This is a genomic window from Kitasatospora sp. NPDC059577, assembly GCF_042735475.1.
GTDB lineage: Bacteria > Actinomycetota > Actinomycetes > Streptomycetales > Streptomycetaceae > Kitasatospora.
Genome location: NZ_JBHWBZ010000027.1, coordinates 1 through 57104, shown reverse-complemented (window position 1 = coordinate 57104; position 57104 = coordinate 1). Strand labels below are relative to the sequence as shown.

Sequence of the window (57104 nt, the reverse complement as noted above, 5' to 3'; positions counted from 1 at the left end):
GACGCGACCCTCAGCGGCGTCGAGGGCTACGCGCACCTGCTGCCCGACCCGTCCCGGGCCGCCGCCCTGCACCACCGCGAGGCCCTGCGGGGCTTCGGCACCCGGCTCGCCGCGATCCCGCTGGACGGCCTGGACGCCGAGGACCGCACCACCCACCGGGTCCTCGCCCGGCTGATCGACAACGGGATCGGCCGGCTCACCCACGGGCTGGCCGAGTTCAGCATCTCGGCGGCCATCGTCGCCCCGCACAACGAGGCCATCACCTCGATCGCCATGGCCTCCGTCGACCACGAGGGTGCCGACGCCTATCTGGAACGGCTCGCCGGCCTTCCCAAGTACTTCGCCGCCTCCCTGGGTACCGCCATGGAGGCCGCCGCCGAGGGCCGCCACCCGCTGCGCAGCGGGGTGGACGCCGCCGTCGGCCAGCTGGACGCCCACCTGGCGAGCGCCCCCGACGAGGACTCCCTGCTGCGCCCGTTGCGGGGCCGCCCGGAGTACGAGCGCGCCCTGGCGATCGTGCGCGACGCCGTCCGCCCGGCGATCGCTTGCTACCGGGCCGGACTGGCCGATCGGCTTGCACCGGGCGCCCGGCCCGACGAGCAGGCCGGCGTCTGCCACGTGCCGGGCGGCACCGAGGGCTACGCCGACGCCGTCGCCCGCTTCACCCGGCCCGGGCTCACCCCGGAGGAGATCCACCGGACCGGCCTGGAGGCGGTCGCGGCGCTGCGCGAGGAGTTCGCCGAGCTGGGCGGCAAGGTGCTCGGCACCACCGACCCGGCGGGCGTGCTGACCGCGCTGCGCGAGGACCGCTCGCTGCGCTTCGGCAGCGCGGCCGAGATGATCGCCCTGGTGGACGGCGCCCTGGAGCGGGCCCGCCGGGCCTCGCCGGACTGGTTCCGCCCGTACCCGATCGCCGACTGCGTGACCCGGGAGGTCGACCCGATCGAGGCGGAGACCGCGCCACTGGCCTACTACCAGCCGCCGGGCCCGGGCGGGCTGCCCGGCACCCACTGGATCAACACGCTCCGCCCGGAGACCAGGTTCAGCTACGAGTACGAGGCGATCGCCTTCCACGAGAGCGTGCCCGGCCACCACCTGCAGCTCGCCGTCGCGCAGACCCTGCACCACCTACCGCTGTTCCGGCAGAAGCCGAGCGGCCAGCTGACCGCCCACGTCGAGGGCTGGGGCCTGTACACCGAGCGGCTCGCGGACGAGATGGGGCTGTACGGCTCGGACCTGTCCCGCTTCGGCATGCTCTCGCTGGACGCGCTGCGGGCGGTGCGGCTGGTGGTGGACACCGGGATGCACCACGACGGCTGGTCCCGGGAGCGGGCGATGGCCTTCATGCGGGACAACACCGCGACCACCGAGGCCAACATCCGCAACGAGATCGACCGCTACATCGCCTGGCCCGGCCAGGCCACGGCCTACCTGATCGGCCGTCGGGAGCTCGTCCGGCACCGGGAGCGGGCACAGGCCGCGCTCGGCGCCCGGTTCGACGTCCGGGAGTTCCACCACCAGCTGATCGGTCACGGCAGCCTGCCGCTGGGGGTGCTGGACGAGCTGGTCACGGACTGGATCGCCGCGCAGTAGCGGCCGGGCCGGGCGGGCGCGGCCCGGGACAGCGACCGGGCGGGGGCGGCCGGCCGGGCACGGTCGGGCGAGGTAAGGACGACCAGGGACGACCGGGCGGGTACGGACGACCGGGCACGGGCGGGCGGGGAACGCGGGTGCGGTGCGGAAACGGTTCCGCGCGCCCGGCAAAGGCTTCCTCCGCCCGGACGTGGCGTCACCCGTTCGGCCCTGTCGACACGGTAGTGTCCGCTGGCGCGGCCCCCGCCATCGGGGTGTCCGCAGCTCACGCACACCCCGATGGAGGAACCCGTGCCGGCTCCCGCCCGCCGCGCCCTGGCCGTGGCCGCGGCCGTCCTGCTCGCCGCAGCCGCCGGCTGCTCGCCCGGCGGCGGCCACACCGCCAAGGGGTCCGCCGGCCGCAGCTCCGCGCCCGCGGCCGGCGACGCCGCCCCGGCCGCGATCGTGACCGGCCCCGGCCCGAAGAGCTCCTACGAGGTCCAGCCGCAACCCGCACCCGGCAGCTGTCACTACCGCTACACCGCGGACAAGCAGCCGCTGCCCGACCCGAACTGCACGCCGGGTGCGATCAGCCCGGCGGTCAGCCAGGACAACCTCAAGGACACCATCTGCAAGACGGGCGGCTACACGTCGGGCATCCGCCCGCCGGCGAACCTCACCGGCAAGGAGAAGGCCGAGAACGCCAAGTCCTACGGCTACACCGGCCCGATGGGCGACGCCGAGTACGACCACCTGATCAGCCTGCAGCTCGGCGGCGACCCCAACGACGCGCGCAACCTCTGGATCCAGCCGCCCTCCCCCGGCCACGTCCCGGGGAAGGGTCCGAACAACCCCAAGGACTCGGTGGAGACCCACCTGCACACCGCGATCTGCAAGGGCCAGGTCACCCTCGCCGCCGCCCAGCAGGCGATCGCCACCGACTGGACCACCGCCGAGGTCAAGCTCGGCATCAGCAGGGCCGGCGGCGCGCCGACGCCCGAGGCCGACGCCGACGGGGACTGACGAATCGTTTCGCCCGCGTGCCCGGTCCGTCGGCGTACCGGTCCGTCGGCGTACCGGTCCGTGTCCGCGTGCCCGGTCCGTCGGCGCGCCCGGTCCATCGGCGCACCGGTCCGTCGGCGTACCGGCTTCGTACCCGCCGCCGGTCCGTCGGCGGGGTCACCCGGCCCCTCGTCGGCGCGGCTCAGCGCCCGAGCGACTCCACCAGCTCGGCGATGGTGTCGAACGGCCGGTACTCGGCGAACTCCGCACCCAGCGCGCGGGCCCGCTCGCGGAACCGGCCCTCGCCGAGCACCCGGTCGACCGCACGGCCGACCTCGTCCGGCGCCGGGCGACCCGTCCGCAGGTCGAGCCCCACGCCCGACCACCGGACCCGGGCCGCCACCTCCGGCTTGTCCTCGCTCGCCCCGGCCACGACCAGTGGCACCCCGTACCGCAGCGCGGTCTGCACCCCGCCGTAACCGCCGTTGGTGACCAGCACGTCGGTGTGCGGCAGCAGTCGCTCGAACGGGACGTGGTCGACGGCCCGCACGTTGCCGGGCAGGCCGCCGAACCGCTCGGCGAGCGCCCGCGGCCCCTCCGGACGTCCGGTCGCGGCGACCACCAGCACGTCCCGCCCCGCCAGGGCGGTGACGGTCGGGGCGACCAGTTCCCCGAGGTCGGTGTTGGCCAGCGTCCCCTGGGTCACCACGACGACCGGTCGCCCGCCGGTCACCTCGTCCCACCACGGCGGCAGCGGCTGCTCGCTCCCGATCGGGCCCGGGAGCGCGCCGATCAGCCGGTAGCCGGCCGGCGCGTCGCTGCGCGGATACTCGAAGCCCGGCACGGTCAGCTGCAGGAAGTGGTCCGGCACGGTCACCGCGGCCAGCCCGCGCGGGCCCTCCGGCAGCCGGACGCCCAGTTCCGCGTACACCTCCTCGGCGTGCCGGCGCAGCGGCTCGCCGCGCCGGTCCGCCTCCTCCCGCAGGGCCCGGTTGCGGGCCCGGCCCTCCTCCCCCGGCAGCGGCGGCAGCCCGGGCCCGAAGGGCGCGGTGTCCACGCTCGGCAGCATCGACGGGGTGACCCCGATGCCGATCAGGGCCGGACGCTCCGGCCGCGGCCGGGCCAGCGCCAGCGCCAGCGCGCCCTGCAGGAAGGCGTCCGCGATCACGGCGTCCGCCGGGAAGTCCGCCAGCAGCGCGAGCAGGGCCCGGTACTGGACGGGTATCGGGTCGAGGAACACGTGCCGCGCGTCGAAGGCGAGCCGCTCCGGACCGGGCGGCAGGCTCGACCGGCCGGGGAAGCTCGCGTCGAGGTCACGGTCGTCGAAGTCCGCCCCGGCGGGCAGCGCAACGAAGCGCACCCCCGCCCGCTCCGCCGCCACGGCGAACCGGGCGCCCCCGAGGAACACCACCTCGTGCCCCCGGGCGGCGAGGTCGGCGGAGACGGCCAGCAGCGGACCGGTGTGGCCGTGGGCGGGCAGGGCGGTGGTGATGATCCTGGACAGCGGGGGCTCCTGGGGTCGGCACTGCGGTTCGTGGTCGGACCCACCGTAGGGTCGCCCGGTTGACGATCGATGAACGCGCCGGCGCCCGGCACCGCCCCCGCCCGTCAGCGCCCGCCCCGGCCTGTCCTGTCCGCCGGCAGCGGCGGCCGGCGCCGACGGCGGTCAGGGACGGTCAGGGACGGTCAGCGTCCGAGCACCGCACCGCCGTTGACGCCGATGACCTGCCCGGTCACGTACCCCGCGGCCGGGGAGACCAGGTAGCCGACCGCGTCGGCCACGTCGGCGGGGGTGCCGGCCCGGCCGACCAGGGTGTCGGCGACCTTCCGGGCGTGGAAGTCCTCGCTCCACCCCGCGCCGAAGATCTCGGTCTCCTCGATGTAGCCGGGTGCGAGCACGTTGACCGTGATCCCGTCCGGCCCCAACTGCCGGGCCAGACCGAAGGCCCAGCCGTGCAGGGCGGCCTTCGCGGCGGCGTAGGAGCCGGCCGAGTGCGGGCCCGCGCCACCGCGTTGGGCCGCCGCCGAACTGATCACCACCAGCCGCCCGCCGGGCCGGCGCAACGCGCCCTGCAGGGCGGTGGTCAGCAGCACGGCGGTGAGCAGGTTGGTGTCCAGGTCGTGCCGCCAGGAGCGGGCCAGGGCGGCCAGGCCGTCGTCCTCGGGCGGGGTGATGATCGCCCCCGCGTTGTTCACCAGTGCGTCCACCGGGCCGAGTTCGGCGATCCTGGCAGCCGCCGCGCCGACCGCCTCCGGGTCGGTCAGGTCGGCGACCACCGGGACGACCCGGCCCGGGCCCACCGTCCACTCGATCTCCTCCTTGGCCTGCTCCAGCACGGCCGCCCGGCGCCCGACGACCACCACCCGGTACCCGTCCCCGGCCAGCCGGGCCGCGATCGCCCGGCCGATTCCGGTGCCGCCGCCGGACACCACCGCGAGCTGTTCCCCCGTCACTTCGTCCCCCTCGCACGTCGATCCACGCGGTCGGGTCGCGGGCACTCCCGCCCCTTCGGTTCCCGACCGCCTCCCCGGTACCGTAGCGAGGCACGTGATCGGGTCGGCACCGGGGGACGGGCGCAATGACATCGACGGACATCAGGGGGAAGGGCCGGGAGACGTCCGACGCGGTCCTCGCCGTGGTCCTGGGCGGCCTGGCGGCGACGGCCGACGGATGGCTGCTGTCGTTGTTCCTGGAGGGCGCCCGGGCCTCGAACGCGCGTCGCGACGCGGTGAACGCGACGCTCCTCCTGACCGTCCTGATCCTCTTCGCCGCTCTGCTGGGCTCGCTCGCCGCGGGCCGCCGGTCGACCCCGCACCGCCGCTGGCGCTGCGCGATGCTCGGCGCCGTCCTCGGCAACCTGGCGCTCCCGGCGCTGCTGGTCGTCGCCATGGTCGTCCACCCGCCGACCGCGTCCATCCCCTGGTAGGCGCCCACCCCCGCGTGGGCGCCCACGGGCCGGCCGCTCCGGGCTGCCTGCGCCGGACTGCCCGGACCGTCAGCCGAACGACGCCAACCGACCAACCAGGTCGAGCAGTTCCGCAGTCCGCCGAACCCGCCCGCCGAACCCGGGCAGCGTCAGGTGCAGCGGCTCGGTCCAGCGCCGCGGGACGGCATCCAGGCCGTACCGCGCCCCGGCCAGCCCACCCGTGACGGCGGCGACGGTGTCGGTGTCGCCGCCGAGGTCGATCGCGGCGCGGAGGGCGGGCTCGAACCCGTCGGTGGTGCGCAGCGCCCAGACCGCCGAGCCCAGGCAGGGCCAGACGGCGCCGTTGGGCTCGGTGGCCCGGTCGGGATGCCAGTCGGGGGCCAGGACGGTGGCGTAGCGCGCGCGGCTGTCGGGGTCGACGTGGGCCAGGACCTCGGCGATGCCGTCGAGCGGGTCGGCACCGTCGAGGGCGAGGCGGACCAGCTCGTGGAAGATCGCCGTGCCCTCCCAGGCGACACGGTCCCCGTGGGTGAGGGCGGCGATGCGGCGCCCGGCGTCCATGGTCGTCTGCCGTCCGGCGCGGGCGAAGGCGACCGCGGAGGTCGAGGCGCGCATCAGGGCGCCGTTGCCGGCGGCGCGCAGGGTGGTGTTGAAGTGGACGGCGGCCGCGAGGTCCCAGGGCAGTCCGCTGGTGAGGACGGACTCGGTCTGGATGCCGATGTCCTTGGGGTCGGCGGCGGCCCAGCGACGGAACCGGTCGAAGATGTCGGGGAGGTCCAACCCTCCTCGCTCGACCAGGGATTCGGCGACCAGGACGGCCATCTGGGTGTCGTCGGTGGCCTCGCCGCGCGCCCATCCGCCACCCGCGACCAGCTCGCCGGGGGTGTCGGGGAAACGGGCCGAGAAGGCGCCGGCCGGGCCGAACTCGTAGGGCGCGCCGAGGGCGTCGCCCACCGCCGCACCGACGACGGCCCCGGCCTCGCGCCCGCTCCGGGCCCCGCCGTGCCGCCGTCGCGGTCCGTCACCGTGCCACCGTCGCGGTCCGTCACCGTGCCGCCGTTGCGGTCCGCCGCCGCGCGGCCGTCGCGGTCCGCCGTCACGGCCGGCCCGGGACGATGGGCAGGCCGCGCTTGTGCTCGGTGCGGCGGTAGTGGCCGAGGACGGTCGCGAAGACCTCCTCGCCGACCGGGCGGCCCTCCAGGAAGTCGTCCAGGGCGTCGTAGGTGACGCCGAGCGCGTCCTCGTCGGGGCGGCCGGGGGCGAGGTTCTCCAGGTCCGCGGTCGGGGTCTTCTTGACCAGCTCGGCGGGAGCCCCCAACACCTCGGCGATGGAACGCACCTGACGCTTCGTCAGTCCCGACAGCGGCATCACGTCGGCGGCCCCGTCGCCGTACTTGGTGAAGAAGCCGACGGCCGCCTCCGCCGCGTGGTCGGTCCCGACGACCAGTCCGCCGTTGGCGCCCGCCGCCGCGTACTGGACCACCATCCGCTGGCGGGCCTTGACGTTGCCCCGGACGAAGTCCTCGTGGGCGTGGTCGGCGAAGGTCAGGCCGGCGGCGAGCAGGGCGTCCAGGGCGGCGTCGGTCGCGGGCTTGACGTCGACGGTGAGCAGTTCGTCCGGTTCGATGAAGGCGACCGCCCGCCGGGCGTCGTCCTCGTCCGCCTGTACCCCGTAGGGCAGCCGCATCGCACAGAACGCCGCCTCGTACCCTTCGGCGCGCAGCCGGTCGACGGCGAGCCGGCACAGCCGTCCGGCGGTGGTGGAGTCGACGCCGCCGCTGATCCCGAGGACGAGGGTGCGCGCGCCGGCGGCCCGGGTCCGGTCGGCCAGGAAGGCCACCCGGCGGTCGGCCTCCCGCCCCGGGTCGGGGACGGGTGCCACGTCGAGGGCACGGGCGATCTCCCGCTGGACGGCCAGGGGCTCGGTCATTCGGACTCCTCGGGGCTGGTGACGCGGAACGGGCCCGTCATCGTCGTCACCAGCGAGTACAGCGAGGTGGTGGCGGTGATGAACAGGCGGTTGTTCTTCGGGCCGCCGAAGGTGAGGTTCGAGACGGGTTCGGGGACGAGGATACGGCCGATGAGGGTGCCGTCGGGGGCGTAGCAGTGGACTCCGTCACCGAAGGCCGCCGCCCAGAGCCGTCCGTCGAGGTCGAAGCGGATGTTGTCGAAGTGCGCGCCGACGCCCTTGACGAAGATCCGGTCACCGGTGAGGGTGCCGTCGTCCTGGATGTCGAAGACGCGGATGTGTCCGGCCCGGCTGTCGTTGACGTAGAGCTGCCGCTCGTCGAGGGAGAGGACCAGCCCGTTGGGGCCTTCGAAGCCGTCCGCGGCGATTCGCACCTCGCCGGTGTCCGGGTCGATCCGGTAGACGTTGCGGGCGCCGATCTCGGATTCGGCGCGGTGGCCCTCGTAGTCGGTGGTGATGCCGAAGTCCGGGTCGGAGAACCAGATCGCGCCGTCCGAGCGGACCACCGCGTCGTTGGGCGAGTTGAGCCGCTTTCCCTGGAACCGGTCGGCGAGGACGGTGATCCGGCCGTCGTGCTCGGTGCGGGTGACCCGGCGGTTGCCCTGTTCGCAGCTGATCAGCCGGCCCTCGCGGTCGAGGGTGTTGCCGTTGGGGTGCCCGGCCGGGGAGCGGAAGACGCCGACCGTGCCGGTGGCCTCGTCCCAGCGCAGCAGGCGGTCGTTGGGGATGTCGCTCCAGATCACCTGGCGCCAGGCGGGCAGGTAGAGCGGCCCCTCGGCCCAGCGGCAGTCGCCGTACAGCTTCTCCAGCCGGACGTCGCCGTTGGCGCACCGACGGAACCGGTCGTCCAGGATCTCGTACAGCCCGAACTCGATGGTGCCAGACATCATTCACCTCATGCCGCAGTTGACCGAATGTCGTTCCGACGACCTGGAGTATGCCAGAACGCGGTATGGTCCCACCATGGCCACCACCGATCACCTCGACGACACCGACCGCGCGCTGCTCGCCCTGCTGCAACGGGACGCCGGGCAGGCGTACGCGGCGCTGGGCAAGGCCGTGGGGCTGTCCACGGCGGCGGCGCACGAGCGGGTGCGCAAACTCCGGGAACGCGGCGTGGTCCGCCGCACCACGGTGGAGGTGGACCCGAAGAGCCTCGGGCTCGGTGTGCTCTCCTTCGTGATGGTGGACTCCTCCGCCTGGATGGGCGACTCGGCGCAGGCGTTCGCCGCGATCCCCGAGATAGAGGAGGCGCACATCATCGCGGGCAACGCCTCGGTGCTGGTCAAGGTGCGGACGACGACCACCGAACAGCTCCAGGACGTGCTGCGGCGCCTCTACGCGATCGACGGCGTGAACGGGACGCAGGCGACCGTCGTGCTGGAGACCTTCTTCGAGCGGCCGCCTACCCCGTAGGGTCCCGGAAGTCCGGCGGGCGGGGCTTCTCCAGCGACACCGGGGACACCGTGGGCCCCGGGGGCACCGTGGCCACCGGCGCGTCCGACGCCCCCTCCGCCGCCTCCGGCCCCTTCGGGTGCGTCAGGATGTCGAGGACAAGACCGCCGTCCACCGTCTCCCGGGCGACCAGCAGCCTCGCCAACTCGTCCAGGTGGTGCCGGTGTTCGGTCAGCAGCCCGAGGGCCCGGCGCTCGGCCTTCCGCAACAGGTCCGCGACCGCCTCGTCCACGGCGCGCTGGGTCCGCTCGGAGTACGGGCGGCGCAGCAGGTCCTCCGGACTGTCGCCGAGGTAGTGCGGGCTGCCGCTGGAGTAGCCGACCGGGCCGAGTTCCGGGGACAGGCCGAACTCGCGGACCATCCGGGTGGCGACCGAGGTGGCGTTGGCGAGGTCGTTGGCGGCACCCGTGGACCCTTCGCCGAAGACCACCAGCTCGGCCGCCCGTCCACCGAGCTGGACGGTGAGCAGATCGGTCAGGTAGCCCTCGCTGTAGAGGTGCCGCTCCGCCTCGGGCAGCTGCTCGGTGGCGCCGAGGGCGACACCGGCCGGGAGGATGGTCACCTTGGCGACCGGGTCGGCGTGCTCGCACAGCGCGGCCACCAGGGCGTGCCCGGACTCGTGCACGGCGACGGCGTGCCGTTCCTCGGGCAGCAGCGCGTTGGAGGACTCCCGGCGGCCGAGCAGCACCCGGTCGCGGGCGGCGTCGAGGTCGTCGGCGGTGAGGGTGGCCCGCTCGGCGCGCACGGCGTTGATGGCGGCCTCGTTGACCAGGTTGGCGAGGTCGGCGCCGGAGAAGCCGGGGGTGCCGCGGGCGATCCGGTCCAGGTCGGCGTCCGGGGCGAGGGTCTTGCCCCGGGTGTGCACGGCCAGGATGGCCGACCGTTCGGCCTGGTTGGGCAGCGGTACGGTGACCTGCCGGTCGAAGCGACCGGGGCGCAGCAGCGCCGGGTCGAGGGCGTCCGGCCGGTTGGTGGCGGCGATGACGACGATGCCGGTGCTCTGGTCGAAGCCGTCCATCTCGGCGAGCAGCTGGTTCAGGGTCTGCTCGCGCTCGTCGTTGCCGCCGACCCGGGTGCCGCCCGCCCGGCGGGCGCCGACGGCGTCGATCTCGTCGATGAACACGATCGACGGGGCGCGCTTGCGGGCCTCGTCGAAGAGGTCGCGGACCCGGGACGCGCCGACGCCGACGAACATCTCCACGAAGCCGGAGCCGGTCACGGACAGGAACGGCACCTCGGCCTCTCCCGCGACGGCCCGGGCCAGCAGGGTCTTGCCGGTGCCGGGCGGCCCCACCATGATCACCCCGCGCGGCCCCTTGGCGCCCGCGGCGGCGTAGCGCTCCGGACTGCGCAGGAAGTCGACCACCTCGCTGACCTCCTGCTTCACCCCTTCGTACCCGGCGACGTCGGCGAACCCGGTGGCCGGCCGCTCGGCCTCGATGATCTTCGCCCGGGAGCGGCCGATGGCGCTCAACCCGCCGCCCAGCGACTTCGCGGCCATCCGGCCCGACCAGAGGAAGAGTCCGCCGAAGAGCAGCAGCGGCAGGAACAGCAGCAGCGTGGACCAGAGCGAGCTGCCGCCGGCGGAGCGGGTGCCGGTGACGGTGACGTGCTGGTCGCCGAGTGCCCGGCTGAGCTGGGAGGTGTCCAACGCGGTGGGGATCTGGCTGGTGAAGCGGGTGCCGTCCTTGAGCGTGCCGCTGACCGCACCGGTGTCGCTGACGTTCACCGTCTGCACCTGGCCGGTGTCGACCCGGTTCACGAAGTCGGTGTAGGCGTAGCGGTTGCCGGGCCTGCCGGGGCTGGAGAACAGCACCAGCAGGAGCAGCGTCGCCAGGACGGCGACGGGCAGCAGCCAGCGGCGCCACGAGGGCGGCGGGGGCTTGGGCGGGCCCCCGGGGCCCTGCTCGGGGCCGCGGCCCGGACCTCGGGTGGGGTCGCGGCCCGGGCCCCGGGCGGTGTTCCAGCCGGGGCTCCGGCCGGGATCGCGCTTCGCCGAAGGACCGGGGCGCGACGCCCGGTCCGGCGCCGGACCCGGCCCGGCGGGCGGTCCGGAGCCCGGCCCGGAACCGGAAGGTGTCGCGGCGTGCCGGGCAGTACCCAACCGGATTCGTGCGATCATCCACGCTCACCGCCTCTCGGGGGCCATAGAGCCTCCGCCTCCATGGTCGGACGCTCGGCGCCCGGACGGGAGTCCGAAGGCCGGCGGTACCGCTCCGGTCCCCCGCGCCCACCCCCGCCGCGGGCGCCGGGACCGCAGTCCCCGGCGGGTCAGGAGAAGTCGAGCGAGCCCGTCCGGGTCCGCTTGAGCTCGAAGAACTTCGGGTACCCGGACAGCAGCCGGACGCCCTCGAACACCCGGACGGCGTCCTCCCCGCGCGGTATCGCGGTCAGCACCGGGCCGAAGAAGGCGACGCCGTCCACGTGGATGGTCGGGGTGCCGACCTCCTCGCCGACCGGGTCCATGCCCTCGTGGTGGCTCTTGCGCAGCGCGATGTCGTACTCGGTGCTGTTCGCCGCGTCGGCCAGTTCCTCGGGCAGACCGGCCGCGACCAGGGCCTCCCGGATGACCGCGTCGTCGGCGGGCCGGTCCTGGTCGTGGAACCGGGTGCCGAGCTCGGTGTACAGGTCGCGCAGCACGTGCTGGCCGTGCTTCTCCGCGGCCGCGATGCAGACCCGGACGGGGCCCCAGCCGGTGGTCATCAGTCGCTGGTAGCGCTCGGGCAGGTCGGTGCGGCCCTCGTTGAGGACGGACAGGCTCATCACCCGGAAGGTGAGGTCCAGCTCGCGCTGGCGGTCGACCTCCAGGATCCACCGGGAGGTGATCCAGGCGAACGGGCAGACGGGGTCGAAGTAGAAGTCGACCTTGGTGGCCTTCGGCTGGCCGCCGGTCGCGGTGTCGGTGGTCCCGGCGCCGGCAGCGGTGCCGGTGGTCGCGGTGGTCGTCGGGTCGTTCGCCAGGTCGTTCGGCTGGCTGTTCGTCAGGTTGTTCGTCACGTCGACGAGCCTAGCGGCCAAGTGGACCACTCAACAGATCCAATCCATACCGCTTTTATTGGGCCACTTCGGGCTGCTCCGGGCCGGTCGAGGCCGGTTCGGTCCGATTCGGTTCGGTCCGGTCCGGTTCGACCCCCGGCCGGCGGCCCGCTCTCAGCTGCAGGTCGTCCCGTCCGGCGGCACCGTGCCGTCCAGCAGGTAGGCGTCCACGGTCTGCTTCAGGCAGGGGTTCCCGGTGTTGTAGCCGCCGTGTCCCTCGCCCTGCAGGGTGACGGTCACACCGACGCCCGCGCCGAGCTGCTGCGCCATCGCACGGGCGCCCTCCACCGGGGTCGCCGGGTCGCCGGTGGTGCCGACCACCAGGACCGGCGCGGCGCCCGGCGCGGCGACCTCCGGGTGGTCGCCCTTGCCCGGGACGGGCCAGCCGGTGCAACCCGTCAGTCCCCAGGCGGTGAAGGCACCGAACACCGGGGAGGCGGCCTGGAAGGACGGCAGCTGCTGCTGGACGTCCTGGTCGGAGTAGCGCTGCCGCTCGTCCACGCAGCTGATCGCCCGGTTCGCGGCGCTCAGGTTGCTGTAGTGCCCCTGCGCGTCACGCCCGTTCAGGCCGTCGGCGAGCTGCAGCAACGTCGTACCCGTGCCCTGGTCCATCGCCTCGGTGAGGCCGGCGGCCAGCGCGGGCCAGCTCTCCTGGCTGTACAAGGCGCCGGCGATCCCGGTGACGCCCAGGGACTCGGTGAGCTGCCGCCCGTCCTCGGTGGGCAGCGGTGACTGCTCCAGCTTCTGCAGCAGCGCGACGACCTTCGCGGTGCCCTCGTCACCGCCGGCACCCGTCGGGCAGGAGGCGCCGAGCCGGGCGGCACAGGCCTTCATGAAGTCGCCCAGGGCGAGTTGGAAGCCCTGGGCCTGGCCGAGCGCGGACTGCTCCGGGTCCTTCGTCGGGTCGACCACCGAGTCCAGCACCATCCGGCCGACCTCCTGCGGGAACAGGTGCGCGTACACGCCGCCGAGCTGGGTGCCGTAGCTGATGCCGAAGTAGGAGAGCTTCGGGTCGCCCAGCACCTGCCGCATCAGGTCCATGTCCCGGGCAGCGCTCTCGGTGTCCACGTACGGCAGCACCGCCGCCGAGTTGTGCTCGCAGGCGGCGACGAACTGCGCGTTGCTGTCGTCCAGGGCCTTCACCGCAGCCGGGGTCTCCGGGGTGTCGTCGACGGCCGCGGAGGCGTCCGTCGCCTTGTCGTCCAGGCACGCCACCCCGGCACTGGCGCCGACCCCGCGCGGGTCGAAACTCACCAGGTCGTAGCGGGTGTTGAGGGAGGCGTAGGCCGGGGCGAGCGCGGGCAGGGTAGCCACGCCGGAGGCGCCGGGACCGCCGAAGTTGAAGAGCAGCGAGCCGATCCGGTGCTGCTCGTCCTTGGCCTTGCTGCGGATCAGCGCGAGGTCGATCGTCCTGCCGTCCGGCTTGGTGTGGTCCAACGGGGCCTTGAGGGTGGCGCACTGCCAGTCGGCGGCCGGCGCCGTGCCGGTGCCGCCCTGGGCGGCGACGGGGGCGCCGCATGCGTGCCAGTCCAGCTTCTGGGCGGCCGGTCCGGTGGCGCTCGCGGAGGTGTCGGCGACCGGGGAGGTCGGCGCGGGCTCGGCGGCGGACGGGCCGTCGCCCTGGCAGCCGGTCGCGGCGGTGAGCAGCAGCGCGGCCAGGCCGAGCGATCCGGCGCTCCGGACGACGGTGTGCATGGGGCGGGTCCACCTCTCGGGTCGGCCGGTCACCCTGGCGCGCGGCGGGACGGCGTGCGCCCGGCGCACGGCCCGGTCGACGCACCACAGACCCTAGGCGCCGGGATCCCGCGCTGCGTTCCGGAAGCCCCCGGCCGGGGGCGCGCGCCGCGCGCCCTGCCACCGGCCACCCGGGTGAGGGTTCACCCGGCCCACCCGGCCCACCCGGCCCACCCGGCCCACCCGGCGGCGCCCTTACCGCCGCCGGCCCGCTCGCACCGGGCGCCGGGCACCGGGCACCGGGCATCGGGCACAGAGGGCGAGTCGAGCAACGGCGCCACCGCGTGCGACGAGGCCGGCCACGCCGACGTCGACAGCGTGGCCGCCTTCGTCACCGACCACCGCCAGGAGATCCTGCTCCGACTGCGCGACGACACGCCGGACATCCAGTGGCCGCCCACCGGGTCGTCCCCGGCGGACACCACGAGCCCGGCGAGACGCCGCACCGCACCGCCGTCCGCGAGCTGCGCGAGGAGACCGGGCTGGACGTGCCCGGGCTGCGCCCCCACCACCCGGGCCCGCTCCCGGGCCCGGACGAGGACGAGGACGAGGACGACGCGCCCGCCCGTCGGCCCGCCTTCCACGCGGTCGTGGACGTCGACCCGTCCGAACCGGTCCGCGGCGAGGGCCTGGCACTGCGGCTCCTCCCGATCGCCGAGGCGCCGGGGATGAGGGTTCCGCCGGACCTCGACGTCCACCTGCGCCGGCTGCGGTCCCGGTTGGCGGCCGGGGCGGTGGCGGGTGCAGCGACCGGGCGCGGGCCCGCGACCGGGACCGGGACCGGGACCGGGACCGGGACGCCGCCTCCCGCGCCGGGGCCGGGGCGTGATCGACGCCGTCCACCGCCACCGGGCGCTCCTCGGGCAGCCGCTGCCGACGCTCCGGGTGATCGAGATCCAGGAGGAGGCCGGCGAGGTCGCCGAAGCCCTCCTCGGCGTGCTCGGCGCCGACCCCCGCAAAGGCGTCAGCCACACCGTCGCCGACCTTCGGGGCGAACACTGCGAGGTGATCACCGCCGCCGTAGTCACCCTCCGCGACACCACCCCGGATCCGGCCGCCGTCCTCACCGCCCACCTCGCCGCCTGGCACCCCGGACGCACGGGCGCCGCCGGCCGGGGAGGCGCCGGCCGGGGAGGCGCCGGCCGGGGAGGCGGGGTACAGGTCGGACCTCCCCGGGAGGGCCCGGGGGCTGACGGCTGAGGCCTCGCGGCCGGCGGCAGGGTCGGGCGTTCGGTGTCACGGCGGTGGCCGGCCCGGCCGGAGGCCTCCCGCAGCCGCCTGACCTCGACGACCGGACGCGGCACGTCCTGGCGGGCGGCGGCGATGAAGTCGACGTCGGCGTCGACCTCGGGGTCCGGCCCGACGACCCGGCGGCCGGCGGTGACGCGGGTCAGGTAGCGCTCGTCGTCCTCCTCGGCATCGGCGCGCAGCCGTACGAAGCTCTCGCCGCCGATCCCCTGCCGGGTCTCCGTCCAGCCCACCCACGGCCCGGGGGTCGCTGCGGCGACACGGTCCTCGATCGCGGTCGGTTCTTCCTCGGACCGCATGATCGGATCCTTCGCCGGCCTTCGGCCGGGTGTCAACGTCCGGTTGCCGTGGGCGAGATGCCGATGCCCGTGCGGGCGGCAGGCCCCGGGCAGGCCCGGCAGGAGAACCACGGGGCAGCCCCTCGCCCACCCTGCCGATCGGCAGGGTCCAGCCGGGAATCCGCGCCCGAGAACCTCCCGATCGGCACATGTGTGCACGTCCGGTGCCGCGCAAGGATGGCGGTCATCGAGGGCCCTGTCCACGGGCCCGGGGAGGAGGCCCGTCATGGCCGAGGTGTCCGCCGTCTGCACGGTGTTCGCGGTGTCCGCGGCGCTCGCGCTGCTCTCTGGATCGGCCCGGTTCGCGGCGCCTGCCCGGTTGGCGGCCCTGACCCGGTTCGCGATGCTCGCGGCGCTCGCCAGGACCGTCACCGCCCGCGCCGCGCGCACCCGAGGCTCACCCGGGCTGCATCCCCGGCGTGCCGCGAACGGCGTACGCGGGAAGGCGCAGCCCGTCGAAGACGGCCCGGGGCAGGCTCAGTCCGAAGCGCCGCTCGACGGCGCCGAGGGTGCGGCGGCGGGCGTCCGCGCCGCCTCCGCCCGCGGGGGCGGACGGGGTGACGCCGTCCGTCTCCAGGACGCTCGCGGCGACGAGGTCCGGCACCAGCAGGTCGGGCTCCTGGCCCCAGCGCCAGCGCTCCTCGCCGAGGCCGAAGCCGCACAGCACGGCGCCGTCGCGGGCGTAGTCGAGGAGTGCCGGCGGCTGCTCGGGCATGGGGCGGAAGTGGACCACCTCGACGCCGTCGCGCGCTATCTCGGTGAGCAGCTCGCCGCCCGTGGAGTCGCCGTACTCGATGGCGAACGACCAGCCCCCGCACTCCCCGACCCGGATCACGCCGTCGCTGTCGTCGCCGGGGCGGTAGACGTCGATGTCCAGGGTCCGGATCTCGGTGCCGCTGATCGGTGCGGTCCCCGCGGCCGGGTCGGCGCCCATGCGGCGGGCGAGTTCCTCCGGCGGGATCCCCCGGGCGAACACGACCCCGCCGACCTCACCGTCCGTGTCGGGCCCGCCCGTTCCCGGCGAGCCGGTGCCCGGCAGGCCGACCTCCGCGAGCCACTGGATGCCGTCGCCGTCCTGCCGGGATCCCTCGCGCGTACCGTCGGTCATGCCGCCCTCCCCTCGCGCCGGCCTGCGGTGGCCGGGCGCGCCGGTGGGCACCCTAACGGACCGGGCCGATACCGGGAGCCCGGTAGCCGGAACGCTGCCGGAACGGGGCCGCCCGTGGCCGACGCACCACCCGGGCCGTTCGGAGGGACGGCCTTGCGGAGGCCGAACTCATCCGGCCCGGGTGGCCGTTCGCCCGGCCGCACCGAAGCCGACGCCCTCGGCTCGCCAGGCCTCGCCGCACCCATCGCCCTCGGCTCACCCACCGCCCTCGGCTCACCCGGCCCCGTGCGTCCCGACCCGGTCGGCCACGGCCTCGAACAGCAGCTTCGCGGCCACCTCCGCCCCGTCGGTGCGGATCGTCCCGGCCACGGCCCGCGCGCGTGCGCGGGTCTCGGGCGCCAGGGCCGTGGTGAGCGCGGCGGACAGGGAGTCGACGGTCGGCACGGGGTCGGGGTGCGCGGCGCCGATGCCCAACTCGGCCACGCGGGCGGCCCAGTGCGGCTGGTCCGCGATCCGGGGGACGACGACCTGGGGCGCACCGGCGAGGGCCGCCGCGGTGGTGGTGCCCGCGCCACCGTGGTGGACGACGGCGGCCGCCCGGCGGAACAGCGCCTGCTGGTTGACCTCGCCGACGACCAGGCAGTCGTCCCCGTCGTCGACTGCCGCCAGACCGGCCCAGCCGCGGGCGAGGACCACCCGGCGGCCGAGTGCGCGGCCCGCGTCGACCGCGACCCGGGCGATGCCCTCCGGGGCGTGCGCGGCCATGCTGCCGAAGCCCACGTAGACGGGCGGGTCACCGGCGTCCAGGAAGGTTTCCAGGTCGGCCGGCAGCGGACGGTCGTCGGGCAGGATCCACGCGCCGGTCTGCACCGGGTCGAGTTCGGTCATGCCCTGCGCGGGGCAGAGCGTCGGGTCCGCGGCCACCCACGGCCGCTCCGTGAGGACGTGGTCGCGGACGTTGTCGACCGGCCGCAGGCCGAGCACCGACCGGTGACGGTTGAGCGCTTCGCCGTACAGCCCGTTGACCCGCTGGGCGTCCTGCTCCCACAGCACCCGGTGGTCGGTCTCCTCCTGCGGGGACGGCGTGCCCGGCCGCGCCCCGGGCCGGAAGTGCTGCGACGGCAGTCCGAGGATGTGGAAGCAGGCGAGGACGTACGGGATCCCGAGGTGCTCGGCGACGTCCCGCGCACCGGCCGGCATCAGTCCGGTCGCCAGGATCGCGTCGCAGCCCTCGGCCGCCGCTCCGAGCACGTCGAACCGCGCGTCGACCAGCGCGGGGGCGAGCCGGAACGCGTCCTGCGCGGTGGGTGGCTTCGGGCCGGCGACCACCGAGTACACCGTCGGACCGAGTGGCACCAGCGGCACTCCGATCCGGGCCAGCAGGTCCACGAACTCCTGGTCCGGCGGCGCGCACACCCTCACCTCCGCGCCGAGCCCCTGCAGCGCCGCCGCCAGTCCGGCCAGCGGTTCGACATCGCCGCGCGATCCCCATGTCGTCAACAACACGCGCATTTCAGGACTCCCGTTTCCGCAGGTCACAGCCTCTCGACCAACGATTCTGCGCTCCACCCGGGGCCTTGCCGCAAGCCCCGGGGTGCGCTATAGCTTGGAAGTGGCAGGGAGTGCGATCTCCCTGCCGTTCTCGTGTCCGCGACTCGTGTCCGCGACCCGTGTCCACACCCCGTGTCCGCGACCCGTGTCCGCGACCCGTGTCCGCGACCCGTGTCCGCGACCCGTGTCCGCGACCCGTGTCCGCCGCCGTTCCGGCGGCCCACGGGCCGGGCTGCCCGCCCGGCCCGCCCGACCCCTCGACCCACCGGCCCCGGCTCACGTCACACGCAGCGCCGCATCAGCAGGGCGTACGCGACGGCCGCCACGGCGATGCCCGCGGGCAGGGCCAGGTCGACGCCGGTCAGGGCGGCCACCGGGCCCGTGTAGAGGGTGTCCACGCAGAGGGCCGCGCCGACCACGCCGCCGGTGAGGGCGAGGGCGCCGGCGGGGTTGAAGCCCGCGCGGTACCAGAAGGGACTGTCGGGGCTCTCGTCGCCCAGGGCGCGGCCGTCGTAGCGGTTGCGGCGCAGCAGGATGTCGGTGGCGTAGATCGCGGTGCTGGGGCCCAGCAGGACGACGGTCAGCTGGAGGACGTTGCTGACGGTGTCGAGGAAGTTGGAGACCAGCAGCGCGTACAGGGTCAGCGCGACCGCGACCGCGCCGTCCACCAGCACGCTGAGGGTGCGTCGGATGCGGATGCCGACGGCCTGCAGGGCGAGGCCGGCGCTGTAAGCGGTGAGGGCATTGACGGCGATGGTGCCGATGACCAGGGACAGCAGGAAGACCGGGTTGAACCAGCCGGGCAGGATCCGCTGCAGGGCGGCCTGCGGGTCGGTCATGTCGACGGCCGTGGCGCCGAGCACGCCGAGGCCGCCGACCACGACGCTGGGCAGGAAGCCGCCGAGGGCCGTCCAGCCGAGGACGGCGCGGGGGGAGGTGCTGACGGGCAGGTAGCGGGAGAAGTCGGCGCTGGTGGTGTAGGAGAGCGGCCCGGAGGCGATCAGGGTGACGCCGGCGAGGACCGCGGCCCACAGCCGGCCGCCAGTGAGCGGTTCGGGTTGGGTCCAGCCGAAGTCGGCGTGCCGGACGATGGCGTAGCCGACGACCGCGAAGGCCGCGGTGAGCGCGAGGGTGATCGGCAGGTAGAGCCGGACGATCACGGCGTGGCCGTACACGCTGATGGTGAGCGTGAGCACGACGATCGCGACCACGATGGCGATCTTGATCGGGGTGGTGGGGGTGAGTCCGGCCCGCTCGACGAGTGAGAAGGCGGCGACGGCGGCCGCGGCGAGGTTCAGCGCGAAGTAGCAGACGGAGATCATCCAGCCGGTGACGGCGTTGTTCACGCGGTTGCCGCGCACGCCGTACATGGCGCGGGTGATGACCTCGCTGGGCGCGCCGGCGGCCGGCCCGGAGACGGACAGCAGGCCGGTGCCGAGCCAGAACAGGTTGCCGGTGACGACCACCGCGAAGGCCTGCCAGAGGCTGAGGCCGGTCAGTACGAGCGCGCCGCCGACGACCAGGTTGAGGTAGTTGACGTTGGCCGCCGCCCAGACGGAGAACAGTTCGCGGGCGCGGCCACGGCGTTCGGTTTCGGGGATGTGATCGATGCCGTGGACCTCGACCCGACCGTTCCGCTCCTGCTGGTGCGGGGTGGCGGCGGGTCGGGAGAGGTCCGGGGAGGTGTGGGGGTGGTCCGGGAGCGTGGACGCCATTGGGGGCCCTCCGTGGGGGGTGTCGTGCCCACCTGCTTGCTTATTGGTCGCACACTCAATAGCATCCGCCACATGACGTCAAGCGTTCAGCGCAAAAGGGTTCGCAAGTCGCCCGACGACCGGCGGGCAGAGATCGTCGGGGCCGCGGCCGAGGTCGCCCTCACCGAGGGCCTGGAGTGCATCACCCTGCGCCGGATCGCCGAGCAGCTCGACGTCCGGCCCGGCCTGATCAGCCACTACTTCCCCGCCGTGGAGGACCTCGTCGCCGAGGCCTTCGGCAGCGCCGCCACCGCCGAACTGGAGACGCTGCTGCCCGCCGACCCGCAGGACGGGTCCCCGCTGAAGCACCTCACCCGCTTCTTCGCCCGCACCACCGGGCCGGACTACGACGACATGAGCCGGCTCTGGCTCAACGCCCGCCACCTCAGCCGCTACCGCCCCGTCCTGCGCGACCGCGTACTCGCCCAGGAGAAGGACTGGCGCGGCCGGCTCAGCGGCGTCATCGCCGCCGGGGTCGACCAGGGCGAATTCCGCACCGGGGAGCCGGTCCTGACGGCGGTCCGGATCCTCGTGGTGATCGACGGCCTGGCGGGCCACGCCAACACCGGGCTGGGCAACCACCCGTCCGCCGTCACCCGCCTCGCCGCCGCCACCGCCGAACGCGAACTCGGCCTGGCCGACGGCGTCCTGGCCACCCCGGAGCCCGCCGAGCACCCAGAGCTTCCCGGCACCACCGACACCACTGCCGCCGTCACCCCCACTGCCGCCGACACCACCGACGCCACCGAGCAGCCCTGACCCCGCCGGAACCCCGCCGTCCACCGGTCCCCGGTCCGGCACCGACCGGCCCCCGGCACCGACACCGGCCGGTTCCCGCCCCGACTCCCCCACCCCGCGCGACCACTGGAGCCGAAGTGCGTACCTCCCTCGTCCTCCTCTCCGCCCGCCTGCTCGACCCCGCCGCCGGCGGCTTTCTCCCGCAGACCGCGCTCGCCGTCGTCGACGGCCGGATCGCCGCCCTCGGCGACGACCGCACGATCCGCGCACTCGCCGACCCCGCGACCACCGTGATCGACCTCAAGGGCGCCGTGGTCACCCCCGGCCTGGTCGACGGCCACCTGCACCCGGTCACCGGCGCCGAACTCACCCACGGCCTGGACCTCTCCGGCTGTGCCGACCTGGACGCCGTCCGCACCTCCCTCGCCGCCGAGGTCCGCCGCCTCGACCGCGGCGCCTGGCTGCACGCCTGGGGCCTGGACCCGAACGCCTTCGGCGACCGCCCGGTGGAGTCCGCCGCGCTCGCGCCCGTCCTGGACGGCGTCCCCGCGCTGATCCAGCTCTTCGACGCCCACTCCATGCTCGCCAGTCCGCGCGCCCTGGAGCTGGCCGGCGTGGACGGCCCGCGCACCTTCGACCAGGCGGCCGAGGTGGTCTGCGACGCCGGCGGCCGCCCCACCGGGCTGCTGCTGGAGGACGCCGCCTGCGAGCTGGTCGAGCGCGCCGCCCCGCAGCCCACCCGCACCGAGCGCCGCGAGCGCCTCGCCGCCGCGCTGCGCGCCATGGCCGCCGCCGGCCTCACCGGCGGCCACGCCATGGACGCCAACGGCGACAGCCTCGACCTCTACGCCGAGCTGGACGGGGCCGGCGAACTGCCGCTACGCCTGCGCGTCGCCCCCTGGTGCCAGCCGGGCGTGGACGCGGACGGCCTGCGCGCCCTGGTCGGGCAGCAGCACCGGGGCGGGCGGCTCTGGCGGGTGGACGGCGTCAAGCTGTTCATGGACGGCACGATCGACAACGGCACCGCTTGGCTGGAACGCCCGGACTGCCACGGCGAGTCCACCCACGCCTTCTGGCCCGACCCGGCGCACTACACCCACGTCATCGGGGAACTGCACCGGGCCGGCGTGCCGACCGCCACCCACGCGATCGGCGACGCCGCCGTCCGGCACGCGCTCGACTCGATCGAGAAGGCCTCGGGCACGCGGGCGCCGGGCGGGGCAGCCCCGGGCGTGCGGCACCGGATCGAGCACATCGAGACCGTCCCCGACGAACTCCTCCGCCGCTTCGCCGAGCTGGGCGTGACCGCCTCCATGCAGCCCACCCACTGCTGCGACTTCACCCGGGCCGACCACACCGACAACTGGTCCCGCCGCCTCGGCACCGAGCGGGCCGACCGTGCCTGGCGCTGCCGCGACCTGTGGGACGCGGGGGCCACCGTCGTCCTCGGCTCGGACTGGCCGATCGCCCCCTACCCGCCGCTGGGCGTCATGGCCGGCGCCCGGCACCGCCGCCCGACCCGCGACCTCGACCAGCCCCCGCACAACCCCGGCCAGGCACTCACCGCCCTGGAGGCGCTGCGGGCGATGACCGTCAACGCCGCCCACGCGGCCGGCGAGGAGCAGTCGGCGGGCCGGCTCGTCGTCGGTCACCGCGCCGACCTCACCGTGACGGCCACCGACCCGCTCACCACCCCGGCCACCGAACTCGCCGACCTCCCCGTCCTGCTCACCGTCCTGGACGGGCGGCCCACCCACCGGGCAGACTGCCTCTGACGGACCGACCGCCCGCCGATCCGTCCCCGGTTCCTGCCGCCTGAACAGCAGGCGGCTCCCGCGGCCTGAACACCGGGCGGCCCCCGCGGTCTGAACACCGGGAAGCCCCGCTCCCCACCCCCGAACGGGGACGCGGGGACGCCCGGTCCCGCCGCGCGTGCCCGACCGAGGAGCACGATGCTCCGCACCGCAGCCACCGGGGTGCTCGCCGGCTCCTTCGCCTGGGTGGCGCGCCCGCTGCCTTCGCGAACCCCACCCCGGACCAGCCGGGGCCGCCGAACCAGACCTGCCAGGACTTCCTGGCGGCCGGCGGATCCGCCCCGGGACGCACCAGTTCCTCCCCCGGCTCCCCTTCGACGAGCCGGGCTCCGGCAGCCGGCCGAACGGCGGCAAGGGCGGCTAGGGCGGCCAGGCCTACGGCGCCGCGGGCGCGCCGTCCCAGTACGACGTCGCCTGCTATCAGCAGTTCGTCCACTCGACGACCTGACGCCCGGCCCTCCGGCCCCGAGGCCCGGCAACCCTGACGCCCACACTCGACACCCGGCACCCAGCAACGCATCCCCCGTCGCATCCGGCCTCCGGGAGGGCTCCCTGCTCGACTCGGCGGAACTCCCTCGGCACTCCGGAGCCCCTCGGTGATCGACGATCCGCCCGGTGTCGACCGCCTCCGACCACTGCACCCGGTCGAGGAGCGGTCGCGAACCGCCCTACGCGACAGCAACGTCGGCCCCGGCGGCCCCGGCGAGTCAGCCGGACGGAGCGTCGGAGCACAGGGAACCCCGGAACACCGGGAACGGCCCGCGGCCGATGGACCGGGCTCCGCCGCGTACCCGCTCCGCGGCACACGCGTGGGCACCGCGGACCCCCGGAGCACCGCCCGGTCCGCCATCCCCTTCACCTTCACCGCCCCGGTTCACGACGCGCCGGTCCACCTCCACGGGACCACCGCGGCCCGCCCCCGCTGAACTGCACGCATTGTCGGTGGCCGCTGCTAGCGTGCCCCCGTCAGCACAAGATCGCGGAACACGTGTCCGCGGCACCGACGGGGAGGCGGCAGCAAGTGGTGGAAGTGGCGTGCCACACGGTGGCCCAGCAGCGGATCCGGGACGCCCTGGGGGACGTCAACGGCCGGGTCCGCCGCCACTGGTACGACATCGAGGACGACCTGACCATCGGGTCGGTCCGCGCGATGGGCGAGGAACTGCTCGACCACCTCGGCGCCCTCTCCCTGGAGGACCCGGCGCTCGCCGGTGCCGACGCCCGCGCCGCCCTGTGGACGGCGGCCGAGTGCTCGCTCGGCGTGCTCCAGCTCGGCTGCTTCCCCCGGGGCGACTTCACCGTCCCGTTCCCGTACATCGGCGAGACGCTGGACAGCGAGGACATCACCTTCGGCGCCACGATCGACTTCGCACCCACGGCCGCGACCTGGGTGGAGGCCTTCGCGATGGGCGTGATCAGCGGCCTGCTCCGGGACCGCGACCGGATGCTCGGCCCGCTGCTCGCCGACGACTACGCACCCGCGATACGCGAGCACCTGCCCCACTCGGACCGGACCTCGGTCTCCAGCCCGCCCGACCTCGCCGGGATGGACGCCCTCCGCCGCTACCTCTACATCGTGGAGACGGAGCGCTCGCCGTGGGTCGCCCCCGGACCCGTCCCGCTGCGCAAGCCGGACGCCGGGGAGCGCGCGGCCGCCGCCGCGGCCCTGGACGCCGCGGGCGCGGCGTGGGCGGACGGGCTGAGTGAGGACCAGATGCTGCTGCGGGTCCTGCTGGAGGACGACCGGGAGGCCTTCGAGGAGGCACTCGCCACCCGCCTCGCCCGCCACCGGACCGGCACGCCCTCCACGGCCCGGCCCCGCACCCTGCTCCCGGTCGTCCCGATCGCCCTCGCCGCGCTCGCCGTCCAGGCGCACGGCTGGGAGCTGGGCACGACCTCCGGCTACCTCCCGGCGGCCCTGGTCGGCACGGCGGGCTGAACCGCCCCCGCACGGACCACCCCTCCCCACCGGTCCGGTCCGGTCCCCACCGGCCCGGACCGGTCCGAAGGCCCGTCCGGCGGGCCCGTCCGGCGGGTTCGCGCGACGGCGCCGCCCGGCGGGCCGGCCCGGGTCAGCCCGTGAACCGGCCGTCGCGGGCGACCACCGGGCCCGCGCGGACCACCAGTTCGCGCGGTGGCAGGTCGATCACCACCTGCGGCAGGCACTCGCCGGTCACCGGCATGAAGTCGGCGGGCGTGCCCGGCCTCAGGGTGGCCGGCGGCAGGTCCAGCAGGCGGACCCGGCTAGGTCCGCCGGGTCCGACCGGTCCGCCCGGTCCACCCGCCGACTCGCTACTCCCCCTGCTCGGCCAGCGACTTGACGCCTTCGAGGGTGGCCGTCATGGCGGTGCGCAGCTCGCCCAGTCGGAAGGCGATGATCTTCTCCTCGACCTCCGGCTTGGCCTCGATGATGGCGCTCATGCCACTGCGGCCCGGGCCGATCACCACCGACTGGCGCAGCCGGGTGCCGCCGTCCTCGGGGGTCAGCTCGAAGCGCCAGCGGGCCAGCGCACCGGCCGCGTCGGACACCGGCTCGCCGAAGCGGCCGTCCGCGTCCATCACGGCCCAGGCGAAGGCCCGGGGACCGGCGGGGTCCGCGGAACCTGTCGAGCCGGTCGAGCCGGCGGGGTCGACGGGGCCGGTGAGCTCGGTCACCTCGGAGACGGTCCGCCAGTCGGACATGCCGGTGCGGTGGTTGTGTCCCTCGAAGCGGGCGCCCGGCGCCGGGCCGTCCGCGCCGTCCAGCCAGGCGACGCGGTGGAGCTCCGGGCTGAGCCGGGCGGGCAGTCCGATGTCCGTCACCAGCTCCCACACCCGTTCCACCGGTGCCTGGACGAAGATCTCGCAGACCGTTCCCGGACCCTCGGCGTAGCGCATTCCGTTCCCCCTCGTGTTCCCGCGCCTCGTACGCGGTTCGAACCAGCGATTCTGCGATGTGACGACTCTGCGATTGACGACTCTGCGGATCCGTACGGGTGTGCGTCGGTGCGGGTCGACACCCACCCGCTGCCCTCGCCGCGTCCGGAACGCCGCGGGGGCGGCGGGCGGGTTGCCGCCCTGGGCCCGGAATCGATGATCGAGCCCGGCGAACACCCAAGTCAATCCACCGGTTTGCTGGGGAACCCCCAAGCGATACCTTGGGTGGCCGTGACCATCGACGATCTCCGTGTCTTCACCGCGGTCTGCCGGGCCGGCTCGCTCAGCGCCGTCGCCCGTGACCTCCACTGCACCCAGTCCGCGGTCAGCCAGCACGTGAAGCGGCTCGAACGCGAGCTCGGCCTCTCCCTGATCGAGCGGCACCCGCGCGGGGTGGTCCCGACCAAGGCGGGCCACCTGCTCCAGGCCGCCGTCGCGACCGGTCTCGGCAGCATCGACCACGCGCTGCACCGGATCGCCGAACTCGCCCGCGGCGAGGGCGGATCCGTCCGGATCACCACCGGCGCCACCAGCATCCGGCACTTCATGTCCGGGGCCGTGGTGGCCTTCCGCCGGCGCTTCCCGCAGGTCAGCCTGGAGTTCCAGACCGAGGTGTCCAGCCGCAGCTGCCTGGAGGCGCTCACCGCCGGCCGGGTCGACCTCGCCTGGATCACCCTCGGCACCCCGGTCAGGGGCATCGGCCGGCGACCCGTCGTCGACCTGCCGTGGGTCCTCGCCGTCGCAGCCGGTGACCCGCTCGCCGCCAGGGCCCGCATCGAGCCCGCCGACCTCCAGGACGCCCGGCTCATCGGACTGCCGCAGAACTCGGTCGCCCGCTCCCAACTCGACGCCTGGCTCGGGAGGTCGGGCATCCGGCCGGTGTTCGACACCAGCGTCGCCGACTGGGACACCGCGATCCTGCTCGCCGAACTGGGCCTCGGCCACGCCGTCGTCCCCGCCCTCCCCCAGTGGCGCGGCCCCGGCCACCCCGGCCTGCGGCTGCTCCCGCTCCCCGACCTGCCGCCCCTCACCGCCGGCTGGGCCGTCCGCGACTGGGACAACCTCTGCCCCCTCTCCCGCGCCTTCGCCGACACCGTGGCCGCCCACTGCGGCGACGGGGCCGCCCTCCCCGCGGAGCAGCCGGAAACGGCCTGACCCCCGCCCGCCGGCCACGCCGCCCCCGCCGGTGAGGTCGTCGTACGGAGCGCGGCACAACCGCGCGGGCGGCTCCGAAAGTGTCGGGTAGTCGCGGTTGAGGAGCCCGCGAAGATCTCCTTCATGTGCGTCTGTTCGTGCAAGCCGTTCTACGACGCATCGTTGACGGATGCTCAATGAACGTCGATCGAGCCCCTGCCGCCGGAACGGGATCGGCGCCGTGGGACGCGGCCTACCGGTGGTTCCGCGCATGGTCGGCGGACGGCACCTGGGACCGGGTCCACGACACGCTGCGCGACAGGATCCGAGCGGCGGACGGTCGTGACCCGCAGCCCTCGGCGGCCGTGCCGGACTCGCAGTCCGTTCGCAGCCGCCAGGGCGGGCCAGGCGATCGGCTACGACGCCGGCAAGCGCGTGCGGGGCCGCAATCGACACCTGTTGGTGGACAGCTGCGGGCTCGTGCTGCGGGCGGTCGTGCACTCGACCTCCGTCCGGGACCGGGCGGGCGCGAAGCTGGTCCTCGCGGGCATCCGGAACCTGTTTCCGCAGGTCGGACTGGTCTGAATCGACGGCGGTGACGTCGACGTGGTCGACGCGGGCCTCGTCGGCCGGGCGTCCGAGCGCGAGAACCCGACGGTCGTGGCGGTGCCCCGCAACGCCGAAGTGGAAGGGTTCCAGGTGCTGCCCCGCAGGTGGGCGGCGGAACGGACATTCCCCTGACTGGGACGGTGCAGCCGGTTGGCACGGGACTACGAGCGCAAGACCGCGCACGCCGAGGCAATGATCAAGGTCGCCGTGATCCGCGCGGGACCGGCGGCACCGCCCGGACCACGGGGGTCGGCCCGGGAGGCACTGCCGGTCCCGCCGCACACCCCTCCCCCACCGGAAGGGCGGTGATCCGGGAGGCGGCGATCCTAAGGGCGGTGATCCGGGAGGCGGCGATCCGGGGGCGGTCAGCGCGAGGCGGACGCGCGGTCCAGGAAGCGCCGCACCCCGTCCCGTACGCCCTCGGTCGGTACGGTCGCCGCGAAGGCGGCCGCCTCCACCGCGAGCCCCTCGTCGATCGGCAGGTTGACGCCCCGGGTCACCGCCCGCAGGCAGGCGGCCACGGCGGTGGGGGCGTGCCGGATGATCCGTTCGGCCATATCCCGTGCGGTGTCCAGCAGTTCACCTGCCGGGACGGCCGAGTTGACCAGGCCGAGTCCGGCGGCGCGCGCGGCCGGGACCGGGTCGCCGGTGAGGATCATCTCCAGGCCGCGCTTACGGCCGACGTGCCGGGGCAGCCGCTGCGAGCCTCCGAAGGGCGGCGGGAAGCCGAGCGAGATCTCGGGCTTGGCGAAGGTCGCGTGCTCGGCGGCGACGGCCAGTGGTGCGGCCTCGGTGATCTCGCAACCACCGCCGTACGCCAGGCCGTTGACGGCCACGATGACCGGCTTGGGGAACTCCTCGATCCGCCGGGTGAGGGCGTGGCCGCGCCGGACGAACTCGCGCTGCGCCCGCTCGGGCCCGCCGGCGATGCTGGCGGCCAGGGACGGGATGTCGGCGCCCGCGCTGAACGCCCGCTGTCCGGCGCCGGTGAGGATCACGGCGCGGACGGTGTCGTCGGCGTCGATGCGGTCGAGCTCGGCGAGCAGCGCGTCGATCGTCGGGTAGTCGAGGGCGTTGAGCTTCTCCTCGCGGTCGATGGTGAGGGTGACGACGTGCTGGTCCCGCTCGCTGCGGATGGTCATGGGCGCGCGCTCCGTTCCCGGCCTCGTTCCAGGCCGCGCTTCCGGCCTCGTTCCGGGCCTCGGTCCCGGCGTCCCCGCCGGACGTGTCGAGATTAGGAACACCCGCCCATGACAATCCAGTTATTGTCCTGGATACATCCCCATCCGTGTGCCCCCGGAACGGCAGGTGACCCGTGCGACCGCCCTCCTACAAGGCCATCGTCGACGAGTACGCGACGGCGATCCGCTCCGGCGCGCTCCCGGCGGGCACCCGGCTGCCGACCCACCGCACCCTCGCCCGCGAACGGCGCGTCGCCCTCGCCACCGCCACCCGGGCCTACGCCGAACTGGCCGCCGCCGGACTGGTGGTGGGCGAGCAGGGCCGGGGTACCTTCGTCCGGGTCCGCTCCGGCTACGACGGCATCGAGCCCTCCCGCGCGCTCCCGGTGCCCCGGGTGGCGGACCTCTCCTTCAACCAGCCGCTCGCTCCTGACCAGGGCGACCTGCTGCGGCAGGCCCTGCGCGCCCTGGCCTCCTCCGGCGACGCCGAGGCCCTGCTGCGCCAGCACCCGCCGGGCGGCCACCGGCACGACCGGGCGGCCGTCGCCACGTACCTCCTGGCCCGCGGGGTCGACACGGCCCCGGAGAACGTGCTGCTCACCAACGGGGCGCAGCAGGCGCTGGACTGCGTGCTGCGCACCCTGACCCGCCCTGGGGACGTCCTGGCGGTGGACGCCCTCGGCTACCCCGGCATCAAGCTGCTCGCCGCCGCGCACGGGCTCGACCTGGCGCCCGTCGCGGTCACCCCCGCGGGCCCGGACCTCGACGCGCTGGACCGGCTCTGCCGCGCCCGCCCGGTGCGCGCGGTGTACACCATGCCGACCGTCCACAACCCGCTCGGCTGGGTCCTCGACCGGGCGCAGCGCGAACGCCTGGTCGGGGTGGCCGCCCGGTACGGCTGCACGCTGATCGAGGACGGGACGTACGCCTTCCTGGAGGCCGCGCCGCCCCCGCCGCTGCACGCCCTCGCGCCCGAACGCACCTGTTACGTCGCCGGGCTGTCCAAGAACGTGGCGCCGGGACTGCGGTTCGGCTTCGCCGTCCTGCCCGACCGCCTGGTGCGGGCCGCGACGACGCAGCTGCGCACGGCGGCCTGGGGCACGCCCGGCCTGATCACCGCCCTCGCCACCGGCTGGCTCGCGGACGGCACGGTGGCCCGCCTGGAGCGGGAGCGGCGCACGGACGCCGCCGCCCGTCAGGCCGTCGCCCGTACGGCCCTCGCCGGGCTGACCACCACCGCCCACCCCGGCTCGTACGTCGTCTGGCTCACCCTCGAACCCCACCAGCGGCCCGACCGGGTGGCGGCCGCGCTCGCGGCCGAGGGCATCCTGGTCTCCACCGCCGACGCCTTCGCGACCACACCCCACCACCCCGGCGCCCTCCGGCTCGCGCTCGCCACGCCCCCGCTCGCCGACCTCCCCGCCGCACTCGGCCGACTGCGCGCCACCCTTGACGCCATCGCGCCGTAGCGCCATGAGCACCCGCCCTCGCCCACGCAACCCGGGCAGAAAATCTGTAGACCGACCGACATATTCTGCTCGATCGCCCACCATCCGACTTCCTGCGCGCAGCCCCGCCCCTACCCTCAGCAAATCAGTAGACCGGTCGGCATATTCCACCCCCGTCACACACCGCCCGACACCAGAAGTCGACCCAGCCGACTTCCCGCGCGCAGCCCCGCCCCCACCCCCACCGAATCAGTAGACCAACCGACATATTCCACCCCGCCACACACCACCCGACACCAGAAGTCGACCCACCCGACTTCCCACGCACAGCCCCCCACCCGCACCCCACCTCCGCCCCACCTCCACCGAATCAGTAGACCGGTCGGCATATTTACCCGAAGGCAGCGCACGAGTCCGCGCCCGCGCCCGCGCCCGCGCCCGCGCCAGAAGTCGGCCGGCCCGACTTCCTACTCCTCCCGCTCTGCCGCCGCCTCCCCGGCCGCCGCCCGTCCGAAGCGGGTGCTCCAGTCCGCCAGCAGCGTCCGCAGCCCGGGAGGGCCGACCACCTCGAAGTCGGCGCCCAGCGACCCCAGCGCCATGGCGGGCCAGTCGAGGGAGTCGGCGGTCATCAAGAGCCGGCAGCGGCCGGGCGTGACGGGCTCGACCGTGCCCCAGCGGCCGACCCGGTCCCGGACGCGGTCGGCGGGCGCGTCGACGAGCACCTCGACCCGGTACGGGCGGGGCACGCCGTTGAGGCCGGCGCGGACGAACTCCGCGGCGTCGGCGGCCGGGAGGGTGCGCGGGGCGAAGCGGGCGCCGCTGCCCTGGGGGGCGGTCAGCCGGTCGAGGCGGAAGGTGCGCCAGTCGGCGCGGTCGAGGTCGTACGCGACGAGGTACCAGCGGCGGTCGAGGCAGACCAGCCGGTGCGGTTCGACGTGCCGTTCCGTTCCGCGGCCGTCGGCGGCCGTGTAGGCGAACCGCACCCGTTCGCCGTCGCGGCAGGAGAGCGCCACCACGGTGAGGACGTCCGGGTCGACCCCGGCGGCGGCCCTGCTGCCCCAGTCGACCGGGACGGTCACCGCGCGCAGCGCCTCCACCCGGCGGCGCAGCCGCGCCGGCATCACCTGGGCGACCTTGGCCAGCACCCGCACCGAGGCCTCGGCGACGCCCTCGACCGGGCTCTCGGCCGCCGCCTGCAGGCCCACCGCGAGGGCCACCGCCTCCTCGTCGTCGATGACCAGCGGCGGCAGTGCCGCGCCCGCCGCCAGCTGGTAGCCGCCGTCGACGCCGCGCTGCGCCTCGACGGGATAGCCGAGTTCGCGCAGCCGGTCGATGTCGCGGCGCAGGGTGCGCACGGAGACGCCGAGCCGGTCGGCCAGTTCGTCGCCGGGCCAGTACCGGTGGGTCTGGAGGAGGGAGAGCAGTCGCAGCGTCCGGGTGCTGGTGTTCGCCATGCCTCCGATTCTCCCCGGGATTCAGGACAGGAAGTGGCCGCAATGGTCCGTAACGTTGTTCTTGTCCGAGAGAGCAGGAACCGAACGGAAGGCCAGGACCATGACCACCACCAACGCCGCGAGCAGCGTCACCTCCGCGACCGCCGACGCCGTGCCGGCCTCCGTCACCGGCGAGCGCGCGGACTTCCTGGAGGCCTTGGCGAAGCACCGCTACTTCCTGCGCTTCACCACCCGCGACCTCACCGACGAGCAGGCCGGCCTGCGGACCACGGCGAGCGCGCTGTGCGTGGGCGGCCTGATCAAGCACGTCACCTCGATGGAACGGCTCTGGGTGGACTTCATCCTGGAGGGCCCGTCCGTGATGCCCGACTTCACCACCTGGACCGAGGCGGACCTCGCCCGCCGGGCCGACGAGTACCGCATGCTGCCCGGGGAGACGCTGGCCGGTGTCCTGGCCGCGTACGAGGAGGTGGCGCGCCGGACGGACGAGGTGGTGGCGGCGCTCCCCGACCTCGACGCCGCCCACCCGCTGCCGAAGGCTCCCTGGTTCCAGGCCGACGCCTCGTGGTCGGCCCGCCGGGTGCTGCTGCACGTCGTTGCCGAGACCTCCCAGCACGCGGGTCACGCCGACATCATCCGCGAGGCCCTGGACGGGGCGAAGACGATGGGCTGAGCCGGACGGCGGGACGGGGTCACGAAGCCGGACGCCGAGACCCGGAAGCCGGACCGGCGCACCCGCAAGCCCGGCCGCCGACCCGTCGTCAGGCCGCCGAGCCGTCGTCAGGCCGGCCCGACCAGCGTGAAGCCGGCCCCTTCGACCGCACCGCGCACCGCCGCCTCGTCCAGCGGCTGCGCGGAGGCGACGGTGACCCGCCCGCCCGCCGCGTCGGCGACGACGTCGGTGACGCCCGGCAGCGCGGAGAGCCCGGCACTGACCGTCCGCTCGCAGTGGCCGCAACTCATCCCGTCGACGGCGAAGACGGTGGTGGCGGTGGTGGCGGGCGTGACGGTGGTGGTGGTGGACATGGCGGTGCCTCCCGTGGCATTCCGGTGGGACGGACCGACCCGGGTTCGCTCCACGGGTCGACCGGCACCACCACACCCGATTCCGGTACCCCGGTCCCAGGGACACGCCGCACGGGTGACACCATCGAGCGGTTCCGGGAACCGGCCGGGCCGCGCGTCCGACAGGGGCCCGGACCCGCCCGGCGGGCGCCCGCTGAACCCCCGCCGCGCGCGGGGCCGTTCCCCTTGGTAGCACCCGTCGCCCGACCGGGCCCCGCTGGTCTCCGGTCGCCGATTCTCCGCCTGGAGCCGCACCACCATGTCCACGCCCGCCCGGATACCCGCCCGCCGGCTCCTCCCCCGCAAGCCCTGGCAGGGCGTGCTCGCGTTCGCGCTGACCGCCGCCCTGGCGGCGGGCCTGCTGTGGTGGCAGCCGTGGAGCGACCGCAAGCACGGCCCGGCCCCGCTCGCGTTCACCACCGCCCCCGGCGGCTCGGCCCGGTTCGGCACCGGCGAGCACCTGTACCGCTACAAGGTGCGGGTGGAGAACGGGATCGCGGAGAGTCCGGCGCAGTTCGCCGCCGAGGTGGACGCGGTCCTCGGCGACGTCCGGCACGGCTGGGCCGCCGGCGGCACGGCCTCCTTCCAGCGGGTGGCCGCCGACCCGGTGGACTTCACCGTGTACCTGGCCACCCCGAAGTCCACCGACCGGATCTGCGGGCAGTACGGGCTGGACACCGGCGGCTGGGTGAACTGCGGCGTCACCCACCAGGTGGTGATCAACCTCAAGCGCTGGACCGAGCTGTCCGAGTTCTACCAGGGCAAGCCCGAGCTCTACCACGCGCTGGCGGTCAACCACGAGGTCGGCCACATCCTCGGCAACGGCCACGTCGACTGCCCGGAGCCGGGCGCCCCGGCGCCGGTGATGATGCAGCAGATCAAGGGACTGCACGGCTGCGTGCCCAACGGCTGGCCCTACTCCGACGCCGGCGCCCTGCTCACCGGTCCGTCCGTCGTGGCCCCCAGCAGCGCCCCCTGACACGACGGCGCCCACCCCCGTACCGGACCCGCCTCCCGAAACACGGATAATCCTGGTCGGACCGGACGCCGCCCGCACCGCGCGCCCGGTCCCCGCCGTGTGCGTGCGCGGCGCGGGTGGTGGAGGAGCGCGGCGGAGGACCGTCGCGGTCGAGCGTGGTGGACAACGTGGAGGACGAACGGTGAACGGTGTGCCCGGCGGGGAGAACCTGGACTGGCCGGTGCTGCTGGCCGCCGCGGAGACGGCCGCCCGGGCGACCACGGGCCGGGGAAAGGTCGCCGACTACATCCCGGCCCTCGCCACCGCCGACCCGGAGTCCTTCGGCATGGCCGTCGCCACCGTCGACGGGGAGCTGCACGGCGTCGGGGACTGGGAGCAGCCGTTCTCCGTCCAGAGCGTGTCCAAGCTGTTCTCGCTGGCGCTCGCGGTCGCCTACGGCGGTGACACGCTCTGGCGGGGCGTCGGCCGCGAACCGTCCGGGAATCCCTTCAACTCCCTGGTGCAGCTGGAGACCGAGCACGGCATCCCGCGCAACCCGTTCATCAACGCGGGCGCCCTGGTGGTGACCGACCGTCTGCAGACCATGACCGGCGACGCCTCCGGCGCGGTCCGGGAGTTCCTGCGCCGCGAGTCCGGCAACCCCGGGCTGGACACCGATCCGGCGGTCGCCGCCTCCGAGGCCGAGCACGGGCACCGCAACGCGGCACTGGCCCACTTCATCGCCAGCCACGGGAACCTGGAGAACCCGGTCGAGACCGTCCTGGAGCACTACTACGCCCACTGCGCGCTCACCACGAGCTGCCGCGACCTGGTCCTGGCCGGTTCATTCCTCGCCCGGTACGGCGTGCGCGCCGACGGCACCCACCTGATGTCCCGCAGCGAGGCCAAGCGCATCAACGCCGTCCTGCTCACCTGCGGCACCTACGACGCCGCGGGCGAGTTCGCCTTCCGCGTCGGCCTCCCGGGCAAGAGCGGCGTCGGCGGCGGCATCCTCGCCATACTCCCGGGCCGCGCGGCCGTCTGCGCCTGGGGGCCGCGCCTGGACCAGGCCGGCAACTCCGTCGCCGCGGTCACCGCCCTGGACACCCTGACCACCCTGTCCGGCTGTTCGGTCTTCTAGGCGCCCTCCCCGGCACGCTTCCGGGAGCCCTCCCCGGCACGCCCGGAGCCGGCCGCCCGACGCCCGGGCCCCGGGCCCCGAGCCCCGGAACCCGTCGACCCCCGGCATCCGTCGGCCCCGGGCATCCGTCGGTCCGGGCACCCGTCGGCCCGGGGTGACGGGGGCAGTGACGGCTACTCCACCGTCACGCTCTTCGCCAGGTTGCGCGGCTTGTCCACGTCGCGGCCGAGGGCGACGGCGGCGTGGTAGGCGAGCAGCTGCAGCGGGATGTTGAGCAGCAGCGGGTCCAGCTCGGGCTCGCTCTTGGGGACCACGATGCAGTGGTCCGCGAGCTTCTCCTCCGGGCGGCGGTGCGCGACGGCGATGACGCGCCCCGACCGGGCCTTGATCTCGCCCAGCGTGGTCAGGTTCTTGTCCAGCAGCTCGTCGTCCGGGACGAGGGCCACGGTGGGCAGTTCGGGGCTGATCAGCGCCAGCGGGCCGTGCTTGAGCTCGCTCGCCGGGTAGGCCTCGGCGTGCACGTAGGAGATCTCCTTGAGCTTCTGCGCGCCCTCCCGGGCCACCGGGTAGCCGCGCACCCGCCCGATGAACATCATGCCCGCCGACTCGGCGTACTCGGCGGCGAGTTCGGCGATGGACTCGCTCTGGTCCAGCACCTCGCGGATCTGGTCGGGCAGTGCCTGCAGGGCCGAGACGATCCGGCGCCCGTCGGCGGGCGAGAGGTCGTGGATGCGGCCGAAGTGCAGGGCGAGCAGCGCGAAGGCGACGACGGTGGAGGTGAACGCCTTGGTGGAGGCGACCGAGACCTCCGGGCCGGCGTGCAGGTAGATGCCGCCGTCGCACTCGCGGGCGATGGCGCTGCCCACGGTGTTGACGACGCCGAGCACCCGGCCGCCCTTGCGCTTGATCTCCTGGACGGCGGCCAGCGTGTCGTAGGTCTCGCCGGACTGGCTGACCGCGACGTACAGGGTGTCCGCCTCGATCACCGGGTTGCGGTAGCGGAACTCCGAGGCCGGTTCGCTGTGCGCGGGGATCCGGGACAGCTCCTCGATCAGCTGCGCACCCATCTCGCCCGCGTAGTAGGCGGATCCGCAGCCGAGGATCTTGACCCGGCGGATCTCGCGCAGCTCCCGGGCGTCCAGGTTGAGGCCGCCGAGGTGCGCGGTGGCGAAGCGCTCGTCGAGCCGGCCGCTGAGCGTGCGCTCGACCGAGCCGGGCTGCTCGTGGATCTCCTTGAGCAGGTAGTGCTCGTAGCCGGCGGTGTCGAAGGAGTCGATCTCCCAGTCCACGGTGGACGGCTGACGGTGGGTGGTGCGGGCGTCGGCGGTGAAGGTGCGGAAGCCGTCGGCCCGGACGGTGGCCAGCTCGCCGTCCTCCAGGTGGACGACCTGGCGGGTGTAGCGGACCAGCGCGGAGACGTCGGAGGCGGCGAACATCTCCTTCTCGCCGATGCCGAGCACGATCGGGCTGCCGTTGCGGGCGACCACGATGCGGTCGGGCTGCTCGGCGTCGAGCACGGCGATGCCGTAGGTGCCGACCACCCGGCCGAGCGCGGCACGGACCGCGTCCTCCAGCTCGACGCCCTCGGTGAGGTGCGCGGCGATCAGGTGGGAGAGCACCTCGGTGTCGGTCTCGGAGCGGAACACGGCGCCGTCGGCGGTCAGCTTGGCGCGCAGTTCGTCGGCGTTCTCGATGATGCCGTTGTGGACGACGGCGACCCGCTCGGCGTTGTCCAGGTGCGGGTGGGCGTTGGCGTCGCTGGGAACGCCGTGGGTGGCCCAGCGGGTGTGGCCGATGCCGGTGGTGCCCTTGAAGCGGGCCGGCACGTCGGCGGCGAGGTCGGCGACCCGGCCCTTCACCTTGCGCAGCTTGATGCCGCCGCTGCGGCCGGTGACGGCGACGCCCGCCGAGTCGTAGCCCCGGTACTCGAGCCGGGCCAGCCCCTCCAGCAGGAAGGGGGTGGCGTCCTTGGGGCCGATGTAGGCCACGATTCCGCACATGCGTGGACTCCTCGTTGGTAGTGGCGTGGGTGGGACGGGTCGGGCGGGTCGAGCGGGTCGAGCGAGTGGGGCGCGTACAGCGGGCGGGACGGGCGACGGCGCTCAGCCGTAGACGATCCGCCGCAGCTGGCGGGCCGAGAGCTCCGGCGCCGAGACCCGGCGCTGCGGGAGCTCCTCGGCGAGCCGGGCGAAGATCCGCTCGTTGGTCAGACCGCGTGCCTGCAGCTCGGTGTGGCGGCGGCGCACGTACTCCTCGGTGCTCTCGGAGAAGTACGCCAGCACTTCCGCCACGACCTGCGCCGCCTCCCGGGGCCCGAGCGGGCTGGTCCGGGTCAGGTGGGCGAGGAGGTCTTCGTGAGGGTGGGGTGAGCTCGGCACGAGTGTGCAGCCTAGGCCGGTCCGGCCGCCGAAGCCAAGATTCCTGCCCGAAATCGGGCAGACATGACGACCTTTGGCCCAAGGCCGCCCCGCATCCACTCCCGGCGGCCGCCCCGGCCACCGTTCGTTCGCCTTCGGCCGAACCCTTGAACCGCCACCGGCTCCACACGTAGCGTGATCCCCTGAACACGAAGCGGAAGACCGGAGGCTTGCTGATGTGCGGCATCACCGGATGGGTCGCCTTCGACCGCGACCTCACCGCCGAACCGGGGGACCGGGCCGTCCTCGACGCGATGACGGCCACCCAGCTCTGCCGAGGCCCGGACGCCGGCGGCGCCGTCCTCGAACCGCACGCCGCGATCGGCCACCGCCGCCTCGCGGTGATCGACGTCGAGGGCGGCACCCAGCCGATGAGGGTGGAGCGGGACGGCCGACTGCTGGCCGCGCTCACCTACAGCGGCGAGGTCTACAACCACCGCGAGCTGCGCGCGGAACTGGAGGCGGCCGGGCACCGCTTCCGCACCCGCAGCGACACCGAGGTCGTGCTGCACGCCTACCTGGAGTGGGGCGACGGCCTGGCCGAGCGGCTCAACGGCATGTTCGCCCTCGCCATCTGGGACGCCCGGCGCGAGGAACTACTGCTGGTCCGCGACCGGATGGGCGTCAAACCACTGCACTACCACCGCACCCCGGACGGCGTGGTCTTCGGCTCCGAGCCGAAGGCCCTCTTCGCCCACCCCGCCGTCCGCCCGGTCGTCGACCCGGACGGGCTGCGCGAACTGCTCGGCTACACCCGCACCCCCGGCCTGACGCCGTACCGGGGCATCCACGAGGTCCGGCCGGGGCACGTCGTACGGGTGCGCCGCGAGGGGGTCTCGGTCCGCCGCTACTGGGCGCTGGAGGCGCGCGAGCACCGCGACGGCCTGGCGAACACCGTCGCCACCGTCCGGGCCCTGCTCGACGACATCGTGCACCGCCAGCTCGACGCGGACGTCCCGCTCTGCTCCCTGCTCTCCGGCGGTCTGGACTCCAGCGCCGTCACCGCCCTCGCCGCCCGCACGCTGCGCGCCGCCGGGGCGGGGCCGCTGCGCTCCTTCTCCGTCGACTTCACCGGCCAGGGCGAGTTCCACGGCAACGAGGTCCGGGAGACTCCGGACGGCCCGTTCGCCCGGCTGCTCGCCCGGCACGCCGGCACCGACCACAGCGTGATCGAACTGGACGCCGCCGAGCTCGCCGACCCCGCCCGGCGCTCCGCCGCGCTGCGCGCCCGCGACCTGCCGGGCGGCGTCGGCGACATGGACGTCTCGCTGCTGCTGCTCTTCCGCGGCGTGCGCCGGCACTCCACGGTCGCACTGTCCGGGGAGTCCGCGGACGAGCTCTTCGGCGGCTACGGCTGGTTCCACGACCCGCGGACCGTCGCCACCGAGGACTTCCCCTGGGCCGCCGGGCTCACCCGCATCGCCGGCGCGGGCTCCGGCCCGCGCGAGCAGCTGCTCGACGCCGAGCTGCTCCGCAAGCTCGACCTGGAGGGCTACCGCCGGGCCCGCTACCGCGAGGCGATCGCCGAGGTGCCGCACCTGGACGCGGCCGACCCGACGGAGCGCCGGATGCGCGAGATCTCCTACCTCAACCTGACCCGCTTCCTCTGCATCCTGCTCGACCGCAAGGACCGGATGAGCATGGCCACCGGCCTGGAGGTCCGGGTGCCGTACTGCGACCACCGGCTGGTCCAGTACGTCTTCAACACGCCGTGGGCGATGAAGAGCTTCGACGGACGGGAGAAGAGCCTGCTGCGCGCCGCCGTGCGGGACGTGCTGCCCGCGGCGGTCGCCGACCGGGCGAAGAGCCCGTACCCGGTGACCACCGACCCGCACTACTCGGCGCGGCTGCGCGCCGAACTCGGCCGCCTCGCCGCCGCGCGGACGGCCCCGGCGCTCGACCTGCTCGACGGCCGGCGCCTGGCCGACGCACTCGCCCCGGACACCGACCCGCGCTCCGTCCGCCTCGGCGTGGACCTCGCGCTCGACCTGGACGCCTGGCTGACGGAGTACCGGGTGACGCTGGAGCTCTGACCGCCGGCCCGACGCTCCGTCATCCGTCATCCGTCATCCGTCATCCGTCATCCGTCATCCGTCATCCGTCATCCGTCATCCGTCATCCGGACGGCGTAACGGCCCGGCCGGGCGGGCCGTTCCGCCGTAGGGGTGATCACCGGGAACCATCCCGCCGCCTCCGGGCGTCGCACGGTGCGGTAGCGTCGCCGACACCTCCCGAATGGCGGGCGAAATCGTGGATTCGCGCCCCCGTGCCGTCAGGATGGGAGCGAACCCGTTCACCTCGATCCGCCGGGGGATCCCGTCATGCAGCCGCGAGTCTTCGCGATTCTCACCGCCCTGCTCCTGGGCGTCCTGGGCCTCGGGTCGGTGGCCGTCACCGACTGGTCGCCCGCGGCGGCCACCTCGACCGCGGCGCCCGGCACCCCCGCCGACGGGACCGGCGCCGGTGCCCGGCCGGCCGCGGCGGGCGCCCCGAGCGCCACACCGACCGGCGACCCGGCGGTGTGGACCCGCTCGACGCTGCGCAACAAGCTGATGGCCGAGATGGACGCCACCGACCCCGGCGTCGCCCTCGCCGACCTCGACAAGATCACCAAGGAGAAGCCGTACACGGTGCGCTTCTGCCACCCGATCGCGCACGAGCTCGGCCACGCGGCGGTCAAGCGCTTCAACGCGGACTTCCAGAAGGTCATCTCCTTCCCGCACGAGACCTGCGCGGCCGGCTACCTGCACGGCGCGGTCGAGGAGATGCTCAACGCCTCCACCCAGCCCGAGGTGGACCTGCTCAAGCTCTGCCAGCCCAAGAACAGCGGCCCCTGCATCCACGGCGTCGGCCACGGCACGATGTTCGTCGCCAAGCAGGACGTCGCCAAGGCCCGCGACCTGTGCAACAAGTTCCCCACCGACCAGAACCGGATCCGCTGCTCCGAGGGCCTGTTCATGCAGCTCTTCGGCCCGGACGAGGAGGACGAGCAGGCCAAGGCCAACCTGCCCGCCGACAAGCTCGCCCAGGACCCGCTGTACCCCTGCAAGGACCAGCCGTCCCTGTTCCAGTCGGCCTGCTACTTCTACGCGCCGACCTTCTACCTCTCCTCGCACGACTACCCGAACCACCCCGAGGTCTACGCCGACGCCCTCAAGTGGTGCCTCAACGGCAAGGCCAGTGGCGGCGCGGTGGACTGCAGCCGGGGCGTGGGCTCGCGGACCATGAAGTACAACCTGGACCGCGAGGACTGGGCCGCCCAGCAGTGCGCGACCGCCGCCGACGGCTGGCAGCGCAAGGCCTGCGCCGAGGGCCTGGTCAGCTACTACACGGTCAACTACACCGACGCCGGTGCGGCCGGGCGGCTCTGCGCCAAGATCACCAACAAGGAGATGCAGGGCTACTGCCGCTCGGCGAGCGGCCTGTCGGCCTCGCTGGACTGACCCCGGCCGGCCCGGGACCGCCGGGGCCGGATCGGCAGGTCTCGGCAGATCTCGGCAGATCTCGGCAGGTTTCGGCAGGTTTCGGCAGGAGGGCCCGCGCCGCACGGCGCGGGCCCTTTGCGTAGGATCACCCGACCATCGCCTGATCAGGGTGCGCCGAGGACGCCGCGCCTGCCCTCCCCCGGCCCCCTGGAGTGTCCCGCATGGCCACCGACGACTTCCGCGCCGCCGCCCGCGCCACCGCCGACCTGGTCTCCGACTACCTCGCCGAGCTGCCCGACCGCCCGGTCTGGCAGCCCATGGCCGAGGCCGCCCGCGACGCCCTGCTCGACGCCCCGCTGCCCGCCGAGGGCCGCCCGCTCGCCGAGCTGGTCGACGCCATCGGGCGCGAGGTGATGCCGTACCCCATGGGCAACGGCAACCCGCGCTTCTTCGGCTGGGTGAACTCCGCCCCCGCCCCCGCCGGGGTGCTCGCCACCCTCGCCGCCTCCGCGATGAACCCCAGCTCGGCCGGCGGCGACCACGCCGACGTCCACCTGGAGCGCGCCGTCGTCCGCTGGATCGCCGAGCTCGTCGGCTTCCCGCACCCGGCCGGCGGCGGGCTGCTCACCTCCGGCACCTCGATGGCGACCATCGTCTGCCTCGCCGCCGCCCGCGACCGCGCCGCCCGACGGGCCGGCCTGGACGTCCGGGAGGACGGCCTGGCGGGCCTGCCCCCGCTGGTCGGCTACGTCACCGGCGAGACCCACTCCTGCGTCCGCAAGGCCGCCGAACTCCTCGGCCTCGGCAGCAAGCACCTGCGCACCGTCGCCACCGGCCCGGACGGCCGCCTGGACACCGCCGAGCTGCGCGCGGCCGTCGAGCGCGACCGGGCGGCCGGGCTGCTGCCCTTCCTGGTCGTCGCCTCGGCCGGCACCGTCGGCACCGGCGCGGTCGACGCGTTCGACCCGATCGCCGACCTGTGCGAGGAACAGCGCCTCTGGCTGCACGTGGACGGCGCGTACGGCGCATTCGGCCGGCTCGACCCCGCCGTCGCCCACCGCTACGCCGGCCTGGAGCGCGCCGACTCGCTCGCCCTCGACCCGCACAAGTGGCTCGGCGTCCCGGTCGACTGCGGCTGCGCCCTGGTCCGCGACACCGAGGGACTGCGCGCCACCTTCAGCCTCGTCCCGTCCTACCTGCGCGACGAAGCGGCCGGCGCGCTCGGCTGGTTCTCCGAGTACGGCACCGAGCAGACCCGCCCGTTCCGCGCCCTCAAGGTCTGGGCGACCATCGCCCACAAGGGCCGCAGCGGTCTCTCCCGGGACATCGCCCGGTGCACCGCACTGGCCCGACGCCTCGGTGAACTCGTCGAGGCCGACGCCGAGTTGGAGCTGCTTGCCGAGGTCCAGACCTCCATCGTGGCGTTCCGCCACCGCGCCACCGGCCGGGACGCCGCCGCCCGCGACGCCCTCAACCGCGCGCTGCCCGTCGCCGTCCAGGAGCGCGGCCGGGTCTTCGTCACCGGTGCCCGGCTGGGCGGGGCGGAAATGCTCCGCGCCTGCCTCCTCAACGCCGCGACGACGGAGGACGACCTGCACCTGCTGCTCGCCGAGGTCAGGGCCGCGGCCGCCGAGCTGCTGCCGTAACACTCCCCGACGGACCTTAACCCGCAGGTCACGGCCGGTTCGCGGACGGGAAACACCGGTCCGGCACGGTGGAGGTCATGGAGCACTCGAAGCCCTCCCTCCGCCGTGCCCACCGCTGGCGCCGCGACACCGTCGAGCTCGCCGCCGTCTTCCTCTCCGTCACCGCCGCCGACCTCGTCGCCAAGCTCGTCGTCGACGGCCCGGACGGCCCGGTCGTCCTGGGCACCTCCGCGCTCGCCCTGCTCGCCACCGCACTGCTCCACACCTGGTGGTCCCCGCACGCCCCGCCGCCGACGACCCTGTGGCGGGTCCGCACCACGGCGCTCGCCCACACCCCCGCGGCCCTCGCCGACCACCGGATCACCCTGCTCTCCCTCCACCCCGAAGAGCTCTTCCTCCGCACCGAACACTCGGTGACCCCGGCCGCCCTGACGACCCTGCTGACCACCACCGGCCACACCGTCGAGGCCCCGCCGACCCGGATCGCCTGAACCCGGCCGCGGACACCCGCCTGCGGACACCCGGCCGGGCGGACCCAGTCCGGGCATCGCCCGTCAGGCCGGCCCGGGGTCGTTGGGGTGCGGTTCGAGCGGGGTCACCACGGCGGTCATCCACGGCCACAGCGGAAGGCTGCCGAGCACCTCCGCCCGCAGCAGGGCCTCGTCGGCGGCCCGCCAGACGCCGATGCTGCGCCGTTCGCCGACCGGGCGCCACAGCCGCGCCAGGTGGCCGGTGGCGGCCAGCTCGCGGGCCCGGACGGCCTCGGCAGCGCGCCGCCGGTCGACCTCCTCCTCGGAGATGCCCTCGGGAATGACGGTGGTGATCTCCACCAGGAACTCGTGCACGGACCCGCTCCCTTCTCGACCCGGCCCCCGCCCCCATCGTCGGCCCGGCCCTCGCCCGCCGCCACGACCGACCGGCACCCGGTGGGCCGGTCGGACGAATCCGCGGCCGACCTCCGGCGGTCGCCCGCCGACCGGCAGCGAACCACCCGCGCCGGGCGGGATCCTCCCCCTGGGCGGCCGACGCCGCTCCTCGTGCCACACCCCGGGAGTACCGCCATGCACCGCACCACCGAAGCCGACGAGACGATCCTGCGCGCCGTCCTGGACGACTGGAGGGCCGCCGTCGACCGGCACCTCCCCGACCGGGTCGCCGCCCTGTTCACCGAGGACGCGATCTTCCAGGGCCTGCACCCCTACAGCGTCGGCCGCCCCGGTGTCGCCGCCTACTACGCCGCCCAGCCCCCCGGCATGACCGCCGACTACCGCGTCCTGGAGACCAGGCGCCCCGCCGCCGACCTCGTCCTGGGGTACCTGGGCGTCGACTTCGCCTTCACCGACCGGCCGACCCTCACCGTCCACCTCGGCGTCCTGCTGCGACGCACCGAGCAGGGCTGGGCCATCGCCCACTACCAGGTCTCCCCCACGACCGCCTGACCCCGGACGGGCCCGGGCAGGAAGACCACCGGGCGACACGGCGCCGGATGCGCACGCGGCCGCCGGGCCGCCGGGCCGCCGGCGGCGGGGGCCCGGGGGCTCACCCGCCGCCGGCGCCGGACCTCCGGCGGGGTCAGCCCTTGGCGGCGGGCTTCACCACGCACACCGCGTTGCCGAGCATCGAGCCGAAGCCGCCCAGCAGGGCACTGGTGACGGACTTGCAGGCGGCCGCCTCCTCGGGTGTCTTGGGGCCGTTGTCGCCGGAGGAGGAGGTGACCGTGGAGGAGGTCACGGCGGCGGCGGGCTGGGCGAGGGCGAGCGGGGCCACGAGGAGCAGCGCGCACCACGCGGCGGCCCGTACGGACGTCCGGACCGGCTTCTTCACTGACATGGGGAACCCCTTCGGATCGGCATGGGATCGGCGGAAAGCCGAGCCATCCCTATCCGAAGGGGTTCCCCCGCTGACGGATCCTGGGCCATCCGTGGGTGTGTCCCGCCGAGCGCGGTCACCCCGCGGTCACTCCTCCGTCACTGCGCGGTCCGCTCCACCGCCCGGATCGCGGCGGCCAGTTCCGCCACCCCGTGCTCCTTCAGCACGCCGTAGTGGTCCGCGGTCAGCTCCACCACGGCCGGCGGGGCGGCGGAGTAGCCGCTGCTGCCCTCGACGAAGGAGTAGTCGTCGCCGGCGGCCTTGAAGATGGTCACCGGGGCGTCCAGCCGCCGCTCGGCCAACTCGCGGAAGCTGTACTCGAACTCGTAGGTCTCGCCGACGATGCCGGTGATCCGGCGGATCAGCTCCTCGTCCAGTTCCGGCAGCACCCGGTGCACGGAGGCGACGAAGCCGTCCTCGTCCGCCGCCGAGGCCAGGCAGCGTTCCAGGTCGGGGCCGCTGATCCGGCCGGTGAACACCCCGAACAGGATGGTCACGTACGCGGGGTTGGCGTACGAGGCCTCACGGCCCCAGCGCCGGCCCCCGTCCTGACGCACCTTCGGGTTGCCGGGGCAGATCAGCAGCAGGTTCTCCACCCGCTCGCCGGCCTGCTCCAGCTGCCAGGCGGCCTCGAAGGCGACCCGGGCACCGAAGGAGAAGCCCCACAGCGTGTACGGGCCCTCGGGCTGGACCCGGCGCAGCTCGGCGACGTCCGCGGCGGCCGTCTCCCGGATGGTCGGGTACGGCGTCTCGCCCTCGTTGATGCCGTGCGCCTGGATGCCGTAGAAGGCACGGCCGTCGCGCGCCTCCCGGCCGAGCAGGCGCAGGTTCATCGGGTAGCCGCCCAGGCCGGGCCAGCAGAACACCGGCCGACCGGACCCGCCCGGGTGCAGCGGGATCAGCCGCGAGCCGGGGGCCCCGGCGTCGCCGCAGTCGCCGGCGGTCCCGCCGCGGGCCTGCTCGATGCGTGCGGCCAGGTCGCCCAGCTTCGGGCACTGGAACAGCACCTGCAGCGGCAGGGCGGTGCCGAACTCCCGGTTGATCCGGTTGACCAGGGCCACGGCGATCAGCGAGTTGCCGCCGGCGGCGAAGAACTCGTCCGCCACCGAGACGTCCTCGTAGCCGAGGGCCCGCCCCCAGGCCTCGGCCAGCCACCGTTCCTGCGCGGTGCCCGGGGCGACGTACTCGCTGCGGACCCCGGCCGTGCGGACGGCGTCGGAGGCGGCGAGGGCCTTGAGGTCGACCTTGCCGTTCGCGGTGAGCGGCAGGGCGTCGACGACCAGCACCCGGTTGGGGAGCATGTAGTCGGGCAGCAGGGTGGCCAGTTCGTCCTTGATGATCTCGGCCGGGCCCTTCATGTGCACGGCGTCCTCCTGCATGCCCTCGCTGCGGATCTGCTCCTCGCTCACCTTGCCGCCGAGGAAGAAGTACGACGGGCCGGTGGCGATGCCGCGGTCGGTGAGGATCTCGTCGATGCGGCGTGCGGCGGGCAGCGGGTGGCCGGACCGGGAGCTGTAACCGGAGGACATGAAGCCCAGGCCCAGGCCGTTGCGCTGCAGGTGGTGCAGCCTGGTGCCGAGCGCGACGTACTGCAGCCACGCCTCCTCGGCCCGGCTGACGGCGGTGATGCCGAACGCGGCCCGGGCGTGGACGGCCTGGTTGATCGCGATCACGTGCCGGGACTCCACCACCGCGTCCGAGATCCGGGCCGGCTCGCCGTCGGCGCACCGGTAGAGCCCGCCGGGCAGGCCCTCCACCCGGCCCTCGTGGACCTGGAGGTAGAGCTCGGTGCTCTCGGCGCGGGCCGTGCCGTCGTTGCGGACGACCGCGAACCCGCCCAGGTAGTGGTCCTCCTCGGCGACGTCCAGCCGTTCCTTGACCGACGGGTCGAGGCCGAGCGGCCGCACGTCCAGCCCGTACTCGGGCAGCACCTCCTCGAAGACGCCCAGCATGTGGCCGGTCTCGAACTCCAGCACCTCGCGGATGTTGTTCTTGTACACCGGCTCGATGGCGCCGTGCCGGCCGGAGAAGTGCAGCGTCAGGTAGGCCTCCGCGCGGGCCTCGGCGGGCCCGATCCGGACCAGGACGTGGTCGACCGGGTGGTAGTAGTACAGCCCGGCCGCGAGCCCGTCCAGGCCGCCGGTCTCCAGGTACAGCTGGGTCGCGTACAGCGCGCCCGGCGAGGCGTAGGCGTACTTGGGCAGCAGCCGCTCCTCGCTGTGGAACTGGCCGAACCAGCGCAGGATGCGGCCGAGTTCGGGGAAGCTCAGCAGTTCCAGGTCCCGGCCGAAGGCGCCGGCCGGGCGCGGGGCGAGCAGCGCGCTGAGGTCCTCGCGGGTGACCGGACCGCCGTCGTAGAAGCGGTAGGTCTTGCGGGCGAAGGTCTCCCGGCGCTGGGTCTCGCTCTCGCGCCGCCCGGGCAGTTCGACCCGCTCGCGGCCGGCCAGCCCGGCCGGTTCGCGCAGGCCGGGGTCGGAGAGCTGTGCCTTGACCTGGAGTTTGCTGGCCTTGGACTGGTGGTGGCCGCCGTGGCTGCCCTGGTCCATCAGGGCGGCCTCGCGCGGGTTGAGCTCGACGCAGGCGACCAGGTTCGGGTGGCCGGTGCGCTCGTCGTCGGTGACGACCGCGGCCGAGCGGCGCACCCAGGTGTGCTCCTCGATCGCGCGGGCTATCTCGTCCAGCTCGACCCGGTAGCCGCGCAGCTTGACCTGGTTGTCGACCCGGCCGGCGAACTGGAGGGTGCCGTCCGGGTTCCACTGCGCGAGGTCGCCGGTGCGGTACAGCCGTTCGCCGGGCGCGAACGGGGAGGGGACGAACCGCTCCTCGGTCAGCTCCGGGCGGTGCAGGTAGCCGCGGGCCAGCTGGACGCCGCCGATGTACAGCTCGCCGACGCCGTCGGCCTCGACCGGCACCAGCCGCTCGTCCAGGACGTGGCACCGGGTGCCGTCGACCGGCCGGCCGATCGGCACCGAACCGGCGCCGTCGTCGAGCCCGGCCGGGTCGACCAGGTGCGCGGTGGCGTTGATGGTGCACTCGGTCGGGCCGTACAGGTTGACCAGCGAGACCCCGGGCAGCGCCCGGCCGAGGTCGCGGGCGAGCCGCCGGGAGAGCGCCTCGCCGCCGGAGAACAGCCGGGCCAGGCCGGTGCAGTCGGTGAAGCCCTCGGTGTCCAGCAGCGCCCGGAGCAGGGTGGGCACGCACTGCAGCGCGGTCACGCCGTGCCGCCGCACGGCGGCGACCAGCGCCTCCGGGTCGCGGTGGAGACCGGGCGTGCCGGCCACCACGCGGGCGCCGACGGCCGGGGCGAGGATCTCCCACTGGGCGGCGTCGAAACTCATCGGGGTCTTCTGCAGCACGGTGACCCCGGGGTCGAGGTGCCCGGCGGCGAGCAGCCAGCGCAGCTGGGAGACCACCGCGCGGTGCTCGATCATCACGCCCTTGGGGCGGCCGGTGGAGCCGGAGGTGTAGATCACGTAGGCCAGCGACTCCGGCCGGGCCTCCTCGGCGTCGGCCTCCTCGGCCGCGCCCTGGCCGGCCGGGGCGTCGGCGGCGGGGGCGTCCTCGACGGTGACGACCGCCGTCCCGGCCGGGGCCAGCCCGGCCAGCCGTTCGCGCAGGTGCTCCTGGGTGAGCACGATGCGGGTGCCACTGTCCTCGATCATGTAGCGGATCCGGTCCTCGGGGTACTCGGGCGACAGCGGCAGGTAGCCGGCCCCGGCGTACAGGACGCCCCACGCCCCGGCGACCAGCCCGACCGACGGCTCGACGTACAGGCCGACGCAGGTGTCGGTGCCGGCGCCCAGGCGGCGCAGCTCGGCGGCCAGCCGACGGGCGGTCGCCGACAGCTCCAGGAAGGTGAGGCCGGCGCCCTCGCCGAGGACGGCCGGGGCGTCGGGCCGGGTGCTCGCCTGCCGGTCGAGCAGACCGGTGAGCGCGGTGCCGGCCGGTGCGCGGCGGGCGTGCGGGACGGCGGCGGTGGCGTTGGTGGTGGCGGACGGGGTGATGCGCATGGCAGTGGCCTTCGGTACTCGGGGGGAAGGGATCCCGACGGCCTGTTCACCAGGAGCGCCGGGCACGGGATCCACCGTCGGCCGCCCGCCGTCCCGCCCGCCTGAGGCAGCGGTCCGGACCTGTGCCGCGTCCACCCCCGGACCGGGGCCCCTGCCGTCCCGGACCCCGCGTCCGGCCGTCCCGGCCCGTCCCCGGTCCGTCCCGGTCGGCGCCGGGCACACCCGGGCATTCGGCCGTTCACGATCACGTAACCGAACGGAAGCGAAGCGTGGGTAGCGTCGGCCGCATGACGGCACCGCGCACTCGCCCCGAACGGCTCTGGCACCGGCCCTTCCGCAGGTCCGACCGCAGGTGCGTGGTGCCCGAGGGCCAGACCGTCCGGCTGCCCGTACTCACCGACGGCCCGTCCCGGGTCGCCCGGCCGCACCCGCGCCCCGAGCCCGGCCGGCACCACCCGGCCCCGGAGGCGCCGTCCCGGCTGTCCCTGCCGGACGGGACCGGGCTCCTGCTGCGCCCGGCCGGCCCGGCCGACAAGGCGGCGGCCCTGGCGATGCACGGCCGCTGCTCCCCCGCCGCGCTGCGGCTGCGCTACCACGGTCCGGTCCGCGACGCCGACCGCTACCTCGACCACCTGCTGAACCCCCGGCACGGCCACAGCCTCGTCGTGACCGCCCCGGACGGGCGGGTCCTCGCCCTCGGGCACCTGATGTGGGACGACGGCGAGGCGGAGCTGGCCGTCCTGGTCGAGGACGGCTGGCAGCGCCGCGGGCTGGGCCTGGCGCTGCTGCGCCGACTGGTGGTGGCGGCCCGGGCGGCCGGGATCGGCACGGTGTACGCGGTGACCCAGTGCGCCAACGCCGGCCTGATCGCCGCGATGCGCCGGCTCGGTGCGCCGCTGGACTTCCGGACCGAGGACGGCACCCTGGTGATCACCGCCGCCCTGGGCTCCGGCGGCCCGGGAACCGGCGGCCCCGGAGCCGACGGCCCGGGCGCCCGCGCCCACCATCCGGGCCGCTGATCATTTCTTCACCAGATCCTTACCGGGAACCCGGGGACAGCCGCCGAGCGTCACCAACCAGTGCAGGCTCCGTCCGTACACCGCCCTCCTTGACGGCCCGTCAGCAGGCCCCGCCACCGCGTCGCAGCAGGCGGCGCGGGGTCCGGATCGTCCGGCCGGGCGACGGAGTCGGTAGGCTGACCCCCGTCCCCGCCGCCCGACGGCCCGTTATCCGGTCCCGGGCGGTGCCGCAGCAAGGAGGAACCACTGAGCATGGCAGGCACCGAATCGGAGCCCACAGGCGCACGCGACGCCTCGCTGCCGGCCCGCGCCAAGATCGCGGTCACGGCCGGCCGGGTCGCCGCCGCCGTGTCGCGCAAGGCCGGACGCGGGAGCGGCTCGGTGATCGGCGGAAAGGTCGCCCTCAAGCTCGACCCCGACCTGCTCGCCACCCTCGCCGACCACCTCGACGTCGTCCTGGTCAGCGCGACCAACGGCAAGACCACCACCACCCGCCTGATCGCCGAGGCGCTGCGCGCCGCCGGCCCGGTGGTCTCCAACGCCCTCGGCGCGAACATGCCGGCCGGCATCACCTCCGCCCTGGCGGGCGGCACGGAGGCCCGCTTCGGCGTCATCGAGGTCGACGAGAAGTACCTGGCGACGGTCGCCCGCGACACCCGCCCCAAGGCGATCGCTCTGCTCAACCTCTCCCGCGACCAGCTCGACCGCGCCGCCGAGACCCGGATGATGGCCGAGAAGTGGCGCGAGGGCCTGCAGGACACCGAGGCCGTGGTCATCGCCAACGCCGACGACCCGCTGGTGACCTGGGCCGCCTCCTCCTGCAAGAAGGTGGTCTGGGTGGCCGCCGGACAGGCGTGGAAGGAGGACGCCTGGTCCTGCCCCGCCTGCGGCGGTGTCATGCAGCGCCCCGGTGACGACTGGTTCTGCCAGGAGTGCGGCTTCCGCCGCCCCAACCCGCACTGGGCGCTCCAGGGCACCCACGTGATCGACCCGCAGCGCGGCGCCTGGCCGATCCAGCTGCAGCTGCCCGGCCGGGCCAACCTGGCCAACGCCACCAGCTCGGCCGCCGTCGCCGCCGTGTTCGGCGTCTCCCCGCAGGTCGCCCTGGAGCGGATGCGCTCGGTGACCGCCGTGGCCGGCCGCTACGACGTGGTCCAGTACCAGGGCCGGGACATCCGGCTGCTGCTGGCCAAGAACCCGGCCGGCTGGCTGGAGACCTTCTCGCTGATCGACGGCCCGCCCGCCCCGGTGATCCTCTCCGTCAACGCCCTCGACGCCGACGGCACCGACACCTCCTGGCTGTGGGACGTCGACTACGAGCGCCTCGCCGGGCACCCGGTGTTCGTGATGGGCCAGCGCAAGCTGGACCTGGCCGTCCGCCTGGAGGTCGCCGGGCTGCAGTTCCACGTGGTGGACACCCTGGAGCAGGCCGTCCGGATGGCGCCGCCCGGCCGGATCGAGGCCATCGCCAACTACACCGCCTTCCAGCAGCTGCGGAAGGTCGTGGCCGGCTGATGCCGCGCCCGCACACCAGTCTTTTCGTGACGGAAGGCCTTCGAGGATGAGTGAGAGCAGCCTGCGCGTGGTCTGGGTCTACCCGGACCTGCTCAGCACCTACGGCGACCGCGGCAACGCCCTGGTCGTGGAGCGCCGGGCCCGCCAGCGCCATCTCAACGTGACCCGGATCGACGTCCGCTCCGACCAGGCGATCCCCACCAGCGGGGACATCTACCTGATCGGCGGCGGCGAGGACCGCCCGCAGCGACTGGCCGCCGAGCGGCTGCGCGCCGACAGCGGCCTGGTGCGGGCCGCCGAGAACGGCGCGATCATCTTCGGCGTCTGCGCGGGCTTCCAGATCATGGGCCACGAGTTCATCAACGACCTCGGCGAGCGCGAGCCGGGCCTGGGCCTGCTCGACGTCTGGACCGCGCGCGGCGAGGGCGCCCGCTGCGTCGGCGACGTGCTCGCCGACGTCGACCCCCGGCTCGGCCTGCCGCAGCTGACGGGCTTCGAGAACCACCAGGGCGTCACCCACCTCGGCCAGGGCGTCCAGCCCTTCGCCACGGTCAGCGTCGGCCGCGGCAACGGCACCGGTGACGGCACCGAGGGCGCCTGGCGGGACACCGTCTTCGGTACCTACCTGCACGGCCCCGTGCTGGCGCGCAACCCCGCCGTGGCCGACATGCTGATCAAGCTGGCGCTGGACGTCAACGCCCTGCCGCCGGCCGACACCACCTGGTACGACGCGTTGCGCGCCGAGCGCATCGCGGCCGCGACGCGCCCCGCGTAGTACGCCGGTACGCCCCGGCCGGGTGCCCGCGATGCGGTCACCCGGCCCGCGGGCGGCCCCGGACGTACGACAATGGGGCTGCCTACTGCACACCCTCCTCGGCAGCAGGCTTCACTTCCGCGCGGGGGCGCCGACGGCGCCGCTCCCGCGTCGGCTCCTGCCCGGCCGGACCAGGGGCCGTATGCTCGACTTCACGGCCGTTTCCGGATGATCTGTCCGGATCGGCCGGTCCTTCACCCCACGGCCGCCTCCCCGCCGCCCCGGCGCGGGGGCGCCCCGTCGCGGTGACGGCTCGTCGTCCCAGCCTGTGGTCCGGCCGTTCCTCGGTTCTGCTCGGGAGTTGCAAAGCTAATGCGTATCGGAGTGCTGACCAGCGGCGGTGACTGCCCCGGACTGAACGCGGTGATCCGTTCCGTGGTCCACCGCGGGGTGGTCGACCACGGCGACGAGATCATCGGGTTCGAGGACGGGTGGCGCGGGTTCCTGGAGGGCCACCACCGCCCCCTGACCCTGGACTCGGTGAGCGGCATCCTGGCCCAGGGCGGCACCATCCTCGGTTCCTCCCGGGTCCAGCCCAGCCACCTGCGGGACGGCGTCGAGCGGGCCAAGAAGTACTGCTCGGACCTCGGCCTGGACGCGGTCATCCCGATCGGCGGCGAAGGCACCCTGAAGGCCGCCAAGCTGATGAGCGACGCGGGCCTGCCGATCGTCGGCGTGCCGAAGACCATCGACAACGACATCGCCGCCACCGACGTGACCTTCGGCTTCGACACCGCCGTCTCGGTCGCCACCGAGGCGCTGGACCGGCTGAAGACCACCGCCGAGTCCCACCAGCGGGTCATGGTCGTCGAGGTCATGGGCCGGCACACCGGCTGGATCGCGCTCAACGCGGGCATGGCGGCCGGCGCGCACGCCATCGTCGTCCCCGAGCGCCCGTTCCACATCGACCAGCTCACCGCCGTCGTCCGCGAACGCTTCGACCGTCAGAAGAAGTTCGCCATCGTGGTCTGCGCCGAGGGCGCCAAGCCCGAGGCCGGCACCATGCACTGGGAGGAGGGCAGCAAGGACATCTACGGCCACGAGCGCTTCACCGGGATCGCCACCCAGCTCTCCCGCGAGCTGGAGCACCGCCTCGGCAAGGAGGCCCGCCCGGTCATCCTCGGCCACACCCAGCGCGGCGGCACCCCGACCGCCTACGACCGGGTGCTCGCCACCCGCTTCGGCTGGCACGCCGTCGAAGCCGTCCACAAGGGCGCGTTCGGGCACATCACCGCGCTGCAGGGCACCAACATCAACCTGGTGCCGCTCGCGGAGGCCGTCGCCGAGCTGAAGACCGTCCCGCAGGACCGCTACCTGGAGGCCGAGACGGTCCTCTGACCGCCCCCCGGTCCACCCGACCGGCCCGGCCCCGCACGAAGGCCCCCGGACCCGCCCTACCGGCCCCCGGGGGCCTTCGCGCATCCGGCGGGCACCCGCGCTCCCCGCCCGCTAGCGTGTCCGCAGACGTGGCCGCCGCACCGGCCGCCGGAGCCGACTCTGGAGGGACCGCGGATGGAGATCCTCGCGTACGGGGTGCAGGCCGACGAACGGCCGCTGCTGGAACAGGCCTTCACGGGCCGGCACGGGCTGCGCTGCCTGGACGTCTTCCTCACCCGGGACACCGCGCCGCTGGCCGCCGGCTACCCGGTCGTCAGCAGCAGCGTCAACGCCGTCCTGGACGCCGCGACGCTCGCGGCGCTCGCCGACGGCGGCACCGAGCTGATCGCCCAACGCTCCACCGGCTTCAACAACATCGACCTCGACGCCGCCGCCGAGCTCGGACTCACCGTCGCCCGGGTCTCCCACTACAGCCCCTACGCCGTCGCCGAACACGCCTGGGCGCTCGCGCTGGCCGTCAACCGCCGCCTCACCCGCGCCGCCACCCGCACCCGCGAGTTCGACTTCCGCCTCGACGGCCTGCTCGGCCGCGACGTCCACGGGATGACCGTCGGCGTGATCGGCACCGGCAAGATCGGCGAGTGCTTCGCCCGGATCGCCGCCGGCTTCGGCACCGAACTGCTCGGCTGGGACATCGCCGAGAACCCGGCCTGCCGCGAACTCGGCATGACCTACACCGAACTGCCCGAACTCCTCAGCCGCGCCGACCTGGTGAGCCTGCACGTGCCCCTGCTGCCGGCCACCCGGCACCTGATCGACGGAGCCGCGCTGGCCCGGATGAAGGACGACGCGATCCTCGTCAACTCCAGCCGCGGCGGCCTCGTCGACAGCGTCGCCCTGGTCGAGACCCTGCGCGCCGGACGGCTGTCCGGCGTCGGACTGGACGTGTACGAGGAAGAGACCGGCCTCTTCTTCACCGACCGCTCCATCGAGGGCATCGCCGACGACGTCCTCGCCCGGCTGGTCACCTTCCCCCAGGTCCTCGTCACCAGCCACCAGGCCTACTTCACCCGCACCGCCGTCGGCCAGATCATCGACGCCACCGCCCGCAACGTCGACGACTTCGCCGCCGGGCGGCGCAACGAGAACACCCTCGTCCCCAAGGACTGACCCCACGAAAGCGCCCGGCAGCCGGTCCCCGTGGTCCTGCGGACGCTTCCCCGACCCCGGGGCCGGTTCATCCACCTTCGCCGAGGCGGCGCCCCGCGCACCGTGGGCCGGGATCCCCGGGGAGCGGAACACCGGTGGGCCGTTTTCCGCTTCGGGCACCCGAATTCCGACGGCCCCTCCCGCGTAGGCGCGTGCCGCTCCTCGGATCGGGCCGAACCTCGGGGCCGGACCGAGTCCGCACCGAGAACCCGGCACGGTCAGCGGCCCGACAGGGCAGGCCGCCGACCGGTTCGAAGGCCGCGGCCGACCGTACGGCGTCGACGTCCTCGCCGCCGGGCGGCGCAGCGAGAACGCGCTCGTCCCGGCGGCGGGGAGCCGAGCTAGTCGCTGCCCCCGAGCACCGTGCGGTACCACCCGGCGGCCTCCGGGAGGCGGGCGAGCGGGCCGGGGCCGGGCGGGCAGGCGGCGAGGCGCCAGACGGCCCCGCTGCGGTACCAGTGGTCACGGGCGACCAGCGAGAACTGGCGCTCCGAGACCCGGCCGGGTGCGGCGGCCAACAGCCGCCGGCACTCCTCCCACGGCACGGCCGGGCCGTCCGGGGCCGCCAGCAGGCCGAGCGAGGCCAGCGCGGCCAGCAGGTCGCCGACACGGACCGGGTCCGGGTGGGAGGCGTGGTGGACGCCGGCCGGGGCGCCGTGAGCGTCCAGGGCGAGCGCCGTGACCAGCCGGGCCAGGTCGGTGCGGTCCACGACCGAGAGCCGGGCCTCGCCGCCCGCCCAGCGGACCGGCACCCGGCGGACCAGCTCCGCCATCGCGGGCACCACCCAGCGGTCGCCCGTCCCGGTCACCAGGCCGGGGCGCAGCACGTGCGCGCCCGCGTCCAGGGCGTGCCGCTCGCCGAGCAGCCGGGTGCGACTGGCCTCGGACAGCGGGGCGGGCGGCACCTCGTCCACCCCGATGCCCGCGTGCGGGCCCTCGCCGTACACCGCCGTCGTCGACAGGTGGACGATCCGGCGCACCCCGGCGCGGGTGGCGGCCGCCATCAGCGCGGCCGTGCCGCGGACGTTCGCCGCCTCGCACTCCTCGGCGCCGCCGGAGACCCGGGAGGCCAGGTGGACCAGCACGGCGGCGCCCTCGCACAACTCCGCCAGCCCCGTGCCGTCGGCGAGGTCGCCCGGCACCCAGGTGGTGCCGGGGCCGGCGGTCTCCGGCACCCGGCGGGTCAGCGCGCGCACCCGTGCGCCGCGGGCCGTGAGGGCCGCCAGGACCCCGGAGCCGATGAAACCGGTCGCTCCGGTCAGCGCGACCGTGTCCACCCCCGTCGCTCCCCGCTCCGCCGCCGTCGACGGTTCCGTCGCCGTCCGTGGTTCCGTCGCCATGTCCGGGCCTCCCTGCCGACCGGCCGGTCAGTCTAGCCAGCGGGCCGCCCGGCGGGGAGGGAGCCGTACGGAGGGGGTGGGGGCACGGCCCGAGGTAAGGCCCACCTAGGCTGTATGCCAAGCAAAACGGGCGAACCGGACCCCCCGCGGGGACCACGAGGACGGAAAGCAGGACCCGCCGATGGGCGACGGAATGTCAGGCATGCACCACCACGGCGGGATGACCCAGCTAGGCCCGTTCACCCTCTCCAACGTGTGGACCTGGTCCCCGGACTGGTTCTTCCTGCTCGGCGGGCTGGTCGTCCTGGGGCTCTACGCGGCGGGCGTGGTCCGGCTGTACCGGCGCGGCGACCGCTGGCCCGTCGGCCGGATGGTCGGCTGGGCGGCCGGCGTCGGCACCCTGCTGCTGGTGACCTGCAGCGGGCTGAACGACTACGGCATGGTGCTGTTCAGCGCGCACATGATCCAGCACATGGTGCTCTCCATGCTGACGCCGATCCTGCTGCTGCTCGGCGCCCCGATCACGCTGGCGCTGCGGGCGCTGCGCCCGGCCGGCAAGGGCCGCCCGCGCGGGCCGCGCGAGCTGCTGGTGGCACTGCTGCACAGCCGGTACGTCCGGATCATCTCGCACCCGGCGTTCACCATCCCGATGTTCATCGCGAGCCTCTACGGGGTCTACTTCACCCCGGCGTTCGACTTCCTGATGCAGTACCGCCTCGGGCACATCTTCATGATGGTCCACTTCCTGTTCACCGGGCTGGCCTTCTTCTGGCCGATCATGGGCGTGGACCCGGGCCCGCACCGCCCCGGCCACGTGATGCGGATCATCGAACTGTTCATGGGGATGCCGTTCCACGCCTTCTTCGGCGTGGCGGTGATGATGGCGAGCCACCCGCTGGTCACCACCTTCACCCCGGAGGGGTCGCCGCCCGGGACGGACCTGCTGGAGGACCAGAAGCTGGCGGGCGGCATCACCTGGGCGTTCGGCGAGATCCCGACCGCGATCGTGCTGATCGCCCTGGTCTACCAGTGGATGGGCTCCGAGCAGCGGCACGCCCGTCGCCGGGACCGTGCCGAGGAGCGCTCCGGCGACGCCGAGCTGGAGGCGTACAACGCCTACCTGGCCTCGCTCCACAAGCGCGACCGGACCCCGGGGGCGGGCATCGCCCCGGGTGCCCCCGCGGTCGCCCCGGTGGCCGCCCCGGTGGCCGCCCCGGTGGCCGCTCCGGGCGCACCGGCCGCCGAGACCGGCTGAGTCCGGCCGAGTACGCCCCCTATCCGGAACCCTCGTTCCCGGGAACCCTCGTTCCGCCACCGGAACGGGGGTTCCGCCGTTCCGGAGGCGGGGCGGGGCCAGGCCCGAACCGGCAAGGACCGGGGCGGTGGCCGGAACGGTGGTTCCGCCGTACACGTTCGAACGGATATGCGCGCCCTGCTGATCGTCGCCGCCCTGCTCTGCGGGTACCTCCTGCTCTGGCTGCTCGGCTTCCTCGGCCTGGCCCTGCACCAGCGCCGCCGGCCCGCACCGGTCGGCTCCGACTACCTGGTCGTCCTGGGCGCCGCACTGGACGGCTGCGAGCCCGGGCCCACGCTGGCGGCCCGGCTGGACGCCGCGCTGGCGCGCCTGGCCGCCGAGGAGGCCGCCGGGTACGCCCCGCTGGTCCTGGTGACCGGCGGCAAGGGCCCGCACGAGCAGTGCACCGAGGCCGCCGCGATGGCCCGCTACCTGACCGCCCGGGGCGTCCCGGCCGAGCGGATCCGGTGCGAGGAGCGGGCCGCCAACACCGCCGAGAACCTCCGTTTCAGCGCCGCCCTGATGGCCGCCGAGCGCCCCGGCTACCGGTGCACGGTGGTCACCAGCGGCTTCCACACCGTCCGCTCCGCGCTCGCCGCCCGCCGGGCCGGCGCGCGCGGCGACGTGCTCGGCGCGGACGGACCGCTGGCGCACGGCCCGTACCTGCTGGTGCGCGAGGCTTTCGGCACCGCGCTGGCCATGCTCGGCCGGGTCTGAACCGGCCCGCCGGCGCGCGGCCGGGGACCGGTGCCGGACCGAGACCGAGGCCGGACCCGGGGACCCGGGACCCGGGCGGAACGCGGGGAGGGCCCCCGGGGGGCGCCCCACGGCCCCGCGGGGGCCCCCGGGGGCGCCGGCCATCCCGAACATCGCACGGAGGGGGTGGCCCCCCCCGATCCCGATGGGGTGCGGGTCGCCGGAGGAGATCAGCGGCAGGGTCAGGCCCTTGGTCGGCAGGATGCCCAGGTTCACGCCGATCGAGACGAAGGTCTGCATGCTGATCCACAGGCCGATGCCGAAGGCGATGTAGCCGGAGAAGTGGCGCTTCATTTCCAC

45 protein-coding genes and 5 pseudogenes (1 of these 50 running past the window's edge) are annotated in these 57104 nt (G+C 74.7%); 27 read left to right on the top strand and 23 right to left on the bottom strand.

Going from position 1 to position 57104, the window contains the following annotated elements; all coding sequences use genetic code 11:
• Both ACFV0O_RS21735 and ACFV0O_RS21730 read left to right on the top strand, forming a co-directional pair.
• Positions 1 to 1593 carry the 3' portion of a DUF885 domain-containing protein gene (locus ACFV0O_RS21735; protein WP_380344139.1) on the top strand. The gene continues 81 nt to the left of window position 1, outside the view, so the window shows 1593 of its 1674 coding nt (coding positions 82-1674); its start codon lies beyond the left edge, outside the window; the stop codon is at positions 1591 to 1593.
• Between the two features lie 279 nt (positions 1594 to 1872).
• Positions 1873 to 2595 (top strand): hypothetical protein, encoded by a 723-nt coding sequence (locus ACFV0O_RS21730; protein ID WP_380344136.1) that lies wholly within the window; start codon positions 1873 to 1875, stop codon positions 2593 to 2595.
• A gap of 181 nt (positions 2596 to 2776) precedes the next feature.
• Here the strand turns inward: ACFV0O_RS21730 and ACFV0O_RS21725 are convergent, their stop codons facing one another.
• Both ACFV0O_RS21725 and ACFV0O_RS21720 read right to left on the bottom strand, forming a co-directional pair.
• The gene (locus ACFV0O_RS21725; protein ID WP_380344134.1) at positions 2777 to 3985 is read right to left on the bottom strand and encodes a glycosyltransferase; all 1209 of its coding nucleotides are present in this window, start codon (positions 3983 to 3985) and stop codon (positions 2777 to 2779) included.
• 275 nt (positions 3986 to 4260) lie between these two features.
• Complete coding sequence (locus ACFV0O_RS21720) at positions 4261 to 5028, bottom strand: SDR family NAD(P)-dependent oxidoreductase (protein WP_380344131.1); 768 nt, start codon at positions 5026 to 5028, stop codon at positions 4261 to 4263.
• Between the two features lie 125 nt (positions 5029 to 5153).
• Between ACFV0O_RS21720 and ACFV0O_RS21715 the strand changes: the two genes are divergently transcribed.
• On the top strand, positions 5154 to 5501 hold the full coding sequence (locus ACFV0O_RS21715; protein ID WP_380344128.1) for a hypothetical protein: 348 nt from the start codon (positions 5154 to 5156) through the stop codon (positions 5499 to 5501).
• Between the two features lie 69 nt (positions 5502 to 5570).
• Here ACFV0O_RS21715 and ACFV0O_RS21710 read toward each other — a convergent pair.
• From ACFV0O_RS21710 to ACFV0O_RS21700, 3 genes and pseudogenes are all read right to left on the bottom strand, one after another.
• Positions 5571 to 6485 (bottom strand): annotated as a pseudogene (locus ACFV0O_RS21710) (ADP-ribosylglycohydrolase family protein); the annotation flags it as partial.
• Positions 6486 to 6597: 112 nt separating this feature from the next.
• Positions 6598 to 7431, bottom strand: a complete 834-nt coding sequence (nadE, locus tag ACFV0O_RS21705) for an ammonia-dependent NAD(+) synthetase (RefSeq protein WP_380344125.1) — start codon at positions 7429 to 7431, stop codon at positions 6598 to 6600.
• Positions 7428 to 8357 carry an SMP-30/gluconolactonase/LRE family protein gene (locus tag ACFV0O_RS21700; protein ID WP_380344256.1) on the bottom strand — a complete coding sequence of 310 codons (930 nt, stop codon included), beginning with the start codon at positions 8355 to 8357 and terminating at the stop codon, positions 7428 to 7430. Before ACFV0O_RS21700 ends, nadE begins: the two co-directional genes overlap by 4 nt.
• Before the next feature lie 76 nt (positions 8358 to 8433).
• On the opposite strand from ACFV0O_RS21700, the gene ACFV0O_RS21695 reads away from it, so the two are divergent.
• Positions 8434 to 8886: an Lrp/AsnC family transcriptional regulator gene (locus ACFV0O_RS21695; RefSeq protein WP_360267164.1), complete on the top strand. Its 453-nt coding sequence runs from the start codon at positions 8434 to 8436 to the stop codon at positions 8884 to 8886.
• Here ACFV0O_RS21695 and ftsH read toward each other — a convergent pair.
• From ftsH to ACFV0O_RS21680, 3 genes are all read right to left on the bottom strand, one after another.
• The gene (gene ftsH, locus ACFV0O_RS21690; protein WP_380344121.1) at positions 8876 to 11047 is read right to left on the bottom strand and encodes an ATP-dependent zinc metalloprotease FtsH; all 2172 of its coding nucleotides are present in this window, start codon (positions 11045 to 11047) and stop codon (positions 8876 to 8878) included. The genes ACFV0O_RS21695 and ftsH overlap by 11 nt on opposite strands.
• Positions 11048 to 11196: 149 nt before the next feature.
• Positions 11197 to 11922, bottom strand: a complete 726-nt coding sequence (locus ACFV0O_RS21685; RefSeq protein ID WP_380344119.1) for a disulfide bond formation protein DsbA — start codon at positions 11920 to 11922, stop codon at positions 11197 to 11199.
• Positions 11923 to 12075: 153 nt separating this feature from the next.
• The gene (locus ACFV0O_RS21680) at positions 12076 to 13656 is read right to left on the bottom strand and encodes an alpha/beta hydrolase (protein ID WP_380344116.1); all 1581 of its coding nucleotides are present in this window, start codon (positions 13654 to 13656) and stop codon (positions 12076 to 12078) included.
• Between the two features lie 323 nt (positions 13657 to 13979).
• Between ACFV0O_RS21680 and ACFV0O_RS21675 the strand changes: the two are divergent.
• Together ACFV0O_RS21675 and ACFV0O_RS21670 are read left to right on the top strand one after the other, a co-directional pair.
• Positions 13980 to 14303 (top strand): annotated as a pseudogene (locus ACFV0O_RS21675) (NUDIX domain-containing protein); the annotation flags it as partial.
• A 217-nt stretch (positions 14304 to 14520) separates the two neighbouring features.
• Entirely contained in the window at positions 14521 to 14895 is a 375-nt protein-coding gene (locus ACFV0O_RS21670; RefSeq protein ID WP_380344113.1) for a MazG-like family protein, read from the top strand.
• Between the two features lie 783 nt (positions 14896 to 15678).
• On the opposite strand, the gene ACFV0O_RS21665 is transcribed toward ACFV0O_RS21670, so the two are convergent.
• The 3 genes from ACFV0O_RS21665 to ACFV0O_RS21655 form a co-directional block, all read right to left on the bottom strand.
• On the bottom strand, positions 15679 to 16389 hold the full coding sequence (locus tag ACFV0O_RS21665) for a DUF6461 domain-containing protein (protein ID WP_360267172.1): 711 nt from the start codon (positions 16387 to 16389) through the stop codon (positions 15679 to 15681).
• 273 nt (positions 16390 to 16662) lie between these two features.
• The gene (locus ACFV0O_RS21660; protein ID WP_380344109.1) at positions 16663 to 17901 is read right to left on the bottom strand and encodes a glycosyltransferase; all 1239 of its coding nucleotides are present in this window, start codon (positions 17899 to 17901) and stop codon (positions 16663 to 16665) included.
• A gap of 320 nt (positions 17902 to 18221) precedes the next feature.
• Positions 18222 to 19655, bottom strand: coding sequence for a purine-cytosine permease family protein (locus tag ACFV0O_RS21655; RefSeq protein WP_380344108.1), 1434 nt, complete (start codon positions 19653 to 19655; stop codon positions 18222 to 18224).
• 72 nt (positions 19656 to 19727) lie between these two features.
• Here ACFV0O_RS21655 and ACFV0O_RS21650 point away from each other — a divergent pair, with 72 nt between their 5' ends.
• The 3 genes from ACFV0O_RS21650 to ACFV0O_RS21640 all read left to right on the top strand — a co-directional run bounded on the left by ACFV0O_RS21650 (position 19728) and on the right by ACFV0O_RS21640 (position 24185).
• Positions 19728 to 20453: a TetR/AcrR family transcriptional regulator gene (locus ACFV0O_RS21650; RefSeq protein WP_380344105.1), complete on the top strand. Its 726-nt coding sequence runs from the start codon at positions 19728 to 19730 to the stop codon at positions 20451 to 20453.
• A 116-nt stretch (positions 20454 to 20569) separates the two neighbouring features.
• Positions 20570 to 22207, top strand: a complete 1638-nt coding sequence (locus ACFV0O_RS21645; protein WP_380344103.1) for an amidohydrolase — start codon at positions 20570 to 20572, stop codon at positions 22205 to 22207.
• 1060 nt (positions 22208 to 23267) lie between these two features.
• The gene (locus tag ACFV0O_RS21640; protein ID WP_380344100.1) at positions 23268 to 24185 is read left to right on the top strand and encodes an immunity 49 family protein; all 918 of its coding nucleotides are present in this window, start codon (positions 23268 to 23270) and stop codon (positions 24183 to 24185) included.
• Positions 24186 to 24318: 133 nt separating this feature from the next.
• Here ACFV0O_RS21640 and ACFV0O_RS21635 read toward each other — a convergent pair.
• Positions 24319 to 24486: pseudogene (locus ACFV0O_RS21635) on the bottom strand (cytosine deaminase); the annotation flags it as partial.
• A 52-nt stretch (positions 24487 to 24538) separates the two neighbouring features.
• The gene (locus tag ACFV0O_RS21630; RefSeq protein ID WP_380344097.1) at positions 24539 to 25123 is read right to left on the bottom strand and encodes an SRPBCC family protein; all 585 of its coding nucleotides are present in this window, start codon (positions 25121 to 25123) and stop codon (positions 24539 to 24541) included.
• 270 nt (positions 25124 to 25393) lie between these two features.
• Here ACFV0O_RS21630 and ACFV0O_RS21625 point away from each other — a divergent pair, with 270 nt between their 5' ends.
• Both ACFV0O_RS21625 and ACFV0O_RS21620 read left to right on the top strand, forming a co-directional pair.
• On the top strand, positions 25394 to 26317 hold the full coding sequence (locus ACFV0O_RS21625; RefSeq protein WP_360267185.1) for a LysR family transcriptional regulator: 924 nt from the start codon (positions 25394 to 25396) through the stop codon (positions 26315 to 26317).
• A 123-nt stretch (positions 26318 to 26440) separates the two neighbouring features.
• Positions 26441 to 27121, top strand: a pseudogene (locus tag ACFV0O_RS21620) (IS5 family transposase); the annotation flags it as partial.
• 149 nt (positions 27122 to 27270) lie between these two features.
• On the opposite strand, the gene ACFV0O_RS21615 reads toward ACFV0O_RS21620, so the two are convergent.
• Positions 27271 to 28047 carry a crotonase/enoyl-CoA hydratase family protein gene (locus ACFV0O_RS21615; RefSeq protein ID WP_380344094.1) on the bottom strand — a complete coding sequence of 259 codons (777 nt, stop codon included), beginning with the start codon at positions 28045 to 28047 and terminating at the stop codon, positions 27271 to 27273.
• Between the two features lie 173 nt (positions 28048 to 28220).
• Here ACFV0O_RS21615 and ACFV0O_RS21610 point away from each other — a divergent pair, with 173 nt between their 5' ends.
• Positions 28221 to 29555, top strand: coding sequence for a PLP-dependent aminotransferase family protein (locus ACFV0O_RS21610; RefSeq protein ID WP_380344091.1), 1335 nt, complete (start codon positions 28221 to 28223; stop codon positions 29553 to 29555).
• A gap of 446 nt (positions 29556 to 30001) precedes the next feature.
• Here ACFV0O_RS21610 and ACFV0O_RS21605 read toward each other — a convergent pair whose 3' ends face one another.
• A complete protein-coding gene (locus tag ACFV0O_RS21605) occupies positions 30002 to 30988 on the bottom strand; it encodes a helix-turn-helix transcriptional regulator (RefSeq protein WP_380344088.1) in 987 nt (328 codons plus the stop codon).
• Positions 30989 to 31088: 100 nt separating this feature from the next.
• Here ACFV0O_RS21605 and ACFV0O_RS21600 point away from each other — a divergent pair, with 100 nt between their 5' ends.
• Positions 31089 to 31661: a DinB family protein gene (locus ACFV0O_RS21600; protein WP_380344085.1), complete on the top strand. Its 573-nt coding sequence runs from the start codon at positions 31089 to 31091 to the stop codon at positions 31659 to 31661.
• A 107-nt stretch (positions 31662 to 31768) separates the two neighbouring features.
• Here the strand turns inward: ACFV0O_RS21600 and ACFV0O_RS21595 are convergent, their stop codons facing one another.
• On the bottom strand, positions 31769 to 32014 hold the full coding sequence (locus ACFV0O_RS21595; RefSeq protein ID WP_380344082.1) for a heavy-metal-associated domain-containing protein: 246 nt from the start codon (positions 32012 to 32014) through the stop codon (positions 31769 to 31771).
• Between the two features lie 298 nt (positions 32015 to 32312).
• Between ACFV0O_RS21595 and ACFV0O_RS21590 the strand changes: the two genes are divergently transcribed.
• On the top strand, positions 32313 to 33032 hold the full coding sequence (locus ACFV0O_RS21590) for a DUF3152 domain-containing protein (RefSeq protein WP_380344080.1): 720 nt from the start codon (positions 32313 to 32315) through the stop codon (positions 33030 to 33032).
• 208 nt (positions 33033 to 33240) lie between these two features.
• Positions 33241 to 34152, top strand: coding sequence for a glutaminase (locus ACFV0O_RS21585; protein ID WP_380344254.1), 912 nt, complete (start codon positions 33241 to 33243; stop codon positions 34150 to 34152).
• A 173-nt stretch (positions 34153 to 34325) separates the two neighbouring features.
• On the opposite strand, the gene glmS is transcribed toward ACFV0O_RS21585, so the two are convergent.
• Together glmS and ACFV0O_RS21575 are read right to left on the bottom strand one after the other, a co-directional pair.
• Complete coding sequence (glmS, locus tag ACFV0O_RS21580) at positions 34326 to 36152, bottom strand: glutamine--fructose-6-phosphate transaminase (isomerizing) (protein WP_380344077.1); 1827 nt, start codon at positions 36150 to 36152, stop codon at positions 34326 to 34328.
• Between the two features lie 102 nt (positions 36153 to 36254).
• On the bottom strand, positions 36255 to 36530 hold the full coding sequence (locus ACFV0O_RS21575; protein ID WP_360267789.1) for a hypothetical protein: 276 nt from the start codon (positions 36528 to 36530) through the stop codon (positions 36255 to 36257).
• Positions 36531 to 36745: 215 nt separating this feature from the next.
• On the opposite strand from ACFV0O_RS21575, the gene asnB reads away from it, so the two are divergent.
• The 4 genes from asnB to ACFV0O_RS21555 all read left to right on the top strand — a co-directional run bounded on the left by asnB (position 36746) and on the right by ACFV0O_RS21555 (position 42131).
• On the top strand, positions 36746 to 38602 hold the full coding sequence (gene asnB / locus ACFV0O_RS21570; RefSeq protein ID WP_380344074.1) for an asparagine synthase (glutamine-hydrolyzing): 1857 nt from the start codon (positions 36746 to 36748) through the stop codon (positions 38600 to 38602).
• 288 nt (positions 38603 to 38890) lie between these two features.
• Entirely contained in the window at positions 38891 to 40012 is a 1122-nt protein-coding gene (locus ACFV0O_RS21565; protein ID WP_360267794.1) for a hypothetical protein, read from the top strand.
• Between the two features lie 203 nt (positions 40013 to 40215).
• Positions 40216 to 41640: a pyridoxal phosphate-dependent decarboxylase family protein gene (locus ACFV0O_RS21560; RefSeq protein WP_380344071.1), complete on the top strand. Its 1425-nt coding sequence runs from the start codon at positions 40216 to 40218 to the stop codon at positions 41638 to 41640.
• A 77-nt stretch (positions 41641 to 41717) separates the two neighbouring features.
• On the top strand, positions 41718 to 42131 hold the full coding sequence (locus ACFV0O_RS21555) for a hypothetical protein (protein ID WP_380344069.1): 414 nt from the start codon (positions 41718 to 41720) through the stop codon (positions 42129 to 42131).
• A gap of 63 nt (positions 42132 to 42194) precedes the next feature.
• Here ACFV0O_RS21555 and ACFV0O_RS21550 read toward each other — a convergent pair whose 3' ends face one another.
• Positions 42195 to 42485 (bottom strand): muconolactone Delta-isomerase family protein, encoded by a 291-nt coding sequence (locus ACFV0O_RS21550; RefSeq protein WP_380344067.1) that lies wholly within the window; start codon positions 42483 to 42485, stop codon positions 42195 to 42197.
• Positions 42486 to 42701: 216 nt separating this feature from the next.
• On the opposite strand from ACFV0O_RS21550, the gene ACFV0O_RS21545 reads away from it, so the two are divergent.
• Complete coding sequence (locus ACFV0O_RS21545; protein WP_380344064.1) at positions 42702 to 43079, top strand: YybH family protein; 378 nt, start codon at positions 42702 to 42704, stop codon at positions 43077 to 43079.
• Positions 43080 to 43212: 133 nt separating this feature from the next.
• On the opposite strand, the gene ACFV0O_RS21540 is transcribed toward ACFV0O_RS21545, so the two are convergent.
• Positions 43213 to 43470, bottom strand: coding sequence for a hypothetical protein (locus ACFV0O_RS21540; protein ID WP_360267808.1), 258 nt, complete (start codon positions 43468 to 43470; stop codon positions 43213 to 43215).
• A gap of 137 nt (positions 43471 to 43607) precedes the next feature.
• Positions 43608 to 47519, bottom strand: coding sequence for an amino acid adenylation domain-containing protein (locus ACFV0O_RS21535; RefSeq protein WP_380344062.1), 3912 nt, complete (start codon positions 47517 to 47519; stop codon positions 43608 to 43610).
• 287 nt (positions 47520 to 47806) lie between these two features.
• On the opposite strand from ACFV0O_RS21535, the gene ACFV0O_RS21530 reads away from it, so the two are divergent.
• The 5 genes from ACFV0O_RS21530 (at position 47807) to ACFV0O_RS21510 (ending at position 53375) form a co-directional block, all read left to right on the top strand.
• Positions 47807 to 48538, top strand: coding sequence for a GNAT family N-acetyltransferase (locus ACFV0O_RS21530; protein ID WP_380344059.1), 732 nt, complete (start codon positions 47807 to 47809; stop codon positions 48536 to 48538).
• Between the two features lie 252 nt (positions 48539 to 48790).
• Positions 48791 to 50053, top strand: coding sequence for a MurT ligase domain-containing protein (locus ACFV0O_RS21525; RefSeq protein WP_360267817.1), 1263 nt, complete (start codon positions 48791 to 48793; stop codon positions 50051 to 50053).
• 46 nt (positions 50054 to 50099) lie between these two features.
• Entirely contained in the window at positions 50100 to 50828 is a 729-nt protein-coding gene (locus ACFV0O_RS21520) for a glutamine amidotransferase (RefSeq protein WP_360267820.1), read from the top strand.
• A gap of 351 nt (positions 50829 to 51179) precedes the next feature.
• Positions 51180 to 52205 (top strand): 6-phosphofructokinase, encoded by a 1026-nt coding sequence (locus ACFV0O_RS21515; protein WP_360267822.1) that lies wholly within the window; start codon positions 51180 to 51182, stop codon positions 52203 to 52205.
• A 174-nt stretch (positions 52206 to 52379) separates the two neighbouring features.
• On the top strand, positions 52380 to 53375 hold the full coding sequence (locus ACFV0O_RS21510) for a 2-hydroxyacid dehydrogenase (RefSeq protein ID WP_380344054.1): 996 nt from the start codon (positions 52380 to 52382) through the stop codon (positions 53373 to 53375).
• Positions 53376 to 53755: 380 nt separating this feature from the next.
• Here ACFV0O_RS21510 and ACFV0O_RS21505 read toward each other — a convergent pair whose 3' ends face one another.
• Positions 53756 to 54754, bottom strand: a complete 999-nt coding sequence (locus ACFV0O_RS21505) for an NAD-dependent epimerase/dehydratase family protein (protein WP_380344052.1) — start codon at positions 54752 to 54754, stop codon at positions 53756 to 53758.
• Positions 54755 to 54956: 202 nt separating this feature from the next.
• Between ACFV0O_RS21505 and ACFV0O_RS21500 the strand changes: the two genes are divergently transcribed.
• Together ACFV0O_RS21500 and ACFV0O_RS21495 are read left to right on the top strand one after the other, a co-directional pair.
• Positions 54957 to 56009, top strand: coding sequence for a cytochrome c oxidase assembly protein (locus ACFV0O_RS21500; protein WP_380344251.1), 1053 nt, complete (start codon positions 54957 to 54959; stop codon positions 56007 to 56009).
• Between the two features lie 168 nt (positions 56010 to 56177).
• Entirely contained in the window at positions 56178 to 56765 is a 588-nt protein-coding gene (locus ACFV0O_RS21495; protein ID WP_380344049.1) for a YdcF family protein, read from the top strand.
• Between the two features lie 210 nt (positions 56766 to 56975).
• Here the strand turns inward: ACFV0O_RS21495 and ACFV0O_RS21490 are convergent.
• Positions 56976 to 57098 (bottom strand): annotated as a pseudogene (locus tag ACFV0O_RS21490) (FtsW/RodA/SpoVE family cell cycle protein); the annotation flags it as partial.
• Positions 57099 to 57104: the final 6 nt, after the last annotated feature.

Coding starts and splice junctions, on each gene's coding strand:
- ACFV0O_RS21730 (WP_380344136.1), top strand. CDS start 1,873: ATGGAGGAACCCGTGCCGGCTCCCGCCCGCCGCGCCCTGGCCGTGGCC.
- ACFV0O_RS21715 (WP_380344128.1), top strand. CDS start 5,154: ATGACATCGACGGACATCAGGGGGAAGGGCCGGGAGACGTCCGACGCG.
- nadE (WP_380344125.1), bottom strand. CDS start 7,431: ATGACCGAGCCCCTGGCCGTCCAGCGGGAGATCGCCCGTGCCCTCGAC.
- ACFV0O_RS21700 (WP_380344256.1), bottom strand. CDS start 8,357: ATGTCTGGCACCATCGAGTTCGGGCTGTACGAGATCCTGGACGACCGG.
- ACFV0O_RS21695 (WP_360267164.1), top strand. CDS start 8,434: ATGGCCACCACCGATCACCTCGACGACACCGACCGCGCGCTGCTCGCC.
- ftsH (WP_380344121.1), bottom strand. CDS start 11,047: ATGATCGCACGAATCCGGTTGGGTACTGCCCGGCACGCCGCGACACCT.
- ACFV0O_RS21680 (WP_380344116.1), bottom strand. CDS start 13,656: ATGCACACCGTCGTCCGGAGCGCCGGATCGCTCGGCCTGGCCGCGCTG.
- ACFV0O_RS21665 (WP_360267172.1), bottom strand. CDS start 16,389: ATGACCGACGGTACGCGCGAGGGATCCCGGCAGGACGGCGACGGCATC.
- ACFV0O_RS21660 (WP_380344109.1), bottom strand. CDS start 17,901: ATGCGCGTGTTGTTGACGACATGGGGATCGCGCGGCGATGTCGAACCG.
- ACFV0O_RS21655 (WP_380344108.1), bottom strand. CDS start 19,655: ATGGCGTCCACGCTCCCGGACCACCCCCACACCTCCCCGGACCTCTCC.
- ACFV0O_RS21650 (WP_380344105.1), top strand. CDS start 19,728: ATGACGTCAAGCGTTCAGCGCAAAAGGGTTCGCAAGTCGCCCGACGAC.
- ACFV0O_RS21630 (WP_380344097.1), bottom strand. CDS start 25,123: ATGCGCTACGCCGAGGGTCCGGGAACGGTCTGCGAGATCTTCGTCCAG.
- ACFV0O_RS21615 (WP_380344094.1), bottom strand. CDS start 28,047: ATGACCATCCGCAGCGAGCGGGACCAGCACGTCGTCACCCTCACCATC.
- ACFV0O_RS21605 (WP_380344088.1), bottom strand. CDS start 30,988: ATGGCGAACACCAGCACCCGGACGCTGCGACTGCTCTCCCTCCTCCAG.
- ACFV0O_RS21600 (WP_380344085.1), top strand. CDS start 31,089: ATGACCACCACCAACGCCGCGAGCAGCGTCACCTCCGCGACCGCCGAC.
- ACFV0O_RS21595 (WP_380344082.1), bottom strand. CDS start 32,014: ATGTCCACCACCACCACCGTCACGCCCGCCACCACCGCCACCACCGTC.
- ACFV0O_RS21590 (WP_380344080.1), top strand. CDS start 32,313: ATGTCCACGCCCGCCCGGATACCCGCCCGCCGGCTCCTCCCCCGCAAG.
- glmS (WP_380344077.1), bottom strand. CDS start 36,152: ATGTGCGGAATCGTGGCCTACATCGGCCCCAAGGACGCCACCCCCTTC.
- asnB (WP_380344074.1), top strand. CDS start 36,746: ATGTGCGGCATCACCGGATGGGTCGCCTTCGACCGCGACCTCACCGCC.
- ACFV0O_RS21565 (WP_360267794.1), top strand. CDS start 38,891: ATGCAGCCGCGAGTCTTCGCGATTCTCACCGCCCTGCTCCTGGGCGTC.
- ACFV0O_RS21560 (WP_380344071.1), top strand. CDS start 40,216: ATGGCCACCGACGACTTCCGCGCCGCCGCCCGCGCCACCGCCGACCTG.
- ACFV0O_RS21555 (WP_380344069.1), top strand. CDS start 41,718: ATGGAGCACTCGAAGCCCTCCCTCCGCCGTGCCCACCGCTGGCGCCGC.
- ACFV0O_RS21545 (WP_380344064.1), top strand. CDS start 42,702: ATGCACCGCACCACCGAAGCCGACGAGACGATCCTGCGCGCCGTCCTG.
- ACFV0O_RS21540 (WP_360267808.1), bottom strand. CDS start 43,470: ATGTCAGTGAAGAAGCCGGTCCGGACGTCCGTACGGGCCGCCGCGTGG.
- ACFV0O_RS21535 (WP_380344062.1), bottom strand. CDS start 47,519: ATGCGCATCACCCCGTCCGCCACCACCAACGCCACCGCCGCCGTCCCG.
- ACFV0O_RS21530 (WP_380344059.1), top strand. CDS start 47,807: ATGACGGCACCGCGCACTCGCCCCGAACGGCTCTGGCACCGGCCCTTC.
- ACFV0O_RS21525 (WP_360267817.1), top strand. CDS start 48,791: ATGGCAGGCACCGAATCGGAGCCCACAGGCGCACGCGACGCCTCGCTG.
- ACFV0O_RS21520 (WP_360267820.1), top strand. CDS start 50,100: ATGAGTGAGAGCAGCCTGCGCGTGGTCTGGGTCTACCCGGACCTGCTC.
- ACFV0O_RS21515 (WP_360267822.1), top strand. CDS start 51,180: ATGCGTATCGGAGTGCTGACCAGCGGCGGTGACTGCCCCGGACTGAAC.
- ACFV0O_RS21510 (WP_380344054.1), top strand. CDS start 52,380: ATGGAGATCCTCGCGTACGGGGTGCAGGCCGACGAACGGCCGCTGCTG.
- ACFV0O_RS21505 (WP_380344052.1), bottom strand. CDS start 54,754: ATGGCGACGGAACCACGGACGGCGACGGAACCGTCGACGGCGGCGGAG.
- ACFV0O_RS21500 (WP_380344251.1), top strand. CDS start 54,957: ATGCACCACCACGGCGGGATGACCCAGCTAGGCCCGTTCACCCTCTCC.
- ACFV0O_RS21495 (WP_380344049.1), top strand. CDS start 56,178: ATGCGCGCCCTGCTGATCGTCGCCGCCCTGCTCTGCGGGTACCTCCTG.